The organism is Acidobacteriota bacterium (assembly GCA_039028635.1).
Classification (GTDB): Bacteria; Acidobacteriota; Thermoanaerobaculia; order Multivoradales; family JBCCEF01; genus JBCCEF01.
In genome coordinates this window covers 1-56,573 of record JBCCHV010000026.1, presented here as the reverse complement: position 1 = coordinate 56,573, position 56,573 = coordinate 1, and the positions used below count along the sequence as shown (strand labels likewise).

51 protein-coding genes and 1 pseudogene (1 of these 52 running past the window's edge) are annotated in these 56,573 nt (G+C 67.5%); 22 read left to right on the top strand and 30 right to left on the bottom strand.

The window, feature by feature from the left end; translation table 11 throughout:
- The 5 genes from AAF604_12330 to AAF604_12310 form a co-directional block, all read left to right on the top strand.
- On the top strand, positions 1–181 hold the end of the coding sequence (locus AAF604_12330; protein ID MEM7050443.1) for an RNA polymerase sigma factor. Its footprint begins 419 nt before the window's first position; only the last 181 of its 600 coding nucleotides appear in the window; its start codon lies beyond the left edge, outside the window; the stop codon is at positions 179–181.
- Positions 178–570 (top strand): hypothetical protein, encoded by a 393-nt coding sequence (locus AAF604_12325; protein MEM7050442.1) that lies wholly within the window; start codon positions 178–180, stop codon positions 568–570. The genes AAF604_12330 and AAF604_12325 overlap by 4 nt, the downstream gene beginning before the upstream one ends.
- A 99-nt stretch (positions 571–669) precedes the next feature.
- Positions 670–3,780: a two-component regulator propeller domain-containing protein gene (locus AAF604_12320; protein ID MEM7050441.1), complete on the top strand. Its 3,111-nt coding sequence runs from the start codon at positions 670–672 to the stop codon at positions 3,778–3,780.
- 46 nt (positions 3,781–3,826) lie between these two features.
- Positions 3,827–4,474 carry a response regulator transcription factor gene (locus AAF604_12315; protein ID MEM7050440.1) on the top strand — a complete coding sequence of 216 codons (648 nt, stop codon included), beginning with the start codon at positions 3,827–3,829 and terminating at the stop codon, positions 4,472–4,474.
- Between the two features lie 100 nt (positions 4,475–4,574).
- Positions 4,575–6,641 (top strand): hypothetical protein, encoded by a 2,067-nt coding sequence (locus AAF604_12310; GenBank protein ID MEM7050439.1) that lies wholly within the window; start codon positions 4,575–4,577, stop codon positions 6,639–6,641.
- 36 nt (positions 6,642–6,677) lie between these two features.
- On the opposite strand, the gene AAF604_12305 is transcribed toward AAF604_12310, so the two are convergent.
- The 4 genes from AAF604_12305 to AAF604_12290 all read right to left on the bottom strand — a co-directional run bounded on the left by AAF604_12305 (position 6,678) and on the right by AAF604_12290 (position 9,242).
- Positions 6,678–7,469 carry an SDR family oxidoreductase gene (locus tag AAF604_12305; GenBank protein MEM7050438.1) on the bottom strand — a complete coding sequence of 264 codons (792 nt, stop codon included), beginning with the start codon at positions 7,467–7,469 and terminating at the stop codon, positions 6,678–6,680.
- Positions 7,470–7,471: 2 nt separating this feature from the next.
- A complete protein-coding gene (locus AAF604_12300) occupies positions 7,472–7,939 on the bottom strand; it encodes a type II toxin-antitoxin system VapC family toxin (protein ID MEM7050437.1) in 468 nt (155 codons plus the stop codon).
- A complete protein-coding gene (locus AAF604_12295; GenBank protein MEM7050436.1) occupies positions 7,936–8,184 on the bottom strand; it encodes a type II toxin-antitoxin system prevent-host-death family antitoxin in 249 nt (82 codons plus the stop codon). The genes AAF604_12300 and AAF604_12295 overlap by 4 nt, the downstream gene beginning before the upstream one ends.
- 74 nt (positions 8,185–8,258) lie before the next feature.
- A complete protein-coding gene (locus tag AAF604_12290; GenBank protein ID MEM7050435.1) occupies positions 8,259–9,242 on the bottom strand; it encodes a tetratricopeptide repeat protein in 984 nt (327 codons plus the stop codon).
- 71 nt (positions 9,243–9,313) lie between these two features.
- Here AAF604_12290 and AAF604_12285 point away from each other — a divergent pair, with 71 nt between their 5' ends.
- Positions 9,314–10,387, top strand: a complete 1,074-nt coding sequence (locus AAF604_12285) for an AAA family ATPase (GenBank protein MEM7050434.1) — start codon at positions 9,314–9,316, stop codon at positions 10,385–10,387.
- Between the two features lie 50 nt (positions 10,388–10,437).
- Here AAF604_12285 and AAF604_12280 read toward each other — a convergent pair whose 3' ends face one another.
- The 13 genes from AAF604_12280 to AAF604_12220 all read right to left on the bottom strand — a co-directional run bounded on the left by AAF604_12280 (position 10,438) and on the right by AAF604_12220 (position 19,801).
- On the bottom strand, positions 10,438–10,962 hold the full coding sequence (locus AAF604_12280; protein MEM7050433.1) for an N-acetyltransferase: 525 nt from the start codon (positions 10,960–10,962) through the stop codon (positions 10,438–10,440).
- A gap of 2 nt (positions 10,963–10,964) precedes the next feature.
- Positions 10,965–11,681: a VTT domain-containing protein gene (locus tag AAF604_12275; protein MEM7050432.1), complete on the bottom strand. Its 717-nt coding sequence runs from the start codon at positions 11,679–11,681 to the stop codon at positions 10,965–10,967.
- Positions 11,668–11,910 (bottom strand): Fe(2+)-trafficking protein, encoded by a 243-nt coding sequence (locus tag AAF604_12270; GenBank protein ID MEM7050431.1) that lies wholly within the window; start codon positions 11,908–11,910, stop codon positions 11,668–11,670. The genes AAF604_12275 and AAF604_12270 overlap by 14 nt, the downstream gene beginning before the upstream one ends.
- A gap of 23 nt (positions 11,911–11,933) precedes the next feature.
- Positions 11,934–12,197 (bottom strand): hypothetical protein, encoded by a 264-nt coding sequence (locus AAF604_12265; GenBank protein MEM7050430.1) that lies wholly within the window; start codon positions 12,195–12,197, stop codon positions 11,934–11,936.
- A 50-nt stretch (positions 12,198–12,247) separates the two neighbouring features.
- Positions 12,248–13,204, bottom strand: coding sequence for a UDP-glucuronic acid decarboxylase family protein (locus AAF604_12260; protein MEM7050429.1), 957 nt, complete (start codon positions 13,202–13,204; stop codon positions 12,248–12,250).
- A complete protein-coding gene (locus AAF604_12255) occupies positions 13,201–14,571 on the bottom strand; it encodes a UDP-glucose/GDP-mannose dehydrogenase family protein (protein ID MEM7050428.1) in 1,371 nt (456 codons plus the stop codon). Before AAF604_12255 ends, AAF604_12260 begins: the two co-directional genes overlap by 4 nt.
- 57 nt (positions 14,572–14,628) lie before the next feature.
- Positions 14,629–15,600, bottom strand: a complete 972-nt coding sequence (locus AAF604_12250) for an NAD-dependent epimerase/dehydratase family protein (protein ID MEM7050427.1) — start codon at positions 15,598–15,600, stop codon at positions 14,629–14,631.
- A gap of 30 nt (positions 15,601–15,630) precedes the next feature.
- Positions 15,631–16,782, bottom strand: coding sequence for an MlaD family protein (locus tag AAF604_12245; protein ID MEM7050426.1), 1,152 nt, complete (start codon positions 16,780–16,782; stop codon positions 15,631–15,633).
- Positions 16,772–17,530 (bottom strand): ABC transporter ATP-binding protein, encoded by a 759-nt coding sequence (locus AAF604_12240; GenBank protein ID MEM7050425.1) that lies wholly within the window; start codon positions 17,528–17,530, stop codon positions 16,772–16,774. Before AAF604_12240 ends, AAF604_12245 begins: the two co-directional genes overlap by 11 nt.
- Before the next feature lie 10 nt (positions 17,531–17,540).
- Positions 17,541–18,296 carry an ABC transporter permease gene (locus AAF604_12235; GenBank protein ID MEM7050424.1) on the bottom strand — a complete coding sequence of 252 codons (756 nt, stop codon included), beginning with the start codon at positions 18,294–18,296 and terminating at the stop codon, positions 17,541–17,543.
- A complete protein-coding gene (locus AAF604_12230) occupies positions 18,293–18,700 on the bottom strand; it encodes a hypothetical protein (GenBank protein MEM7050423.1) in 408 nt (135 codons plus the stop codon). The genes AAF604_12235 and AAF604_12230 overlap by 4 nt, the downstream gene beginning before the upstream one ends.
- 80 nt (positions 18,701–18,780) lie before the next feature.
- Positions 18,781–18,960 carry a hypothetical protein gene (locus tag AAF604_12225; GenBank protein ID MEM7050422.1) on the bottom strand — a complete coding sequence of 60 codons (180 nt, stop codon included), beginning with the start codon at positions 18,958–18,960 and terminating at the stop codon, positions 18,781–18,783.
- Between the two features lie 13 nt (positions 18,961–18,973).
- On the bottom strand, positions 18,974–19,801 hold the full coding sequence (locus AAF604_12220; GenBank protein MEM7050421.1) for an SPFH domain-containing protein: 828 nt from the start codon (positions 19,799–19,801) through the stop codon (positions 18,974–18,976).
- A 196-nt stretch (positions 19,802–19,997) separates the two neighbouring features.
- Here AAF604_12220 and AAF604_12215 point away from each other — a divergent pair, with 196 nt between their 5' ends.
- The 3 genes from AAF604_12215 to AAF604_12205 all read left to right on the top strand — a co-directional run bounded on the left by AAF604_12215 (position 19,998) and on the right by AAF604_12205 (position 22,734).
- On the top strand, positions 19,998–20,759 hold the full coding sequence (locus tag AAF604_12215) for a lysophospholipid acyltransferase family protein (GenBank protein ID MEM7050420.1): 762 nt from the start codon (positions 19,998–20,000) through the stop codon (positions 20,757–20,759).
- 59 nt (positions 20,760–20,818) lie between these two features.
- Entirely contained in the window at positions 20,819–21,904 is a 1,086-nt protein-coding gene (locus AAF604_12210; GenBank protein ID MEM7050419.1) for an Mrp/NBP35 family ATP-binding protein, read from the top strand.
- A gap of 152 nt (positions 21,905–22,056) precedes the next feature.
- A complete protein-coding gene (locus AAF604_12205; protein ID MEM7050418.1) occupies positions 22,057–22,734 on the top strand; it encodes a hypothetical protein in 678 nt (225 codons plus the stop codon).
- 30 nt (positions 22,735–22,764) lie between these two features.
- Here AAF604_12205 and AAF604_12200 read toward each other — a convergent pair whose 3' ends face one another.
- From AAF604_12200 to AAF604_12185, 4 genes are all read right to left on the bottom strand, one after another.
- The gene (locus AAF604_12200; GenBank protein MEM7050417.1) at positions 22,765–23,280 is read right to left on the bottom strand and encodes a DinB family protein; all 516 of its coding nucleotides are present in this window, start codon (positions 23,278–23,280) and stop codon (positions 22,765–22,767) included.
- A 105-nt stretch (positions 23,281–23,385) separates the two neighbouring features.
- Positions 23,386–24,363, bottom strand: coding sequence for a DUF72 domain-containing protein (locus AAF604_12195; GenBank protein MEM7050416.1), 978 nt, complete (start codon positions 24,361–24,363; stop codon positions 23,386–23,388).
- Between the two features lie 12 nt (positions 24,364–24,375).
- A complete protein-coding gene (locus AAF604_12190) occupies positions 24,376–25,971 on the bottom strand; it encodes an MBL fold metallo-hydrolase (protein ID MEM7050415.1) in 1,596 nt (531 codons plus the stop codon).
- A complete protein-coding gene (locus AAF604_12185; protein ID MEM7050414.1) occupies positions 25,968–26,621 on the bottom strand; it encodes a hypothetical protein in 654 nt (217 codons plus the stop codon). The genes AAF604_12190 and AAF604_12185 overlap by 4 nt, the downstream gene beginning before the upstream one ends.
- Before the next feature lie 116 nt (positions 26,622–26,737).
- Between AAF604_12185 and AAF604_12180 the strand changes: the two genes are divergently transcribed.
- The 3 genes from AAF604_12180 (at position 26,738) to AAF604_12170 (ending at position 35,665) form a co-directional block, all read left to right on the top strand.
- Complete coding sequence (locus AAF604_12180; GenBank protein MEM7050413.1) at positions 26,738–32,143, top strand: MG2 domain-containing protein; 5,406 nt, start codon at positions 26,738–26,740, stop codon at positions 32,141–32,143.
- On the top strand, positions 32,140–34,512 hold the full coding sequence (pbpC, locus tag AAF604_12175) for a penicillin-binding protein 1C (protein MEM7050412.1): 2,373 nt from the start codon (positions 32,140–32,142) through the stop codon (positions 34,510–34,512). The genes AAF604_12180 and pbpC overlap by 4 nt, the downstream gene beginning before the upstream one ends.
- A gap of 679 nt (positions 34,513–35,191) precedes the next feature.
- Positions 35,192–35,665 carry a hypothetical protein gene (locus AAF604_12170; protein ID MEM7050411.1) on the top strand — a complete coding sequence of 158 codons (474 nt, stop codon included), beginning with the start codon at positions 35,192–35,194 and terminating at the stop codon, positions 35,663–35,665.
- A gap of 96 nt (positions 35,666–35,761) precedes the next feature.
- Here AAF604_12170 and AAF604_12165 read toward each other — a convergent pair whose 3' ends face one another.
- Positions 35,762–36,760, bottom strand: coding sequence for a hypothetical protein (locus tag AAF604_12165; protein MEM7050410.1), 999 nt, complete (start codon positions 36,758–36,760; stop codon positions 35,762–35,764).
- A gap of 63 nt (positions 36,761–36,823) precedes the next feature.
- Here AAF604_12165 and AAF604_12160 point away from each other — a divergent pair, with 63 nt between their 5' ends.
- Positions 36,824–37,219 carry a hypothetical protein gene (locus AAF604_12160; GenBank protein MEM7050409.1) on the top strand — a complete coding sequence of 132 codons (396 nt, stop codon included), beginning with the start codon at positions 36,824–36,826 and terminating at the stop codon, positions 37,217–37,219.
- 159 nt (positions 37,220–37,378) lie between these two features.
- Here the strand turns inward: AAF604_12160 and AAF604_12155 are convergent, their stop codons facing one another.
- A complete protein-coding gene (locus AAF604_12155; protein MEM7050408.1) occupies positions 37,379–38,530 on the bottom strand; it encodes a hypothetical protein in 1,152 nt (383 codons plus the stop codon).
- 124 nt (positions 38,531–38,654) lie between these two features.
- Here AAF604_12155 and AAF604_12150 point away from each other — a divergent pair, with 124 nt between their 5' ends.
- Together AAF604_12150 and AAF604_12145 are read left to right on the top strand one after the other, a co-directional pair.
- Positions 38,655–39,134 (top strand): DUF4920 domain-containing protein, encoded by a 480-nt coding sequence (locus AAF604_12150; GenBank protein ID MEM7050407.1) that lies wholly within the window; start codon positions 38,655–38,657, stop codon positions 39,132–39,134.
- Positions 39,121–39,654, top strand: coding sequence for an NUDIX hydrolase (locus AAF604_12145; GenBank protein MEM7050406.1), 534 nt, complete (start codon positions 39,121–39,123; stop codon positions 39,652–39,654). Before AAF604_12150 ends, AAF604_12145 begins: the two co-directional genes overlap by 14 nt.
- A gap of 325 nt (positions 39,655–39,979) precedes the next feature.
- On the opposite strand, the gene AAF604_12140 is transcribed toward AAF604_12145, so the two are convergent.
- Positions 39,980–40,579 (bottom strand): hypothetical protein, encoded by a 600-nt coding sequence (locus AAF604_12140; GenBank protein ID MEM7050405.1) that lies wholly within the window; start codon positions 40,577–40,579, stop codon positions 39,980–39,982.
- 8 nt (positions 40,580–40,587) lie between these two features.
- Positions 40,588–41,112, bottom strand: a complete 525-nt coding sequence (locus tag AAF604_12135) for a polymer-forming cytoskeletal protein (GenBank protein MEM7050404.1) — start codon at positions 41,110–41,112, stop codon at positions 40,588–40,590.
- A gap of 257 nt (positions 41,113–41,369) precedes the next feature.
- On the opposite strand from AAF604_12135, the gene AAF604_12130 reads away from it, so the two are divergent.
- The 4 genes from AAF604_12130 to AAF604_12115 all read left to right on the top strand — a co-directional run bounded on the left by AAF604_12130 (position 41,370) and on the right by AAF604_12115 (position 47,533).
- Positions 41,370–42,230, top strand: a complete 861-nt coding sequence (locus AAF604_12130) for a hypothetical protein (protein ID MEM7050403.1) — start codon at positions 41,370–41,372, stop codon at positions 42,228–42,230.
- 91 nt (positions 42,231–42,321) lie between these two features.
- Positions 42,322–43,101 carry an MBL fold metallo-hydrolase gene (locus AAF604_12125; protein ID MEM7050402.1) on the top strand — a complete coding sequence of 260 codons (780 nt, stop codon included), beginning with the start codon at positions 42,322–42,324 and terminating at the stop codon, positions 43,099–43,101.
- Positions 43,073–44,362, top strand: coding sequence for a 3-phosphoshikimate 1-carboxyvinyltransferase (gene aroA / locus AAF604_12120; protein MEM7050401.1), 1,290 nt, complete (start codon positions 43,073–43,075; stop codon positions 44,360–44,362). The genes AAF604_12125 and aroA overlap by 29 nt, the downstream gene beginning before the upstream one ends.
- A 177-nt stretch (positions 44,363–44,539) precedes the next feature.
- Complete coding sequence (locus AAF604_12115) at positions 44,540–47,533, top strand: sigma 54-interacting transcriptional regulator (protein MEM7050400.1); 2,994 nt, start codon at positions 44,540–44,542, stop codon at positions 47,531–47,533.
- Positions 47,534–47,564: 31 nt separating this feature from the next.
- Here AAF604_12115 and AAF604_12110 read toward each other — a convergent pair whose 3' ends face one another.
- Positions 47,565–48,023: a GAF domain-containing protein gene (locus tag AAF604_12110; GenBank protein MEM7050399.1), complete on the bottom strand. Its 459-nt coding sequence runs from the start codon at positions 48,021–48,023 to the stop codon at positions 47,565–47,567.
- 211 nt (positions 48,024–48,234) lie between these two features.
- Here AAF604_12110 and AAF604_12105 point away from each other — a divergent pair, with 211 nt between their 5' ends.
- Positions 48,235–48,708, top strand: a complete 474-nt coding sequence (locus AAF604_12105; GenBank protein ID MEM7050398.1) for a redoxin domain-containing protein — start codon at positions 48,235–48,237, stop codon at positions 48,706–48,708.
- 158 nt (positions 48,709–48,866) lie between these two features.
- Positions 48,867–49,550: a MerR family transcriptional regulator gene (locus AAF604_12100; GenBank protein ID MEM7050397.1), complete on the top strand. Its 684-nt coding sequence runs from the start codon at positions 48,867–48,869 to the stop codon at positions 49,548–49,550.
- Positions 49,551–49,722: 172 nt separating this feature from the next.
- Here the strand turns inward: AAF604_12100 and thiL are convergent, their stop codons facing one another.
- The 4 genes and pseudogenes from thiL to AAF604_12080 all read right to left on the bottom strand — a co-directional run bounded on the left by thiL (position 49,723) and on the right by AAF604_12080 (position 54,889).
- Complete coding sequence (gene thiL / locus AAF604_12095; GenBank protein MEM7050396.1) at positions 49,723–50,709, bottom strand: thiamine-phosphate kinase; 987 nt, start codon at positions 50,707–50,709, stop codon at positions 49,723–49,725.
- Between the two features lie 15 nt (positions 50,710–50,724).
- A complete protein-coding gene (gene lon, locus AAF604_12090; protein ID MEM7050395.1) occupies positions 50,725–53,100 on the bottom strand; it encodes an endopeptidase La in 2,376 nt (791 codons plus the stop codon).
- 136 nt (positions 53,101–53,236) lie between these two features.
- The gene (gene nrdR / locus AAF604_12085; protein ID MEM7050394.1) at positions 53,237–53,713 is read right to left on the bottom strand and encodes a transcriptional regulator NrdR; all 477 of its coding nucleotides are present in this window, start codon (positions 53,711–53,713) and stop codon (positions 53,237–53,239) included.
- A gap of 597 nt (positions 53,714–54,310) precedes the next feature.
- Positions 54,311–54,889: pseudogene (locus AAF604_12080) on the bottom strand (ADP-ribosylation factor-like protein).
- A 444-nt stretch (positions 54,890–55,333) separates the two neighbouring features.
- On the opposite strand from AAF604_12080, the gene AAF604_12075 reads away from it, so the two are divergent.
- A complete protein-coding gene (locus AAF604_12075; GenBank protein ID MEM7050393.1) occupies positions 55,334–56,233 on the top strand; it encodes a hypothetical protein in 900 nt (299 codons plus the stop codon).
- The last annotated feature ends 340 nt before the right edge of the window (positions 56,234–56,573 follow it).

Here is a 56,573-nt window from a genome sequence, read left to right as displayed (position 1 = left end):
CCTGCGCTTTCTCGAGGGCTTGAGCACGCGCGAGACGGCCCGCGTCATGGGTTGCCGGGAAGGGACCGTCAAAAGTCACCTCCATCGTGCCTTGGAAACTCTCCGTCGAGGGCTCCAGGCACCCATCGAAAGCTCCGCCGGCGTGTCGTCGGCGTCATCCCAAGAAGGAGTCGTGCGATGAAGAAAGCAATCGCGCTAGTCGTTGCTTTGCTGGCCTTCGGCCTCGTTCCGCAGGGAGCGAAGGCCCAGAACCCTGCCGAGGTGCAGACCATGCAGGAGTTCGTGACCCTGATGGAGGGCTACCTCGGGGTGGCCCACGAGTGGGTCTCCCTGATGTCGGAGCGGGAGCGAACGGTCTACATGGCGATCGAGGGCGTCACCGAGATCTACGAGGCCCGGGAGCAGCGGCGCAAGGCGGTGGCCTACCTCGAAGGCCTGCTCGAGGGGGAGAGTAACCGCACCATCCGCAACATCGTTCGCTTCAAGCTCCGCGACCTCTACAATGAGCTCGGCGAGCCGGACCGCGCCCTCGCTCAGCTCGAGCAGGTGATCGCCGACAACGGCAGCTGACTCCCCCTCCTTTCGCCGCCCCCATGTGGTCACGCCGCGTCGCCCATCGCCGGCGGCGCGGTCGGCACCTCGAGCTTCACCACTGCTAAGCTCCGAGCGGTGTCGAAGCGAGATCTGGCCGCCTGGGGGATCACCATGGCTTTGCTGTGGCTGGTGCCGGGCGCGGCCGGAGAGCTGCTGCCGGTCACTGCCTACTCGGCCAGCCAGGGTTTGGGCCACGACCACGTGCGGTGCGCCGTTCGCGATCCTCACGGTTTGCTGTGGTTTTGTACCGCCGTGGGTTTGGCGCGCTTCGATGGTGCCGAGCTCACGGCCTTCGGCGAGCGCGACGGCCTGCCCAGCGGGCGTGTCCATGCCCTGGTGACACCCCCCGGAGACGGCTACTACCTGGCGACCGATGACGGTCTCTATCGTCTCGATCTCGGGCGCTCGGAGACCGCCGGCCAGCTCTTCGAGGCGGTTGCCTACGGAGGCGGCTGCCAGGGCACGATTCATGTCCTGACCGAATTCCAAGGCGAGCTCTGGGCCGGCTGCGACGGCGGCCTTTTCCGGCTGGTGGACGAGACCAGTGGACGCCCCGCCTTTCAGCCGGTCGCCGAAGACCTTCTCGCCGGCCCGGTGCGCGCCCTGATTTCGGCGCGGGACGGCTTGTGGGTGGGCGGAAACGGCTGGATCGCCCTTCTCGCGGACCAAGCTGAGCTTCGCCGATGGCCCTTGCCGGTGTCTTGGGGCGCCGTTCGCTCGCTCCTGGCAGCGGCCGATGGCCGCCTCTGGGTCGGCCTCGAACGCGGTCTGGCGATCCTCCCCAGCTCGGCCGCTGCGACGGTCGAGGCCGTCGCGGTTGCGGTCCAGGAAGCGGACAAGACCGTGCGCTCCCTGTTCGAGGATCGCCAGGGCACGATCTGGGTGGGAGCCGTGGGCGGCTTGGTCGCCATCGAGGCGGCCGGGGAGCGCCTGTTCACCGTCGCTTCCGGATTGCCCGACGAAACCGTCAATGCGATGGTCGAGGACGCCCTCGGCAACCTTTGGCTGGGCACCGACGTCGGCGGCGTGGCCCGGCTGCTGCCGGATGGCCTGGTCTCCTACGGGGTGGCCGACGGCATGGCCCACCCGTCGGTGAGCTCCTTGACCCTCGATCGTCACCGCCGGCTGCACGTCGGCGCCGATGCGCGCGGCGCGGTGAGCCGCCTCGAGGGCGATCGCTTCACGGGGGTGATTCCCAACTTTCCACCGGCGTTGGCGCGGCTGGTGCGCTTCGGTCGCGTGCGGTCGCTGCAGGATCGCCGCGGTGCCTGGTGGTTCGCCACCGCCCATGGCTTGGTGCGGTTCCCGCCGACGGATCGGTTGGAGGCTCTGGGAAGCTCTCGCCCGCGTCTCTTTGGCATCGAGGACGGTCTGCCTTCCGAGGATGTCTATTTCGTACACCAGGATGGCGCCGGCGACCTTTGGCTGGCCACTGCCGGAGGGCTGGCGCGGTATCGGCCGGGCGCGGGCGACGAAGCTGCAGCGATCGAGGCCCTCGGACCGGCCGAGGGCTTGCCGAGCCCTGGCGAGCCGACGGCCCTCGCCAACGGTCCTCGCGGCCTCCTGTGGATCGGCTGGAGCGACGGCAGCCTGTGGCGCGCTCTGCCCCTCGCGGGTGGATCTGGAGCGACCGCCGGCGATCGGCCGAGCTTCGAACCGGTGCCGCTGGAAGCCACGGCGCCGGTCTGGGACCTCTTCTTCGATGCTGCCGGTCGCCTCTGGATCGCGACCTTCGGTGATGGCGTCTACCGACTCGACGCGCCGCAGAGCGCTGCGCCTCCGAGCCCACGCCGCTACGGCCTGGAGGAAGGCCTGTCGAGTACCTCGGCCCGCGTCTTGACCGCCGATCGCTGGGGGCGGATCTATGTCGGTGGGCTGCAGGGCGTCGATCGCCTCGATCCAGCCGGCGGAGCGGTGCGCCACCTCACCACCGCCGAGGGGCTCGCCGGGCTCGAAGTGACCGCCGCCCAGGCCGATGCCGAGGGCAACCTCTGGTTCGGCACCTGGTCGGGACTGTCGCGCCTGGTCCCGAGACTCGACGCCGCGGTTCCGCCACCCCAGGTACGCCTCGCCGGCCTGCGGGTGGACGGCCGCGCCCTGGCGGTTTCGCCGCTCGGGGAGGTCGATCGCGAGGCCGTCGTGCTACCGCCGGGGCCGCATCGCCTCGAGCTTTCGTTCTTCGGCGTCGGCTTCCCGCCGGGGGCCGCGGAGCGCTATCGCTATCGCCTCGGCGACGATCCCTGGAGCGAGCCCCTCGAGCGACGCCACCTCACCCTCGCCGACGTTGGTGGCGGGCGTCACCGGCTGCAGGTGCGGGCCGATCTCGACGGTAGCTCGGAAAAGAGCCCGTTGGGAGGTCTCGCAACGGTCGTGTTCGAGGTGGCTCAGCCCCTCTGGAAGCGGGGCTGGTTCCAGCTCCTCGCGGTGCTCTCGGTGTTGGCCTTGGGGTGGCTCCTGCATCGCGCCCGGCTGCGTCGGGCTCTTGCGTTGGAGCGGGTCCGCACCCGCATCGCCGCCGACCTGCACGACGATTTAGGGGCCAGTCTGGCGCGCATCTCGATGCTGGCGGAAGCGGCGCGCATGCCGGCTCGCGAGGGTGACGGAACATTGGCCGAGATCGCTGCCGGCGCTCGCCAGTTGATCGCCCGGGCGCGTGAGATCGTCTGGTCTCTGGAACCTCGTTACGACGACCTCGCGAGCTTGTCGGTGCGGGTTCGGGAGGTCGCCGGTGAGCTCCTCGAACCGGCGGGAATCCGCTGGAGCCTGCAGGCGCCGGAGGCACCCCAGGCGCGCAAGATCCGGCTGCGGCCGGAACACCGACAACACCTGCTCCTGGTGTTCAAGGAGGCGCTCCACAACGCGGTTCGCCATGCCGGCACGGAGCGCGTCGAGATGGTCCTGGCGATTCGCGGTCGCCGGCTCCTGGGGAGCATTCGGGACCATGGAAGGGGCCTGCCGGCGGGTGTTTCGAGGGCCTCCGGCGGCGCTGGCGCGGACCTCGGCTCCGAGATCCCGGGGAATGGGCTGCGCAACATGCGCCGGCGATTGGCCCGCCTGGGCGGTCGGCTCGAGCTGCGCCATCCACCGCAGGGCGGGCTGGAGGTCGTCTTCAGCTTGCTGCTGAATCGCTCACCATGGTCATTCGTTCGCAGGGCCGGCCGCGGTGAAGGCCTGCGGGGAGCATGAAGATGCGATGGCGTTGCGTCGACCGATCCGATAGATCTGTCAGAGCATGAACGACGACTGCATTCGGGTTGCCCTGGTGGACGACGATCGCCTGCTGCGCGATAGCCTGCGGCGTCTGATCGACGGGGCGCCGGGATTCCGCTGCGGTGGCGACTACGGCACCGTCGGTGCCGCCGCCGAGGGTCTGGCGGCGCGCCCGGCCGATGTGGTGCTGCTCGATGTCGACCTGCCGGCGACCCCGGGTCCTGAAGGCGTGGCGGTCCTCCGCGCTCTCGAGCCCTGCCCCGAGATCGTGATGTACACCGTTTACGCCGATGACGAGCGGGTCTTCACCTCGCTGTGCAACGGGGCCTGCGGCTATTTGCTCAAGGACACTCCGCCGCACCGTTTGCTCGAAGCCCTGCGCGAGGCGCGGGACGGTGGTGCCCCGATGACCTCGCGCATCGCCCGCCGCGTGGTCGAGCTGTTTCGTCGAGTGGCGCCGCCGGCGCCCGCCCACCACGATCTGACGCCGCAAGAGCTCCGCTTGCTCGATCACTTCGCCGAGGGTTACAGCTACCAGGCCAGCGCAGAGCGCCTCGGGATCAGCATCAACACGGTCCGGAGCCACGTCCGCAGCGTCTACGAGAAGCTGCACGTCCACTCGCGGTCGCAGGCGCTCCATCAGGCGCGCAAGCGAGGAATCCTGAGGTAGCCCGGTCTAGGCCGACAGTTCAACTCTTTTGGCGGGATGGCGTAAAGATTCACATCTTTATGCGATGGGCAGCAGGGCCCGGCGCTTCTAGCCTGGAGCCATGCGAACGCTCGTCTTCACCTTCGGGCTCTCTCTTCTCGCTCTCGGTTCCGGCGCTCAGGCTGCCGCCGTGACCTGGGCCGATGGCGCCGGTACCTGCGCCGGCAACTCCCCGTGCTTCACCACCCTCGCCGCGGCGGTGGCGAATTCCGGACCGGCTCCGGCGCAGGTCTTCGTCTTTCCCGGAACCTATGCCGAGAGTGTCGATCTCGGCACCATGGGATCCGCCCTTCCCGGAGGAGTCGCGGGGAATCTCTCGATCATCTCCGTGGATCTTTCGGGGCAGCCCGCTCCGGGAGCCGTGGTCGATCCTGGAGCCTCCGGCGGTCCGGGTACCGGGGCGGCCCTTTTCGCGACCGGCTTTCCCGGGACCCTGCTGATCGATGGTCTCGAGGTGCGCTCACCGGACGACTCGGGGGTCTCGCTGACCGGTGGCGATCAGGGGGTGCGCCTGATGCGCTTGGTGGCGAGCAACTGCGTTGCCGGCAACGGCATCGTGGTGGCCAATCAGGCCGGGGTTTTGGAGGTCGATGACTCGCAGGCGGTGCTCAATTTCAACTCCGGCTTCTTCCTGGGCAGCGAAACCGGAACCGTCGAGGTGAACGGCTCCTCGGCCGAAAGAAATCAAGGGCCGGGTTTCACGATCGTCGCGAACGATGTCGTGATCGATGGATCGCGGGCCGACTTCAACGGTCAGGAAGGCTGGTTGGTGACGCCCTTTTCGGACGGCGGTGCTCTGACCTTGAACGGGGTTTCGGCCCAGGGCAACGCCGAGGACGGGTTCTTCGTCCTGGCCTTGATCACTCAGGGAATCTTCTCGACGGGAACGGCCACAGGGCTCGATTTCCGCGGCAATGGCACCGCCGGCGCTCGGATCTTCGCCGAGACTCTGGTCGCTTCCCAACTGGTCGCCGAGGACAACGGCGATAGTGGACTCTTCGTCGGTGGTCGAACCGTGCAGGTGAGCCAGGTTGAGGCGCATCGCAACGGGGATGGTGGATTGGTGGCGCTGGCGGAGCTCGAGGTTCGCCTCGACACGGTGTCGGCTCACGACAATACCGGAGCAGGCGTCGCTGCAGGCTTCCCGGGAGGTTCGAACCCGGGCGGATCAGTCTTCGTCAATGCGGTATCCGCCGATGGCAACACGGAGCAGGGAGTCCTCGCGGCAGCGGCGACGGTGTTCGCTTCCCAGGTGACGGCAGTCGGTAATCAGACCAGCAGTGGAGCCATTGTTTTGGGCGGCGAGCTGGTCGAGGGTGAATTTCTCACCGCCCAAGGAAATCAGGGAGTCGGCCTGTTCCTGATGGGGGATGACTTGGCGCTGCGCGACAGTTTGTCGACGGGCAACGTCACCGGCGTCGCTGCCGTCGCTTTGCGAGCCGTGATCGAGCGCACCAACGCGTCGCTGAACGGTCCTGGTTCGGGAAACCTGGTCGACGGAGTCGGATTCGGCGTGTCGAGTCGCCGTTTCGAGGTGCAGGACAGCACCAGTGAGCTCAACGAGGTTGGCTGGCTCTTCTTCAACCTCGGGGCACCGCTGGCGTCTGCCCTCGAGGCGCCGGTGACATCGCCGGAGAGCGATCTCGGCGCCTTCGATGACGCCATGGCGACGATCCTCGCCAGGCTCCAGGCGTCGGACGGTGCCGTCTTGGCGGGACCTCGGACCATCCTGACCTCCCGAACCCTGAGCAACTCCGTCGCTTCGATGGTGGTCGCTCTGCCCGGCAACGATCGGCTGCGGGTGAGCTGTTCCGACTTCGTGAGCAACGGGCCATCCGGCCTCGAGCTGCAGACCGATCTGGTGGTCGACGCGCGCTACAACTATTGGGGCGACGCCAACGGTCCGACCCATCCAGGGAATCCAGCGGGCAGCGGTGACCTGGTGCTCGATGGCCCTGCCGGGGGGATGGGGCTGGCTTCTTGGGATCCCTTCCTGGGCGTTCCGGCAGCGGCAGAAGACTGTCCTGCCGTGGTGCAGCCTTTGGAAGTGCCGGTCCTGCCGCGCGGTGGCCTGCTACTCCTGGCGGTACTCCTGGCCTCGGCGGCGGTCGTCGTGATGCGTCGGTAGGCGCGCCCCGGCAGACTCCGGGTGCGGGCCCGATCGCTACCCGGTCACTCGGTTGAGCCAGTCGCCGAAGCCCGGCGCCATGCGCCGGGTCCAGGCGAAGAAGCGCATCATCCAGGGCATCACCACCTGGCGTTTGTTGCCTTCGATGGCGCGCACCGTGGCGCGGGCGACCTCGTCGACCTCGAGATGGCGCACGAAGATCCGGGCCAGCCGCGGCAGGTCCTGGCTGGGGTCGAGGTCGGCCTTGGCGATGAACGGGGTTTCGACGATTCCCGGGCAGATCCAGCTCACCCCGACGCCACGTTCCAGGACCTCGAGTCGAAGGGTGGCCAGGTAGGCGTTCGAGGCCGCCTTCGAGGCGCAGTAGGCCGAGCCCATGCGGTGCGGGATGAGTCCCGCCGACGAGGTCAGACCGACGACGTGGGAAGGGGTGGCGGCGAGGAGATGGGGCAGGGCATGGCGAATCGTCCGGGTCAGGCCGACATAGTTGATGCCGATGGTGGTGTCGACGTGCTCGGCGGGCTGCTCGGCGACCGCAGCGTAGCGTCCCAGGCCAGCGTTGGCGACCACCAGGCGGAGGCCGCCGAAGGCCTCCACGAGGCGGGCGATGGCCTGCTCGACCTGCTCTTCGGAGCGTACGTCGGCGGCGACCGCCAGGCCTTCGCCGCCAACCTCCGCGAGCTCCGCGGCGAGCTCCTGTAGGGCGTCTTCGGAGCGCGCCAACAGTCCGACGCGAGCGCCACGACGGGCCAGCTCGAGGGCGATGGCGCGACCGATACCCGACGAGGCGCCGGTGACGAGACAAGGGGTTCCGGATTCGATCTTCAAAGTCAGCTCCCTTCGTGAACCATCCCGCCGGCGACGCCTTCCGGAGCCTCGAGGGGCAGGGCGTCGACGCCGAAGCTGCGGGCGGCGGAGATCAGCCGCGGATCGGCGGTGGTCAAGGTCCGCTCCTCGAGGGCGGCGGTTGCCAGGTGGATGCTCGCCGACGGCGGCAGGGCATCGAAGCCGCGCCCGGCCCACTCGCGGGCGAGGCGGAAATGGTGCCGCCCGAGGGCGACGCGCTGGAAGAAGTCGTCCTCGAGGTGTCCGAGGAAAACGGCCTGGATGCGACGCAGGTCGTCGACGGCGAGCTCGGCCCGTTCGACCTTGGTCGAGAGCGCTGAAAAGAGCTCGATCTCGGCGAGCTCGGAGATTGCCGGCAGGGGATAGGCCTGCAGAATGCCCTCCGCCGAGGCGCTCAGCGTTTCCGGCGTGTAGTAGGCCGCCAGCACGGTGCTGTCGATGTAGAGCTTCACGGGTAGTGGGGGCCTCCCCGCCGCTCGCCGATCTGCTGGCTGAGGGGGGCTCCCATCACCTTCAGGCCGGCTCGGAACTCGGCCAGGGAAGGGAGCTGCTTGCTCTCCCGGTGGGGCGGCAGCAGGCGAGCCACCGGACGGCCATGGCGCAGGAGCTCGATCTCCTCGCCCTCGGCGACGCGGTCGATCAGGGCGCGGAAGCTCTGGCGGGCTTCTTTGACGTTGATGCGATGTTGGTGGCTCATATGTGTACTTTTCAAGTGTACGTTTCGAGCTCGGCCTTGTCAACGGCGATCGGTCGGGTGTGGGCCGTGCCGCTCTACTTGCTGCGCAGGTTGGCGAGCAGAAGACGCTCTTCGATGCCTTCGAACAGCTCCTTGGTGCGGGCGCGCCATTCGCTGGGGGTGAAGCGATCCGGAGGGGCGCTGACCTGCACCAGGCCCTTGCCTCCGAAGTTGTAGACCTTGATGCGCAGATCGCCGCGCAGCAGGGCCCAGCGCTCTGTGACCTCGACCCGCGGGTCGAAGGGTCGCCGGGCGAGCTGGAGGGTGTCGATCACCGCCGTCAACAGGCGCCGATCGGCGCTGTCATAGGGCGTTTCGAAGGTGTTCGAGTCGTTGTAGTACTCGGCCGGAATGCGGTACCGGTCGACGCTCAGGAGCTGCTGATAACGCGCATCCGAGACCAGGCTCTCGAAGTTGCCGTCGCTGCGGGCGCGCAGGCGAGCCACTTCGTCGAGGCCGATGGCCTGGCGGAGGTGCTCGAGGGCGAGGGCGGCGTAGCCGGCGAGGGCGTAGTTGGTGGCCACCAGGTAGGGAGCATCGGCGTTGGTGGGATTCGCTTCGAGGTAGGCCGCAAAGCGTTCCGATGCCGGCTTGAGGCGTCCCGAGAGCAGCTCGACGGCGCCGATGTTGAGGTGGTTGTCGAGGGCTGTTGGATCGAGCTTCTCAGCGCGGACGAAGGCCTCGAGGGCGGCGTCGTAGCGCTGCTCGGCGACATCGAGGGCGGCGCGGTTGAGCCATGCCCGGCGCAGCTTGGGATCGGCCTCGAGGGCGCGCTGCAGGTCCTGGCGGCCACCCTGTCGGTCGCCGAGCATCAGGCGTGCCGTGCTGCGCAGCAAGAGCGCCTGGGCGTTGTCCGGCGAGCGCGCCAGGATGGCTTCGACGGCGTCGAGGGCCTCTTCCGGCAGCTCGGCCTCGAGTTTCTCCTGGACCGCCGCCAGACCGGTTGCCTCATCGGCCGAGAGGCACGGAGCCGAGGTGGCGAGGAAGAGGACGGCGACGAGGCAGCGGAGCGGTTTCATGACAGTTCGACAATGTAAAGGAACGGCGGGCGTTTGCCAAGGTTTCAGCGGGGGCGTTTACAATCCGGCTCATGACTGCCGACCTGCCTACGCCGCTCGAGATCTGCGATGTCCTGCGGCGCCGCGTCATCGGCCAGGAGGGAGCTCTACGGGAGCTCTCCTTGGCCCTCGCCAAGCACCTCGCCGGTCTCTCCACCGGCAATATCCTGATGATCGGCTCTTCGGGCAGCGGCAAGACCACCCTGATGCGCGCTGTCGAAGCCTTCCTGGCGCAGCGCGCGGATCTGGCATCGCGCTCCAACCTGGTGCGTATCCACGCCAACGTCCTGTCCCAGGAGGCTGAGCGCGGGCGGCCCGGCGAGACCATTCTCGGCCGTCTGCTCGATCGTGCGGCGGAAGCCCTCGGCCGCGACGCACCGGTCGGTGATCTGCTCGAGCGGGTGCGCCACGGCATGGTGTTCGTCGACGAGGTCGACAAGATCCGCTCGCGCGTCGGGGATCGGCCGAACGTCGCCGGCATTCGGGCTCAGGAGGCACTGCTCACCCTGATCGAGAACGAATCGGTGCCCTTCGACCTGCCCGCCTGGGCCGGCGGTGGCCGGGTGCGGCTCGACTCGTCGGCCATTCTGTTCGTTTGCGCGGGGGCCTTCGAGGGGCTCTACGACGCGGTCTACGACCGCGTCACCATCGGGGCCGATCGCGGCTCCCTGCGGGCTCGCATGCGCGTCGAGGGCCGCGATGTGGTGGAGGAGACGACCTTTTCCCTGGGTGACTGGCTGCGCAACGAGGATCTCTTCGACTACGGCATGACGCCGCAGTTCCTGTCGCGCTTCGACGCCGTGGTGCTGCTCGAAGACCTCGGCACCGACGAGCTGTTGGAGATCTTTCTCGAAGCGCCGGACTCCGGCTACCACCAGAGCCGCGCCTATTTCGAGAGCCGGGGTATCGACCTCGCGCTGTCACCTTCGGCGGTGCGGCGCATCGCCGGCGAGGCGGCACTGCGGCCGCGTCTGGGCGCTCGCGCCCTGCGCGAGGTCTTCCGCCGGGTGATCCGCCGCTACGAGCTCGACCCCGACTCGGCGGCCGTCGGCGGTGCCCTCTTGATCGACCTGCCGGAAGTCGAAGAGGCCCTCGGGGAATCCTGAAGCCCCTGGAGATGGCCCAGGAGGCGCGAAAAAGACTCGGAGAGGCTATTTCAGCAGCCTCCTAGGGTCTTGAACATCACGTAGGCGTCGACGAAGCCGAGCCGAGGATGGGCGAACGCCCCCGGCAAGGTGCCGACGATGGCGAATCCGAGCTTCTGCCAGAGTCGCACCGCTCCGCCATTGCTCGCCGCCACCATGTTGAACTGCATGGCGCGGAAGCCCTGCCGGATCGCCTCTTCTTGGGAGTGCTGGCACAGGCGCGACGCCACGCCGCGGCCGCGGGCGGCGGTCGAAACGATGTAGCCACAGTTGCAAACGTGGGCACCGGGGCCGAGGTGATTCGGCTGCAGGTAGTAAGTGCCGAGGAGCTCGCCGGTGGCGGAGTCTTCGGCGACGAAGGCCCGGCGCGGTGGGTCGCTCCACAGTCGGCGGGCCGCGTCGCGGTCGAGATCCCGCGGGAAGGCGTAGGTCTCACCGGCGCGAAATACCGGCGCGAGAAACTCCCACAGGGCCGGCCAGTCGGCCGGCCGATAGGGCCGAATCGACTCGCTGACCGAGGGGGACCGGTGTCCCATCTTCAGGCCGGTCTGCGGCCGCTTCTCTGACGGCTGAGGTCGGCCAGCCGGCGGCGGCGTTTGCGGCCAATCCACAGCCGTGGGATGCAGGTCAGTAGCACCAGGCCGGCGAGGGCGGCGGCGGCGGGAGCGAAACGCGCCTCGCCGCCGCTGCCGGCGGCGGCCACCACGGCGGCTCCCACCTGCGTGTAGACGGCGATGGCGGGCAGCAGGCCGACGGCGGTGGCGGCGAGGAAGCGGGTTGCCGGGACGCCAGCGAGGGCGGCCCCGAAATTGACCACCGGGAATGGGATCGGAATGAAGCGGATCTGCACCAGGGTCCAAAAGCTCTGTCGGCGCAGCCGCCGCTCCGCCCGCTGCAGACGACCACGGGCCAGGCGCGAGACGAAGTCGCGCCCCAGGAAGCGCGCCAGCCCATAGCTGGTGGCGGAACCGGCGAAGGCGCCGAGAAAGTTGTAGGCGGTGCCGGGGCCGAGGCCGAAGAGGACACCGCCGGACGCCACCAGCGGGCTGACCGGAACCCCCAGCGGGCATAACAGGGCGTAGGCGCCGATGAACAAGGCCGGCGCGAGAGGATGTTCGCGCAAGCGATCGAGAAGGGTTCCGCTCTCGAGGACGCCGGCCAGCGGTGTCCAGCGGAAGAGAACGAAGCCGCCCAGGGCGAGGGCGATCAGGAGGGCGAAGCGGATACGGGATCCGCGACCCTCAGGCGTCGCCACTCGGCATCTGCAGGAACTCCCGCATGTGGCCCTGCAGAATCTTCTGGGACTTGGGGTCCATGAAGTTGAGGCGCAGCTCGTTGATCACCATCACTTCCATGTTCTGCCATTCACCCCAGCAGTCGGAACAGGCCTTGGCGACGATCTCCTCGCCGACGGCGCCGGGCAGGGGAGAGCGCGTGAGGGCGGGCTTCTCCTGCCCGCAGCGGCTGCATGCAACGGTGGTCACGGGGGACTCCTTTCGAGGGCGGGCTAGTCCGCCTCACCAGGCAGGATGATGCTGCTGCCCTGGCGGTCGACGACCTCCTTGGGCACTCGCACCATCAGCAACAGGTCGCCAGCGCGCGAGCCGCGCAAGCTCTTGACGACAGCGTCCGGCACCGCCAGCTTGACGTAGGCCGGTCGTTTGTCGGTTTGGCGGGCGCTCTCGATCAGCAACTCCGCGAGCGGCGCCGCTTCGACCTGCTGGGGGTACTTTTCGAGGGCGAAGATCAGGGATTCGAGGGAATTCGCCATGGCGCGATTCTAATCCGTCGAAGCTAGGCCGAGGCAGCGGCTGATCCCGGTCAGGCCTGGTGCGCGCCGCGGGCGGCGAGCTCGCGGCGGAAGTAGTCGAGGCTGCGACGCAGTCCTTCGTCGAGAGTGATGCGCGGCTCCCAGTCGAGCTCTCGGCGCGCCTTCCGGATGTCCGGCTGGCGGACTTTGGGGTCGTCCGTCGGCAGGTCTTCGAAGGTCAGGGTGCTCGAGCTGTCGGTGATCTCGATGATCTTCTCGGCGAACTCGCGGATCGTCATCTCCTGCGGATTGCCGATGTTGACGGGCTCGCTGCAGCGACTCATCAGGAGCCGGAAGATGCCCTCGACCAGGTCGTCGACGAAACAGAAGGAACGGGTTTGGCTGCCGTCACCGAAAACCGTCAGCGGCTCGCCGGTGAGCGCCTGCTGCATGAAGGCCGGCACCACGCGGCCGTCGCGCAGCCGCATCCGAGGACCATAGGTGTTGAAGATGCGGACGATGCGCACTTCGAGGCCGTGGACCCGGTGGTAGGCCATCGCCATCGCTTCGGCGAAGCGCTTGGCCTCGTCGTAGACGCCCCGCGGGCCGACCGGATTGACGTTGCCCCAGTAGGTTTCCGGCTGCGGATGGATCAGCGGATCGCCGTAGACCTCGGAGGTCGAGGCGAGCAGGAATCTGGCCGCTTTGGCCTTCGCCAGGCCGAGGCTGTTGTGGGTCCCGAGGGAGCCCACCTTGAGGGTCTGGATGGGCAGCTCGAGGTAGTCGATGGGGCTCGCCGGCGAGGCGAAGTGGAGCACGTAGTCGATGTCCTCGTCGATGAACAGGGGCTTCGAGATGTCGTGCTCGATGAAGCGGAAGTCGTCGCTCTGGCGTGCCCCCTCGAGGTTGGCGAGGCGGCCGGTGAGGAGATTGTCGACGCAGACCACGCGGTGGCCTTCGGCGAGCAGTCGCTCGCAGAGGTGGGAGCCGAGGAAGCCAGCGCCGCCGGTGACCAGGGAAGTGGTCATGCTTCACCGCCTTGGGCCACGGCCGGCGTTGCGGCGGTTTCGGCTGCCTGCTCCGCCGGCCGCGCTTCGGATCGGCCCACGGAAACATAGCGAAAACCGGCGGCGGCCACCCGCGCGGGTTCGTAGATGTTGCGCAGGTCGATGATCGTGGGCTGGCGAACGCGCTGGCGCAGCTCCTCGAGCTCGAGGGCCCGGAACTGGTTCCACTCGGTCAGGATGATCACCGCGTCGGCTCCGTCGGCGGCCTCGTAGGGACCGCTGCAGAAGGTCGCCTGGGGCAGGATCGGTTGCGACGCCTCCATCGCCTCCGGATCGAACACTCGCAGGGTGGCGCCGCGCTCCGCCAGGCCGGCGGCGATGGTCAGGGCCGGCGATTCGCGGATGTCGTCGGTGTCCGGCTTGAAGGACAGGCCGAGGAGGGCGAGGCTCTTGCCGGCGACGCCGTCGAGGGCGTCGTCGACCTTGTCGATCATGCGCCGCTGGGTGGCATTGTTGACCTCGAGGACGGCTTCGACGATGTGGAAGCGGCGGCCGGCATCGTGGGCGATCTGAACCACCGCGCGGGTGTCCTTGGGGAAGCAGGAGCCGCCGAAGCCCGGCCCGGCGCTCAGGAACTTCGGGCCGATGCGGTTGTCGAGACCCATGCCGCGCGACACCACTTCGACGTCGGCGCCGAGCGCTTCGCAGAGATCGGCGACCTCGTTGATGAAGGAGATTTTGGTGGCGAGAAAGCCGTTCGAGGCGTACTTGATCAGCTCGGCGCTCTCGACGTTGGTCTCGACGAAGGGCACGTCCGCCACCTTCAGTGGCGCGTAGATCTCGCGCATCAGCTCGAGGGCTCGGGGGTCGCGGCTGCCGATCACCACCCGATCCGGGCGCATGAAGTCCTCGATCGCCGAGCCTTCGCGCAGGAACTCCGGGTTGCTCACCACCGCGAAGGCCTGGCGGCCGGCGGTGCGCTGGTGCACGATGTCTTCGATCATCTGGCCGGTGCCGATCGGCACGGTGCTCTTGGTGACGATGATCTTGTAGCCGTTGAGATGGTCGGCCACCGACTCGGCCACCTGGCGGACGAAGGTGAGATCCGCCGAGCCGTCGGCCTTGGGGGGCGTGCCGACGGCGATGAACACCGCCTGGGCCTCCTCGATGGCCGGCCCCAGCTCGGTGGTGAAGGAGAGCCGGCCGGCGGTCTCGTTCTTGGCCACCAGGCTGCGCAGGCCCGGCTCGTAGATCGGGATTTCGCCGCGGTGAAGGGCCGCGATCTTCGAGGCGTCCTTGTCGACGCCGGTCACGGTCATGCCGAAGTCGGCGAGACAGGCGCCGGTGACCAAACCGACATAACCGCTACCTACGACACAGACTTTCATGATCTTCAGTCCCTCGGAGTTTCAGCAGCTGGAAGTTGGCGAGGCCGCCCGCAAGACTCAGGCGGAACCGACGGCGGCTCGGCTTTCTCGATACCAGGCGACGGAACGGCGCAGTCCTTCGCGGATGGGAACTCGAGGGGAGTAGCCGAGGAGGCGGCCCGCCTTGGTGACATCGGCAAAGGTGATCGGCACGTCCCCGGGCTGGGCCGGAAGATACTCGATCCGCGGTTCCGTATCAAGCTCCTCACCGATCCATTGCACCAGGTCCGAGAGGGCGGTTGTTTCGGCGCCGCCGAGATTGAAAATATCGAAGCCGAAGGCGCCGTCGAGGGCCGCGACGACGCCGTCGATGATGTCGTCGATGTAGGTGTAGTCGCGGCGACTCGAGCCTTCCCCGAACATCGGTACCGCTTCACCGCGGGCGATCAGGTCGGTGAACTTGTGGATCGCCATCTCGGGCCGCTGGCAAGGACCGTAGACGGTGAAGAATCGCAGGCAGCTGATCTTCAGTCCGTAGAGGTGATGGTAGTTGTAGCACAGCAGCTCGCCGGTGCGTTTGGTGGTGGCGTAGGGGCTGATCGGCTGGTTGATCTCGTCGTCTTCGGAGAAGGGAACCTTCTCGTTGATGCCGTAGACCGAGGACGAGGAACCGAAGACGAAGACCTCCGGTCCGTGACGTCGCGCCGCTTCGAGGAGGCGTAGGGTGCCGATGCAGTTGACGTCTTCGTAGAGCACCGGCTCGGCCAGGCTGGGACGGACGCCGGCGCGGGCCGCCAGGTGCACCACGCCGGTGAGCTCCTGGCGCGCGAAGAGCTCATCGACCAGGGCGGCGTCGCGAATGTCGCCTTCGACCAGCGCGTAGTCCGGCCGCTCGATGAAGGGCGCCACGTTGTGGCGCTTGCGGGCCGGGTCGTAGAAGTCGTTGAAGTTGTCGAGAACGGTGACGCGATCGCCCCGCGACAGCAGCCGCCGCGTCAGGTGGGAGCCGATGAAGCCCGCTCCGCCGGTGATCAGGATGTGTCGTGCCATGGTCTCTCGCAGCGGAAATCCGCGAGGCGTTCAGCGCGGACTCGTCGAGCTGGAATCTTCCGCGCGGGCCTCGTCGTAGCGCTTCTCGATGCCCGCCTTCTGTCGGTTGCGAATCAGCCAGCGCAGAAGGCGTGACTCATTGATGCCGACGATAACATCGTTCAATGCTTCGTAGACCTGCGGGTCGGCGATCAGGCGGGCCGCCGTGCCGTCGCCTTCGGTGAGCTGACCGGACAGGCGATTGAGGCGCTCGACGAGCTGGCGGAGGTTTTCGCTCACCTCTTCGGCGTAGGCCTCGTCGGTGAGCAGCTTGTCGACCAGCCCGGACGATCCGTCGAGGCGCTCGGTGAAGGCCGCCAGGTCCGTCGAGGCCTGGCGCAGGCTGCTCAGGGTCTCATCGAGCTGGGCCGGATAGGACTCGTCCTGCAGCAGCCGGGGAACCAGCCCCTCGCCCTCCCGGACGGAGGCCATCAGGTCGTCGAAGGTGGCCACCGACCGGCTCAGGCGGTCCGCCAGATCCTGGTCGTTGATCAGCCGCGCCACCGCCCCGTCGCCCGTCTCGATGCGGTCGGCGATGCGCTCGATGGTCTCCATGGTGGTGACCACCGATTCGGTCAGACGGGCGCCCTTCTCGGTGCGCGAGGTGAGCTCGCCGACTAGACCCTCGCCGCGCTCCATGCGCTCCAGGACGGTGCGCAGGGACGATGAGATGGCGACCACGTTGTCGACCGTGTCTTCGCCCGAGGCGAGTAGGGCGTCGACGCTGGTGGCCGGCGCGACGCGAATCTCGGAACCGGTGGGGATGGCGGCCTTGTCCGGCGAGCCGGAGGTGATCTCGACGAACTTGTCGCCCAGCAGGCCGAGGGTCTTGATGCGCGCTTCGGAGTCTTCCCGGATGCGCTCCGCGTAGCGCCGATCGATCGCGATCCAGACCCGGATGGTGGTCTCGCCGGCGTTCTCCGGCAGCACCACCTTCTCGACATTGCCGACGTCGACGCCGTTGAGCTGCACCGGGTTGCCACTCTGCAGGCCGCTGACGTTGGCGAAGCGCGTGAAGTAGCGGTTCTTGGGCGAGAACAGGTTGCCCTCGCGGCCGATCAGGAAGATCGCCGCCGCCAGCACCAGCAACGCCAGGATGACCACCAGGCCGACGCGCTGGCGGCTGCCGCCGTCAGGCCGCATCGGCGTCCTCCTCCTCGCGGCCAGCGAGGAAGTCCACCACCCGTGGATCGTCCAATTGATCGGCCTCTTCCCAGGTACCGATGAAGCGGAAGCGGCCGTGGTCGAGGAAGGCCAGGCGGTCGCCGACGGTGCGCGCCAGGGGCAGGTCGTGGGTGACCACCACGGAGGTCACGCCGAGCTCTTCCTGGGTGCTGCGGATGAGGCTGGCGATGGTCGCCGAGGTGCGCGGATCGAGGCCGGTGGTGGGCTCGTCGAAGAGCACCACCTCGGGGTCGAGGGCGAGGGAGCGGGCGAGGGCCACGCGCTTGCGCATGCCGCCCGAGAGATCCGCCGGCATGCGCTCTTCGATCCCCGCCAGGCGCACCCGGGCCAGCCGTTCGGCGACCCGTTCGGCGATCGCCGCCTCGTCGAGGTCGGTGTGCTCGCGCAGGGGAAAGGCGATGTTGTCGGCGACATTCATGGAGTCGAACAGGGCGCCGCTCTGAAACAGCATGGCGATGCGCCGACGGATCGGAAACAGCTGCGCTTCGCTCAGGTTTGAGATCTCGATGCCATCGAACTCGACGCGACCGGCGCTCGGCCGCTCGAGGCCGTTGAGCTGACGCAGGGTGACGCTCTTGCCGCTGCCGGAGCCGCCGAGGATCACCAGGCACTCGCCGGCGAAGACGTCGAAGTCGAGGTCCGCCAGAACCTGCTTGTCGCCATAGGACTTGCCCAGGCCGCGAATGCTGAACAGGGCTCGGGTCATGGGAGCACCATCAGACGATGATCGAGAACAGCTTGGTGAGGAAGAAATCGGAGACCAGGATCGAGATCGACGAAAACACCACGGTGTTGGTGGTGGCCCGTCCGACACCATCAGCTCCTCCATCGGCGGTGAGGCCATTGTAGCACCCGATGATGGCGATGAAATAGCCGAAGAAGAAGGTCTTTCCGACGCCGCTGACGATGTCGCCGATGGCTAGCGAGTCGAGCACGTCGTTGAGGTAGAGGCCCGGCGAGACGTCGAGCTCGTAGATCGCGATCAGCAGTCCGCCGAGGATGCCGAGGGCATCGCCGAGGATGGTCAGGCAGGGCAGCATGAGGAGGGTGGCGGCGAGCTTTGGCACCACCAGCTTCTTGACCGGGTCGGCGGCCATCGAGCGCATGGCGTCGACCTGCTCGGTGACCTTCATGGTGCCGATCTCGGCGGTCATGCCGGAGCCGATGCGGCCGCCGACCACCAGGGCGGTGAGCACCGGGCCGAGCTCTCGCACCAGCGAGGCGGAGACGATCGAGCCGACGTACCACTTGCCGCCGAGGGCGGCGAAACCGAGGGCGTACTGCAGCGCCAGCACCATGCCTGTGAAGGTGGTGGTGATGGCGGCGACGCCGAGGGACGAGACGCCGAGCTGCTCCATTTGCACCACCCACGAACCGAAGTCCCAAGGGCGGCGAAAGAGGGCGCGGATCGAGCGGCCGGTGAGCTCGGTGACCTCGCCGAGCACCTCGGCCCAGCGCAGCAGTTGGTTCATGTTCGCAGGCGGCGCCAGAAGAGGAAGTGGGTGAGGGCGAAGACGGCATCTGCCGCGGCCAGCAGGTAGAGGCTCGGCAGGTCGGGGCGGCGCAGGGCGATGACGCCGAGCACGACCGCGCCGGCGGCGCGGCCGAAGATGGCGACCAGAATCACGGCGCTGTAGCGTCGCGGATCCTCCGCCGCCGCCAGGTAGAGGGCGGCCAGCATGAGCAGGAAGACGGCGATCAGCGGCAGATAGAAGGGTGGCCCTGGAAGGGGGATGGCGAGGTGCTCCGAGGCCGCCTGCGGGGCCAGCACCATGAGGGCTGCGAACAGGACGTCGTAAGCGGCGCCGGCGATCAAAGAGGCGCGGAGCAGGCCGAGCCAACGGAGCCGGCTGCGCAGGGTGTCGCTGCGGTTCATCGGAGCTGGCAGTCTAGCAGGCCGCTGCTCGCTGGAACCGCTCTCGCGGGCAGCTCGAGGTGCCGCCTCTCAGCCCCTTTTCATTCGTCCGCTGGTTCCGCCGCTTTCGGGGGCTTCCAGCGGCCGGCTTTGCGCACCGCTTCGAGGAGCAGGAACTCGATCTGGCCGTTGACGCTGCGCAGGTCGTCCGCGGCCCATTTGCGGAGGGCTTCGTAGAGCCGCGGATCGACCCGGAGAGGGAATCCCTTGCGCTTCGCCATGGTCGCTCGGAGCCTAGTGGTGAAGGGTGCCCGTGTTGACCACCGGCTGGGTGTGGCGGTCGCTGCAGAGCACCACCAACAGGTTGCTGACCATCGCTGCCTTGCGCTCTTCGTCGAGCTCGACCACCTGCTGCTCGGAGAGCATCTCGAGGGCGTGCTCGACCATGCCGACGGCCCCTTCGACGATCTTCTGGCGCGCCGCCACCACCGCGCTGGCCTGCTGACGCTGCAGCATGGCGGCGGCGATCTCCGGTGAGTAGGCGAGGTGGCTGATGCGGGTCTCGATGACTTCGACGCCGGCCTGGTCGAGGCGCTGCTGCACCTGATCGCGCAGCTCTCCGGAGATTTGGCTGGTGTGACTGGCGAGGGCCTCCTCACCGGCCTTGTGGGCGTCGTAGGGGTAGCCGGTGGCGAGGTTGCGCAGGGCGGCCTCGCTCTGCACCTCGACGAAGTTCTTGAAGTCGTCGACGTTGAACAGGGCCTCGGCCGTGTCGATCACCCGCCAGACGACCACCGCTCCGATCTCGATCGGGTTGCCGTTGCGGTCGTTGACCTTCAGCTTGCCGGTCTCGAAGTTGCGGGTGCGCTGGGAGATTTTCTTCTTCGAGTAGAAGGGGTTGGCCCAGCGCAGGCCCGGGCGTCGCACCGAGGCGCGATAGGAGCCGAAGAGCTGCAGAACCTTGGCCTCATTGGGGTGGACCGTGTAGAGGCCGGTGAGCAGCAGGATCGAAACCATCAGCAGGGCGAGGGCCCCCACCGTGCCCCAGGGGCTTTCGGCGAGAATCGCGGCGCGCACCAGGTAGGCCGAAACGGCGAGCAGGGCGAGGGCAAAGAACAGCATCGGCAGGCCGGGGCCGCCGGGGGATGAGGTTTCACGAATCTGTGGGGTTTGCTTTGTCATCTCTGGATCTCCCAAGTCAATTCGATATCTATATGATATCACTTTGATGTCTATTCCGTCGGGTGGGTTGCTGGTCGCCGATTCGGGCCATAATGGGTCGCCCCCTTCGGGGCCTACCACGGAGAGACGAATCGCCATGTCCGAGCCGCGCCGCGGGTCCTACCTGTGGACCGCCCTTGCCGTTGTCTATTTGATTCCCGCCACCCTGGTGCTCGCCTCGGCGGCGATCCTGCTCAGCTGGGTGCCGCCGCGCGGCAACCTGATGTGTGCCCTGGCGCGGGTCTGGTCGCGCGGCCTGCTGTGGGTGGCCGGGGTGCGGGTGGAGGCCGAGATCCCGCCCACCGTGGCCGCCGGGAAAGGCTTCGTCTACCTCGCCAACCATCAGAGCTACTTCGACATCCCGGCCCTGCTGTCCATTCTGCCGGGCACGCTGCGCTTCGCCGCCAAGCGCAGTCTGTTCCTGATTCCGGTGTTCGGCTGGGCGCTGTGGGCGGGAGGCTTCATCCCGGTCGATCGCAGGGACCGCAGCAAGGCCCGGGAGGTCTATCGTGCCGCCAGCCAGCGCCTGCACTCGGGGGCCTCGGTGCTGTTCTTTCCGGAGGGCACGCGCTCGCCGGATGGGCGGGTGGGAACCTTCGAGCGCGGAGGGTTCCTGGTCGCCCTCAAGGCCGGCGCGGCGATCGTGCCGGTGGGGGTGCAGGGCACCCGCGACGTGCTGCCGCGGGATAGCTGGAGAATCCAGCCGGGGACCGTGCGACTGCGCCTCGGCGAGCCGATCGCGGTGGCCGACTACGGCTTGCGCCGCAAGGGCGAGCTGGTGACCGCGGTGCGAGAGAAGGTGCTCGATCTCTCGGCGGAGGCGTCCGCCCTCGAAGACGAGCCGGCGACCGGCTCTTGACCTGCTAGAGTGCCGCCGACGGGGTGCAATCCCGCCTTCCTTCCAAGAGAATCGAGACCATGACCACGGATATCGAATCGCGCGTTTGGGATGCCCTCAAGACCTTGCGTTATCCCGGCATGAGTCGGGACATCGTGTCCTTCGGCTTCGTCAAACGGGTTGAAGTCGAGGGCGGTGCAGTGAGCGTCGATCTCCACATGTCGACGCACAATCCGGAGGCTGCCGAGGAGGTCCGCCGGTCGGTTGAGACCACCGTCGGCGAGCTCGAGGGGGTCAGCGCCGTCGCGGCTCGCCTCGAGGTGGTCAAGCCGGATCCGCCGCAGCGTGCCGCTCAGCAAGCGACGGCGCAGAATCCGGAGCTCATTCCCGGGGTCCGACACGTCGTGGCGGTGGCCAGCGGCAAGGGCGGCGTCGGCAAGTCGACGGTGTCGGCCAATCTCGCCGTGCGGCTGGCCCAGCTCGGTCATCGCGTCGGCCTCCTCGATGCCGACATCTATGGGCCGTCGGTGCCCATGCTGTTCGGCATCGACGACCGTCCTCGGGTGATCGAGAACCGTATCCAGCCGTTCGATAAGTACGGCATCAAGCTGATGTCTCTGGGCTTCATCCTCGACATCGACACGCCGGTGATCTGGCGCGGCCCGATGGTGATGCGCGGCATCGAGCAGATGCTCGGCGATGTCGAATGGGGGGTGCTCGACTACATGATCGTCGATCTGCCGCCGGGCACCGGCGACGCCCAGCTCACGGTCACCCAGAAGATTCCCCTCGCCGGGGCGGTGATCGTCACCACCCCCCAAGACGTCGCGCTGATCGACGCTCGCAAGGGCCTGGCGATGTTCCGCAAGGTCGAGGTGCCGGTGGTCGGCATCCTGGAGAACATGTCGTCCTTCGTCTGCCCCCACTGCGGCGAAGCGACCAATATCTTCAAACACGGCGGCGGCGAGCGCACGGCGGAGGTCCTCGGGACCCGTTTCCTGGGTCGGGTACCCCTCGACCCGGCGATCGTCGAAGGCGGTGATGCCGGCGTCCCGATCGTGGTCGAGCAGCTCGAAGGGCCCCACGCCGACGCCTTCCGCGAGGTTGCCGAGGCGGTGACGGCGGCGGTGGAGTCGGCGGATCAGCCGCGCCTGACCATCGTCTAGGCGTTTCGCCGAATCGGCCTTCCGCTGCCAGGACCTATGCACCCGAACCGACGGCCGATTCGCCTGCCGGCGCTCCTCCCGGGCTGCGGCACCAGTGGCTTTGAATCGCCGAGAGGCCTCGCCTCCTCGCTGAGAAGCTCGGGCTAGTCGCCGTGGCCGTCGCTCTCCTCGCCGACAACCACCTGAGCGGCCCCGGCGGCGAAGCCGGACCGCTGATCGCCCAGCTCGAGGGTCTCGCCGAGCAGGGCTGTGAACGGCTCATCCTCCTCGGCGACCTGTTTCAAGCCTGGGTTGGCAGCGAGCGCTTCGAGACCGACGACATTCGAGCCGTAGTGGCGGTCCTGCGCCGGCTGCGGCGAGGCGGCTTGCGCATCGACTACATCGAAGGCAACCGCGACTTTTTCCTCGATCGCAGTCCCTACGCCGATGCCTTCGATTCGGTGGTGCGGGAGATCGCCTTCGAGGTGGGCGGCGTGCGCTATCTCGCAGTCCACGGCGACGGCCTCGACGACCGCGACTGGCAGTACCGGTTCTGGCGCTTCCTGTCGAAGAGCCCGCTGTCGCGTTTTCTGGTCTTCCGCACGCCGCGGCGCTTCGCCCGGCGGATGGTCGATTCGACGGAGGATCGCCTGTCGCGGACCAATTTCAAGCACAAGCGCGTGCTGCCGGAGGGGGTGATTCGGGCCTACGCCGAGCGCCGTCTGGCGGAGGGCCACGACGTCCTGCTGCTCGGTCACTTTCACGAGGCCCGGACCTGGCCGGTGGCCGGCGGTGAAGTCCGCCTGGTCGAGGCCTGGTTCACCAGCCGCCGGGTCGAGTGGATTCGGTAGGAACCCTTGGCAGGTTGCTGACCAGGCCGTTCAATGGGCTCGCGGCGCCGGGCCGCCGGCGACATCGAAGAAGGTCAGGATGTCGGTTTCCGCCGGCAGCTTGCCGAGCTGGCGCAGCATGGTGACGACCTGTCCGCGGTGGTAAAGGGAGTGGGTCCAGAGCTGATGCAGGCACTGTCGGTTGACGTAGGTCCAGCGTTCGCCCTTGGGGTTGAGGTAGGAGAACTCGCCGTCGATGAGTTCTTGGGTGAGGTCCGTGGCGTAGTCGTCCTGCACCGCTTCGACCTCGCTCCAGCGCTGGCGGAGGGCGTCGACGGTCGGGAATTCGGTGGGGTCGAGGCGGAACTGTGGTGACCGCCCCTGCCAGCGCTCCGACCACAGCCACTCCGAGGACAGGGTGTGCACCAGGGTGTCGCGAATCGAGGGAAAGCTGTTGCCCAGGGGACGGGTCAGCTCCTCGTCGCCGAGCTCGGCGACCAGGTCGAGGAGGGCGTGGTTCGCCCAGCGGTTGTAGGCCAGCAGCTCGCGAAACTCCACGGGGGTCATGGGAACTCCTCATCGCCAGGGACGATCTTTTGAATTTGTAAAGATAAATTTGCAGATATCTTATCCCAGCCGGGTGGCTTGACGTGAGGCCATGCGGGGCGGCTGTCAGCTCAGCTTGTGGATTTCCTTCGCCAGCTCGGCGAGGGTCCGCGGTGCCGAGCCTTCGGCCTTGTTGTTGGCGACCACGAAGACTGCCTTGCCGCGGCCGAGGGCATCCTTTGCCAGGGCGGCGACGGTGCGGCGCGCGGTTGGATCCCGGTCGACCAGATGCGAGAAGGGCGCATAGCGCTGTCGCGCCTGGTCGTAGCCCAGGCCGCGGTAGAGCATCCAGCGAATCACCAGGGCCTCGCCCTCGAGGGCGCCGCTCAGCTTTGCCTGGGTGGCGATGTCCGGCATGCGCGGGTGGAGGTTGAGGCAGTGCAGGGCGCCGGCGTCGGCGAGGGCTTGGCGCCAAGGCGGTCCGAGGAGCTCGCGATTGCGCAGCTCGACGGCGTAGCGTGGTCCCTTCGGCAAGGCATCGAGGAAGCGGTGCAGGCGCTCCGGAAATTGACGCGGCAGCTCCTGCGGCGCGAGCTGGAAGAGCAGCACGCCGGCGCGATCTTGCAGGCCCTCCAGGTAGGGACCGACGACTTCGTCGGTGGCGTAGGCGGCATCGAGAAACAGCGGGTTGTCGCAACCCGCCCGGGTGCCGTAGCGCGGATGCTCCGGGAAGCGCGTCAGGGTGCAGGCTTCGTGAGCCTTGACCAGGAAGCGAAACTCCGTCGGCACCGCCTCGCGATAGGCGGCGTAGGCCGCGGCCGAGATCGGCTGGTAGTGGGTGCGGTCGAGGCCGACGCCGTTGAGCAGCGGATGGCGGGCGTAGGCCGCCAGGCCATGGCGCGCCAGGGCGGTCTCCGAATGGTGCTTGCGGTACACCAGCCCGGCCCAGCCCGGAAACGACCAGGACGAGGTGCCGAGGTAGAGCCGCGACGGCATCGCGGCGGCGAGCTCCGCGAGCTCCGGCGGTGCTTCCGCCGGCTGCACCGGACCCTGGATCGCGGGAGCTTGATCAAACAGCAGGAACTGGTCGCCGGGCATGTCCATTGTCGATCGCTCTCAGTCGACCAGTCGTCCGGCGCGCTCGAGGCTCTCGAGGTGGGCCACGATCTGACGTTCGGCGAGGGGCCAGGCCTGGCGCGGTGCGTCGTCGTAAACCACCGGCAGCAGCTCCGCCGGCTGGCGCACTCCGTTCTGCCAGGCGGCGAGGACTTTCTCCTCTCGCCAACGCCGGTGGTCGATGTAGTGGCGCAGCTTGCCGACGGCGTCCCGAATCGGTGGTCCGTGGGCCGGAAAGAGCACCCGGGGCGCCAGCTCGGCGAGGCTTTCGAGGGAGGCGAGGTAGTCGTCCATGTCGCCTTCCGGCGGGTCGATCACGATCGTTCCGATGCCGGCCACCATGTCGCCGGCGATCAGCGAGCCGCCATTCTCTTCGTAGAAGCAGAGATGCCCACGGGCATGGCCGGGCGTGTGCAGGACTCGGATCGGAAAGGGCCGCGGGCCATCGAGAACCACTCGCTGACCGGCCTGCAGCTCGCCGTCGACGGGAATGCCGCGGGCGGCCAGGCGTTGGGCGGTGGCGGCGTGGGCGAGCACCGGCACGCCCAAGGCCTGGCGGGCGGCGGCGACGCCCCCGACGTGGTCCGGATGGTGGTGGGTCAGCCAGATGGCTTTCAGCGAATCGGCGGGCAGCGCCGCGAGGGCTTCCTCCAGGCGGCGTTGCTCCGCGGGCAAGGTCGAGCCGGGGTCGACCAGCACCCGCTCGCCATCGCCCAGCAGGTAAGCGTTGGTGCGGTTGGCCGGCGGCAGGGTGGCGGTTTCGAGTGGCAGCAGGATGACGCCGGGACGAAACTCGATGCGTCGGAAAGGGCCGAGGTTGGCTTCCCGGGGATCGAGCAGGCGGGGCAAACCGGCTTCAGGGCCGTCCTCGGCCAGCACCCGCAGGGCGTGCAGGATCGGCGGTGCCGTCACCACGTCGCCCCAAGACCAGCGCGCTGCCGCCTCTTCCGGCACCACCCATTCGCCGGAGTCGAGCTCGCCGGGCAACACCTGCGGCTGCTGGAGCCGGTCGGCGGGCCAGGGCAGCAGGAAGAAGCGGTTGTCGAAGCGGCGTGGCGCCAGCGGCGGAGTCAGCCAGCGGCCGGCGAAGGTCAGCTCGTCGACGGACAGGGAGACGCCGAGCTCGGCGAGCAGCGGGCCGAAGTCGGCCTCTTCGGCGAGCAGCCGGCGGCGGGCTTCGGCGAGGGCGTCGTGGGTCGGCAGGGCATCGCCGGTGAGCAGCAGACCGGTCTCTTCGAAGAGCTCGCGCAGCGCGCCGACCAACAGGCCCGGCACCAGTGTCGGCGGCGTTCGGTGGACACCGTCCGAGAGCAGCGGGTCGGCCTCTTGGCCGTCCGAGATTCCGCTCGGCAGAGCCGCCGGTTTTCCCACCACGGTGATCTCCGCGTCGCGGCGCGAAATGCCGCCGCCGGGGAAGGCATACCAGCCGCCCATGAAGGCCAGGGCATCGGAGCGCCGCACCCAGAAAACCTGCAGATCGCCCGCCTGGCGACGCCACAGAATGACGGACGCGGACGGTCGCGGTGCCTTGGGCGGAGTGAGGGGTGCTCCGGCCGCGGCCGCGAGGACCTTCTCGTAGAGGCCTTCTTCGCTCATCGGGGACGGTCTCCTGGGCTCATCGCGGCGTCGACTTCGTCTTCGGCCCGCAGGCGCGGAGCCAGCGCCGGTCGCTCGCGACATCCCGCCGCCGGCGGCTGATCATAGCGGCAGCGCCGAACGTGCTGGCGCAGGCCGTCGAGAATCCACGGCAGGCTCTTGAGGGTGGCGCGGTTCTGTAGGCGCGGCGAAATGCCGAGGTCGTGCAGCATGCGCAGCCGGACGAAGGTCTGGTCGGGGGCGACCTGGCGCAGGGTCCAGGTGCCGAAGCTCTGCGCCATCGGGCCGCTGTCGTCCACCAGCCGCCAGTCGCTGGTGTACTCGATGGCGGTGCCGCCGGCTCGGCGGGCGGCCGTCAGGCGAATGGCGAAGGAGCGCTCGCGTCGATCCAGAGGCACCTTCAGGGTTTGTTGGCAGAGCAGAGTGCCGGCTGCCTCCAGTTCGCCATCGGAGGCGCGCACGAAGGGCATGAAATCGCGGTAATTCTTGCAGTCGACGATGGCGCGGAAAAGGCGCTCGGCGGAGAACGGAAGAACCTCCTGGATTTCGCCGACGCGGGCACCTGCTCCGGGCAGCAGACGGGCCTCGGTGGCCGCGACGATCGCTGGCAGCGCCAACAGCGTCAGGAGGGCGGCGACCGACCGAGTCATCGCGGAGAGCCTCGACATGAGTCGATTCTAAGGCCGTGGGATAGGTTAGGCGGCAGACGTCTTCATGAGCTGAGAGGGAGCGGATCCGGATGGAGCAACCTGAAGAGGAGCGAGGGATGGCCGCAGCTGGACGCTGGAAGGACTTGCTGATCGCCGGCTTGGCGCTGGCCGTGTTGGTGCTGGGGGGGTTGCTGTGGCAGCGCGGTGCCGAGGCCGATCGCGACCGGCCGCCGGAAAACGCCGTCAGCCTCTTCGATCTGGTGCTAGATCGCGAAGATCGCCAGTTCATCGATCTGGTCTTCGACCGGCCGCTGGGCGAAGGCCGCTTGGGAGAAGTCTTCGAGTCCCCTCCGGCGACCCTCAATCCCAGCGTCGGCGGCTCTTGGCGCTGGCGCGATCGCGGCATTTTGCGGTTCGAAGCCAGCGGCCGGCTGCCGGCGGCGACGGAGATCGTCCTGTCGCTGATTCCAGATCGCTTTTTGGAAGAAGGCCAGGTGTTCGCCGGTGACCGCGAGCGCCGGGTGGTGACCGACCAGTTCCTGGTCGAGACGGTCGAGGTCTTCGAGGAGCCGGATCCGGAGGGCGGCGAAGCCAAGGTCATCTTCCGGGGCGAGCTGCGCTTCAACTATTCCGTCGATCCCGAGGATCTGGCGCCTTTGGTGACGCTGCAGGACGGTGGCCAACCGGTGGCCGTCGAGCTCGAAACCCTGTGGCCCTCCCAGGTGGTGGGTTTTCGCACCGCCGCCGTCGCCAAGACCAAGGCCGAGCGCGAGCTCGAGCTCACCGTCGCCGCCGGGCTGACGCCGGCCGACGGCAATGTGCCGCTGCAGGAGCCTTTCCGCCAGACCGTCGCCCTCGGCTCGCGTGATCGCCTGGCGGTGCGGGGTCTGCAGGCGGTGCCGGCGGAGAGTGGCTCGAGCTTGCGGGTCAAGCTCTCCTCGCCGGTGGCGGCGAGCTTGGCGGAGAGCTTCGTCGGCCTCGAGCCGAAAACCGAGTTTCGGGTTTCTGCGGTGCGCAATGAGCTCATCCTGAGCGGAGACCTGAGCCCCGGCCAAACCTACAAGGTGCGTCTCGGCGCCGGCCTGTCGGCCTCCGATGGTGCGAGCCTCGCCGAGCCCTGGGAGCAGGAAGTCTTGCTGCCCAACCTCGATCCCCTGATCGACATTCGCGGTGCCGGCATGTTTCTGCCGCGGGGTGGCTTCCGCACCCTGGCGGTGGAGACGGTCAACGTCGATCGCTTTCGCCTCGCCCTCGATCGGGTCTACCGCAACAACCTCTTCGGTCTGCTGCAATCGGGGTCCTTTTCGACCACCGGCGGGAGTGGCTATGCCTCGCCGGTGCGACATTCCCTCGGTGATCGTCTGAGCAACGTCGAGGTGCGGGTGCGCGGTGGGCGCAATCAGCGCATCGAGACGCCGGTGACCCTCGACCGCTACATCGACGCCGATCGTCCGGGCGTTTATCGCGCCGTGGTCACCCGCCGGGGCGACTGGCGTTCCACCGAACGCTGGCTGCTGCTGACCGACCTCGGCGTGGTCGCCAAGAATGCCGGCGACGAGTTCTTGGTGCTGGTGACCTCCCTCGAGTCACTGGCGCCGGTGGCGGGGGCGCGGGTGCGCCTGATCTCGAGCCAGAACCAGCTCCTCGCCGAGGGGCGCAGCGACGCCCAGGGTCTGTGGCGTACTCGCGGGCTGGTCGCCAAACTGGCGGAGCAGAACGCCCGCCCCTATCTCGTCACCGTCGAGCGCGGCGACGATCTCAGCTTTCTGCTCCTCGACCAGGCGCGCATCGACAGCACCGGCCTCGACGTCGGCGGCGCCAGCCTCGGGGCCCGCGGCTACTCGGCCTTTCTCTACGGCGAGCGCGATCTCTATCGGCCGGGGGAGACGGTGGAGGGCCTCGCCATTCTGCGCGATGCCGCCCTGACGGCGCCGACGCCACTGCCGGTGGTCCTGCGCCATCGCGACCCCCAGGGGCGAGAGCGCGATCTCTTGCGTGCCACCAGCGACGAGCGCGGCCTGGTGCCCTTCGAGCTCGAGCTGCCGGCCTATGCCCTGACCGGTCGCCACAGTCTCGATCTTGAGGTCGCCGATCAGTCGGTGGGCCGCTATCTCTTCCAGGTCGAGGAGTTCGTGCCCGACCGCATCAAGGCCGCTATCGAGCCAGCGGGGCAGCCGGGCCCGGGAGAAGAGCTCAGCTTCGAGGTCGAGGGGCGCTACCTCTTCGGTCCCCCCGGCGCGGGCTTGCCGGTGGAGGCGCGAGTGCGCCTGGTGGATGCCACCTTCGCTCCCGATGGATTCGGGCAGTTCACCTTCCGCAACGGCGATCGCCGCTTCGAGGATCGCCCGTTGCTGAGCAGCGAGGGTACTCTCGACGACGAGGGACGCCAGCGATTCGCCGTCGCCGTGCCCTTCGGGCTGACCGCCCCTTCCAGCCTCGAGGCGGTGATCACGGCGCGGGTTTCGGAGCGCGGCGGTCGCGGTGTGACCGCTCGTCAGCGCATGACCGTTCACCCGGTGCCGCGCTATCCCGGCTTGCGCAAGGTCGAATCGGGCTATGCCGATCCCGGTGAGCAGACCGCCTTCGAGTTGGTGATGGTGGCCCCCGACGGCGAGCTGGCGGCGGCGGGATCGCTGCGCGCCGAGCTCTTCCGGGACCGCTGGAACACGGTCCTGCGGCGCGCCCCGGAGGGCACCTTCCGCTACGAATCGAGCCGCGAGTCGAGCCTGGTCGACAGCCGTGCCCTGGCGACCCAGGGGGGGCGCGAGACTTTCTCCTTCGTGCCGCCCGAGACCGGCTCCTACCGGGTGGTGGTGACCGATCTCGAGTCCTCCGCCTCGAGCGAGATCGGTTTCTATGCTTCGGGCTGGGGCTATGCGCCCTGGGCGATCGACAACCCGGCGCGGGTCGAGCTCGACCTCGATCGGGATGAGTACCGCCCCGGCAGCACGGCGACGGTGCAGGTGCGGGCACCGTTCCCTGGTCGCTTGTTGCTGACCGTCGAGCGCGACCAGATCTTCCACACCCAGGTGCACACCCTGGACGGGAACACGGCGACCCTCGAGGTGCCGATCGGCGAAGCGCTGCGGCCGAATGCCTACGTCACGGCGGTGCTGGTGCGCAACGCCTCCGATCTCGGCGACGGTGAGGTGACGCGCGCCTTCGGAGCGGTGCCGATCTCCGTCGATCGCTCCAGCAACCGCCTGCCGCTGACCGTCGAAGCGCCGGCGCAGATCCGCTCCGGGACCACCCTGGCGGTGGCCGTCGAGGCGGCCCCCGGGGCCGCCGTCACGGTGGCCGCCGTCGACGAGGGCATTCTGCAGCTCGCCGGCCAGAGCACGCCCGATCCCTTTGCCTTCTTCTACCGCAAGCTCGGCCTGGCGGTGCAGTCCTTCGACGGCTTCTCGCTGCTGTTGCCGGAGGTGCCGGTGGCCGGTGAGCAGGCGGTCGGCGGTGGTGACGCGGCGGCCGCGATGGCGCAGTACGTGCAGTCCGAGGGACTGCGCCGGGTGCGTCCGGTGGCCTTCTGGTCCGGACCCCTGGTGGCCGACGGCAGCGGGCGGGTCGAGGCCGAATTCGAGGTGCCCGACTTCCAGGGTGCCCTGCGCATCATGACCCTGGGGGTCGACGGCCGGCGCTTCGAGTCGCGCCAGCAGACGGTGGTGGTGCGCGATCCGCTGATCGTCACCCCGACCTTTCCGCGCTTCCTGGCCTGGGGAGATGAGGCGGAGATTCCACTGGCGGTGCGCAACGACACCGGTCGCGAGGGCGACTTCCGGATCGTGCTGGCGGCCGGCGGCGAAACCCTCGGCGAGACGTCCCTGGTGGTGGCCGATGGCGCCGAAGCGGTGACCCACCTCGCCCTCGCCGGCGAACGCGGCTCGCGGGTCCGCGAGCTCACCGTGGTGGTGACCGGCAACGACGAGAAGGCCTCCGCCCGAGTGTCCTTGCCGCAGCGCTCCCACCTGCCCTACCGCACTCTCGAGACCGCCGGCCCGGTGGGCGAAGCGGCGATGGAGCTACCGGCGCCGGGCGACTGGGCCGAGGACGGCACCCTGGAGCGCGAGCTGCGCCTCGGGCCGCTGCCGCTGGTGCAGTTCGCGGGCAAGCTTTCGGGGCTCCTGCGCTACCCCTATGGCTGTCTCGAGCAGACCGTCTCGGCAGCCTTCCCGCTGGTCTATCTCGAGGACCTCGCCCGTCAGCTCGAGCCGGGCCTGTTCGACATCGAGGGGCGGCCGAGCCCGGCGGCGGCGGTGGAGGAGGGCATCCGGCGAGTCGGAGCCCTGCAGAGCTACACCGGTGGCTTCACCCTCTGGCCGGGGGCGGACGAATCGCACCCCTGGGGCAGCGTCTGGGCGGCCCACTTCCTGGTCGAGGCGCGCCGCGCCGGTTTCGGTGTCGAGGGCTTCCTCTATGACGGCGCGCTGCGCTACACCTCGGGCCTGGCGCGCGCCAAGAGCCAGTACGGCAGCGATGAGCTCGAACGCGCCGCCTATGCGCTGTTCGTGCTCGCCCGCGCCGGCCGGGCCGATCTCGGGACGATGGACTTCCTGCGCCAGCAGAAGCAGGGCGATCTGTCGCCCGCGTCGCAAGCGCTGTTGGCCGCCGCCTACGCGGCTCGGGGGGATGCCGATGCCGCCGACGAGCTGGTGCGCCAGATCGGCGAGGTCGAGGAGGTCGCCCGCGCCAGCGGCGGCAACTTCTCGTCACCACTGCGCGACCGTGCTCTGCTGCTGTTGGCGTTGCTCGAAGCTCGCGCCAACGATCCCCGCATCTCCGAGCTCGCCGATCGCCTGGCGCGGGATCTCTCCCGACGCCACGGCTGGACCACCCAGGAGTCGGCCTTCGCGCTGCTCGCCCTCGGCGAGCTCTATCGGCGCCAGAGCGAAGGTCCCGACTATCGCGGCACGGTGGAGGTGGGAGGGCGCTCTCTGGGCGACTTCGAGCGCGCCATTGAAGCCTTCCCGTCGATCGCCGGCCGCCAGCCGATCGCGGTGAAGATCACCGAGGGCTTCGCCCCAGGGGCGGCCTTCTTCAGTCTCCGGACGCGCGGTTTGCCCAAGGACTCGGCCTTCCGGCCGGAGAGCTCCGGCCTCGAGATCGAGCGCGAGTTCTTCGATCGTGAGCGGCGCTCGGTCGATCCCCGGCGTATTCAGCAGGGCGATCTGGTAGTGATCAAGACCCGCGTGCGCAGTATCGCCGGGCCGGTTGAGAACGTGGTGCTTCAAAGCCTGCTGCCGGCCGGCCTGGAAGTGGAGAATCCGCGCCTCGAGTCGACCGAGACGTTGCCCTGGATCAGCGATGCCAACGCCTCTCCCGACTATGTCGATCTGCGGGATGACCGCCTGCTGGTCTTCCTCGATCTCCCCGCCAATCAGTGGCAGACCCTTTACTCCTTGGCTCGCGCCATCGTGCCGGGGCAGTTCCGCCTGCCGCCGCCGGAGGCAGAGGCGATGTACAACCCGGCGCTGCGGGCGGTTGGCGAGGCGGGGTCTCTGGAGGTGTCGAAACGGATACCCTGAGGCTGCCCCAGCCCGACGTCGCGCCGCCGGCGTCGCCGCGGCCCCAGCGCCGCCAGCGCTGGCGCCGCCGGCTGATCGCAGGACTGTCCTCGCTGCTCCTGCTGGCGGGCGCCTGGGTCGCCCTCGACCTGCTGATTCCCTTTCCTTGGGAAAACCTCGAACGGCCCTCGGCGCGGGTGGTGCGCGACCGTGACGGTCAGCCCTTGCGGCTCTTCCTGCCGGCCGATGACATCTGGCGCTGGCCGGTGACCCTCGACGAGCTGCCGCCGCAGTTGATCGATGCCCTGCTGGCCTCCGAGGACCGCTGGTTCTACCGCCATCCGGGGGTCAATCCGCTGGCCATCTTGCGGGCGGCGCGCGACAACCTGCGGGCCGGAACGGTGGTTTCCGGTGCTTCCACCCTCACCATGCAGATCGCTCGCATGGCCGAGCCCAAGGAGCGCACCCTGCGCGCCAAGGCGGTGGAGCTGTTCCGGGCCCTGCAGCTCGAGCGCCGCTACACGAAGCGCGAGCTGCTCGAGATCTACCTCAATCTGGCGCCCTACGGCGGCAACCTCGAAGGGGTCGGTGCCGCCGCCTGGTTCTATTTCGGCAAGGAACCGGCGGCGCTGTCGAGCGGCGAGATCGCGCTGTTGACGGCGCTGCCGCGCTATCCCGTGGGTTACGACCCGACGCGCTATCCGGAGAGGGCCCGCAAAGTGCGCTCGGCGGTGCTCGATCGCCTGGTCGAGCGCGGCGTGGTGAGCGCCGAGGAGGCGGTGGCGGCCCGCCGTCAGACGCTTCCCAGGAAACTCCAGCCGGTGCCCTTCGTGGCGCCCCACTTCGCGCGCGAGGTGGCGCGGCGGATGAGCCCGGCGACTTCCCTGCGGACTTCCCTCGACCGTCGCGTGCAGCGCATCGCCGAAGGTTCCGTCGCGCGGCGTATCGACGAGCTGCGGGCCCTCGGCATCGGCAACGCCGCGGTGGTGGTGCTCGATCTCGAAACGCGCCAGGTTCAGGCCTGGGTGGGCTCGGCCGGCTTCTTCGACGGCCAGTATCAGGGGCAGGTCGATGGGGTGCTGGCGCGGCGCAGTCCGGGGTCGACCCTCAAGCCCTTTCTCTATGCCCTCGCCCTCGAACAGGGAGACTGGATTCCGGACTCCTTTCTGCTCGACGTTCCGACCGACTTCTCCGGCTACGTCGCCGAGAACTACGATGGCCTCTATCGCGGTCGCGTGACCCTGCGCACGGCCCTCGCCGAATCCCTCAACTCACCGGCCGTTCGGCTCTTGTCTCGCCTCGGTCTGGCCGATTTCCTGACCTGGCTCGAACGCGGCGGCGTGACCTCCCTCGACCGCGGGGCAGGCGCCTACGGCCTGCCCTTGGTGCTCGGTGCCGGCGAAGTCAGCCTCCTCGAGCTTACCGGTCTCTACGCCGCCCTCGGTGGTGGTGGCATCGCCGCAGTGCCGCGCTGGACGTCGGGGGGTGAAGGCACCGTCTCCGGCAGTCGCTGGATCTCCGCTGGGGCTGCTCGGCAGGTGGCCGACATGCTGACGGAAGTGCGTCGCCCGGACCTGCCGGAGAGCTGGTCATTGGCCCGCGATGTCCCCGCCATCGCCTGGAAGACCGGGACGTCCTACGGTCATCGGGACGCCTGGGCGGTGGGCTTCTCGGATCGCCAGGCGGTGGGCGTCTGGGTGGGCAACTTCGATGGCGCCGCGGTCCAGGGCATTTCCGGCTCGCGCCATGCCGGCCCGCTGCTGTTCGATCTCTTCCGCGCCCTCGCCGTCGGACGCTCTCCAGCAGCTCCCGGCCGGCCGGCGCCGGGGACGACGGCCAGGCGAGAGGTTTGCTCGGTCAGTCACCACCGTCCGGGCCCCTACTGCCCCCGGCGCCACACCGTCGAAACCCTGGTCGATCACACCCGCCTCCCCGAGTGTCGGCTGCATCGGCGCATCTTCGTCGACACGGAAAGCGGCGAGTGGTTGGCGGGGCGATGCCTGGGCGAGCGGCCTCACCAGGCTCGGGTGGTGGTGGTCGAGCCGGCCGAGCTGCTCGCCTGGCGACGCGGCCGCGGCGACGCCGTCGATACCCTGCCGCCGCTGGCCGACGGCTGCTCCGGGGGCTTGGCGATCGCTCCACCGCGCATCGTCTCGCCGGATGCGACCACGCCCTACCGGCTGCGAGCCGGGGTACCGCGCGACTTCCAGAAGATCGCCTTGGTGGCCCGTCACGGCGGTGGCGATCTCTTCTGGTTTCTCAACGGCCGGCTGCTCGGATCCGGATCCGCCGACCAGGAGCGCTACTGGCTTCCCGAGGCCGGCGACCATCGCCTGGTGGTGGTCGACCAGCACGGTCGCTCCGACGGTATCGATCTGCGAGTGGAGTAGCGGCACCGCACCTCATCACCTAGCTTCTCCGCGACCCTCTTCGCCGAGGTAACGGCCGCCGCCGCCGGGCGCCTATCTGGTGGTGAGGGAGCCGTTTCGATAAGTGATCGGAGGTTGCGTTATGAGTCAGCTCGTCGAGGGTCGAGCTCGGCCGATGGGTCGGGTCTTCGTGTCGTTGTTGGTCGCAATACTCGCCGTGGGAGCCCTGCGGGCGGACCTGCCGACCGATGTCGAAGTTTATGTTGCAGATAGTCGGGCCCGGCCGGGAAAGATCTATCAGGTGGGATTGGCGCCCTATCCGCAGACTCGTTTCGAGCGTCGCGCCGGAGGGATTTCGGCCCTTGCCGTGGGGCCCGATGGGTGGTTTTACTTCGTTGACGCCAACGATCGTTTTATCTTTCGAACCGACGGGCGTGAGGAGTATGAAGTTCATCGCCATTCGACGTACATTCGAGACCTTGCGTTCGATTCGGCGGGCCGTCTCTACTTCAGCGAGGCCACCGGTGCCGGAGGCGATGGAACGATTTATCGGCTTTCCGTGGATCGCTCGGAATCACGGGTCTACCGTCACGTACCGCTGCGGGAAGTCGAGGGGTTTTGGTCTGGAAATTTCGCATTCGAAAGCAGCGGGCGCCTGGTGGTGTCTTCTGGAAATCGTCGGCCGGCCGGAGTCTTTCGAATGCAGGGTCGTCGATTCGTTCGTCGCTACGGCCACGATCGATCGATCAAGGGATTTTCCATTCTCGGTTCCGGCGATTTGATCTTCGCCGACTTTCGTCATCGGTTGTTTCGACTCGAAGACTTCGAGACTCGATCGCTCGTTTATGAGGATGATCGATTCGAATGGCTCAGCGATGTTGCCGTCAGCCGGCCGCCGAGCGACTCTCGCTGCACGATCCGGGGCCGGCTGACCGGCGGCGACGAGTTATTGCCCTTGACCCTCGTCTATGCAAAGGGTCCGGATCTGAGCTGGCGGCACGTCGAGGGGGTTCGGCCAGCCTCGAACGGCACCTATGTTCTCTCCGGCCTTCCCGCCGGTCGCTATTGGGTGCTGACCGATATTCGAGCCGACACGGGTGCCGATTGGGAGCCGGACTTTCGGCGCATCGACTGCCGAGGCACGGTCACCGGAATCGATTTCGTGCTGCGCTGATTCGGCGGTCGAGAATTCGATCGAGCCCGGAGATCCTCACCGTTTCGTAGGTCGCGTTCCTCGCGATTCTTGGGAGCTCGCGGGCGATTGTTGCCTTCATCGCTTCGCGGGCCGGCTCTGCTTTCGGGGTGGTCGAGGGATGGCCCGAGGGGGCCGTCTCGGTCCTCGTCGAGACCCTTTCCCGAGCTCGACCACCATCGTCGTCGACTTGGCACTGAGATCGTCGGTGATCTCGGGATCTTGAGACCAGGCTTGGCCTTTGGACGCGGGGCCATAGAGACCAAAGTAGTAGCGGTACATGCAATTGGTGTAGTTCTCGACGGTCAGGTAGTCCTGTCCCGAAGCCATGATGTTGGTGCCGAAGTGGAAGTTGTATCCCTTGTGATCTCCACCGGGCATGTCGCGCTCGCTGCCGATGGTGATTCCTTGTCCTACCTTGGGGACAGCGAACTGCTCGATTCCGTACTTCTTGCTGAGGCGGTTTTTCTGGCGCCGCTTCAGGCGGCTCCAGGCTCTGAGGGCGGCGAGGCGCGACAGGTTTCGTTTGAGCTCCCGTCGGAAGATTCGCCGGTAGATCTCGCTCGATATTCTCTCCGTTGTGGTCAGCAATCCGCCCGGGTATTGGTCGCCTCCGTCGTAGATCCATGCCTTGGTTCGCCAGCCGCCTCGGGTGATCCCCACAAAGCTGCCCGAACCGGGTTTCTTCGCTCCCAGCAATTCCTGCGCGGCGGTGCCGCAATCTCGGGTCAGATTGAGGGTCTTCCCGCTTTTCCAGTGCACCATCTTTAGTTTCTCGAGCCGGCGGCGGGTTTTCTTGCCGGGAATGGGAATGATGAGATGACCGTTGGTGATGATCTTGCCAATCGATCCGTTGCGCCGCAGCACTGCGTTGGAGCTCCGGACCAGTGAGCGTTCGGCCCAGGCGTCGCGCGTCTCGTGCCGAACGGCCATTCGGCCGTCGTCGGAGACACGGTTGTAGGGCTTGCCTTTGACCTTGGTGTAGCGCTGGACGAGATCGCCTTTCGCGGAGCGATCTGAGCCGCTGGTCGGCAGGAGCGCCGCGGCCGATTCGCCGCGCACCACCCGTTCCGCCACCTCTTCGGCGTTCCGCTCGTAGCGGTCTCCAGGCCTGCCGATTCCTCCGGCGAGCTCCAGTCCTTGTCGTTGCTGGACGACGTGGGCCGCTTCGTGGGCGGCCAGACGAAGGTCCGGCGGTTGCGCAAAGGCGATTCGTTCGCCGCTGGCATAGGCGGCGGCGCCGAGATCTCGGGTAGCTTCTCGAGCAGGGCCTCCGACGTGGGCTTTGATGGCCGAGAGACGGTGCCGCGGTCCGAACGATTGCTGAATTGGGGCGAGAAACGGCAGGGCTTCGGACGCGCCGGAAGTACCGCGCTGAGCGATTGCCAGCGGGTGTCGACGGCGGGCATTGGGATCTGCACGGCGTTTGGTGCGCGTCGCCGCGCTCTGGTCAGCGGATCTGGGTTTGGGCGATCGAGCTTTCAGGAAAGATCTCCTCATCGCTATTCCGCCCTACTCGTCGCTGAAAGCTGGTGAGAACGGCGGGTTCGATTGCGATTGGTTTTTTGAAAGAGGACAGCTTTCCAGGAGCTGGCTTGGCCGAGACGGAAAAGTTACCGCCGATGAGCCTGGAAAATGCCCCGGGGCAAGCCGCAACCCGGTCGGACGCTGGAAGAGGCGGTGTTCGGACGACACCTAGTCGCGCTGGGACCGTTCCTCGATCCGGCGGCGCAGTCCTGCGATCTCCTCGCCGGTCGCCGGTCGCCAGATTCTGCGCTCGCGGCGTCGCTCGATGGCACCTGGGGTGTAGCGGATCGAGGTCACCAGCTTGCCGTCGCCATTGAAGACGTGGGCCCGGCCGCGGGCGCCGAGCACCACCAAGGTTTTCTGGCGGGTGTCGAACAGCAACTCCTCTTCGCCGGCCCGGGCCAGGTCGGCGAGGGCCATGTGAGTGGGGCGATCGCCCTGGCGATGGCGCTGCTGACCATGACGGGTCTTGCGGTCCTTGGCCCGGCGGGCCTTTTCGAGGCGGCGGGCGAGGCCGTTGAGGAGGTTGGTGAGGCGCTTGCCGAGGGGCACCGTGTCGCCCTTGCCGCGATAGGTGATTTGGTCGAGGGCGGTTTGCGCCCAGCGCACCGGCTCGAGCCAAGGCAGATCGCCGAGGCGATCGTAGAGGTTTTCGAGCGGCTGGCCGTCGGGGCCGAGACCGAGCACGTTGAGGCCGAAACGGCGGCGGCCGCGGCGATGGCGAGTCGAAACCAGTTGAAAGGACAACGCCACGGCGGAGGGGCGACCGGAGGGATCGGGAACCGAGTACCAGCCCGAGGCCACCTGGCCGTGGAGGCGGAAGCCGGTGGTGCGGTCGCGGTAAGCGGGGAGCAGGTCGCGGGTCAGGTCGCCGCTGCGCAGGGTGTGGGCGAGCAGCGCCGGCGGGCGCTCGTAGAGGCGGTCGACGCGCTTGTCACCGCGTTCGAGCAGTAGCTGGCCGAAGTCGATGAACTGCGGCAGCCCCGTCGAGCCGTAGCCCCGGAACACCTCTCGGCTCGAGGTCGGCGCCGCATGATCGCAATCGGGAGTTCGGCAGCGCAGGCAGAAGATGCGCCCCGGGCGGAAGGCGGCTCGGTGGGCCAGCAGCCCTTCGATGGCGCGGTCGAGCTGGGTGGCGAGGTTGTCGGCGGTCGACCGCACACCGCCGTTGCGCAGCGCCGTCGAGAGGCTCAAGGGCAGGTCCAGGGTCTCGTCCCCGGAGCGCATCAGGTGTCCCCAGGGATGGCCCTCGATGCGCACCCGCAGCTCTTGCGCCAGCAGCTCGACGGCCTTCTCCAGGCGTTGGTTTCTTCGTGTCAAGTCAAGCGCCCTCTCGCCGACGATTCTATGTCGCGCTGCCGAGGACGAGCGGCCGAGGTTATGATCTCCTTTCGCGGCGCCGGCGATCCGGCGCCCTGAGCCAACCCCGAAAAGGAGTCCAGCCGTGCCTGCCAAGAAGATCCTGCCGATTGTCCTGCTGCTGACCCTCGTCCTGGCCCCGGTCGCCTTCGCGGAGACCTATGGCGCGGGAGTGAAGGAAACCGAGACCACCTCCATCGCCAAGATCGTGGCCGACCCCGACGCCTTCGACGGCAAGCGCGTCCGGATTGCCGGCGAAGTGCTCCAGGTGTGCCCGATGGAAGGTTGCTGGATGGAGCTCCAGGAAGGCGAGGATGGCGACAAGATCCGCGTCAAGGTGCAAGACGGCGTGATCGTCTTTCCGGCCTCGGCGGTAGGCAAGAATGCCGTCGCCGAAGGGGTCGTCGAGCTGCTGCCGATGAAGCGCGAGGCCTATGTTCGCTGGCTCCGTCATCTGGCCGACGAGCAGGGCAAAGAGTTCGACGAGGCGAGCGTCGGCGAGGGCCCCTACCGCCTGATTCAGGTGCGCGGCGAGGGGGCCGAGATCGCCGATGAAGAAGGCTGAGGCCGGCGCCGAGCTGCGCGGCCGGCGCTGGATCTACCGCGGCTCGGTGATCGACCTGTCGGTCGAGTCGCTGCGCCTGCCCAATGGTGCCGATCTCGATCTCGAGCTGATCCATCACCAGGGCGCCGCCGCGGTGGTGCCGATGATCGGCGATGAAGTGGTGATGGTGCGGCAGTATCGCCACGCCGCCGGCGGCTGGCTGTACGAAATTCCAGGCGGCAAGCTCGATGGCGACACGCCCGAGGATTGCGCCCGCCGGGAGGTCGAGGAAGAGGTCGGCTATCGCGCTGGCGAGCTGGTCTCGCTGGGATGGATCTGGACCACGCCGGGCTTCACCGACGAGAAGATCTGGCTTTACCTGGCCCGCGATCTCGAGCCGACCCGCCAGGCCCTCGAAGAGTACGAAGTGCTCGAAGTGGTGCGCTTGCCGATGGCCGAGGCCGTGCGCCGCGCCGCCAGCGGCGAGATTCCCGACGCCAAGACCGTCTGCGGCCTGCTGCGGGCGTCGTCCGTCCTCTAGCAGGCTGCTGAAAAAGCCGTCGGCAACCTGCTCCCGAGCCCGGAAGGGCCCGGCGCCCCCGGCTCGGCGGCGGCAAGGCCGCCGCGACGGGAGAAGAGGCCCAAGAACCACGCTTCTTGGGCCGGAGAGGGGCGCTCAGCCCGGGACGCGCAGTCAGGGGCGCGTAGCCCCTCTCGGAAAAAACAGCTAGCAGCGCCGAAAAGTCTCGATCCTTGGCAGGCTTGGTTCCCAAGTGCTCCCGAGCCCATCGGGCGAGGCGGCGGCAGGGCCGCCGAGGACGGGGGTGAAGGCGCGCGACATGCGCGCGCGCCTGAGGGGGGCGCCTCTAGCCCCCCTGGACCAAGACATACTCCTGAAATCCGTGCCGTAGCAGGAAAGAGCGGTCGACGCGATACTGCGGCGCCAGGTTGGCGAGCTCGGCGGGCGGGAGACGCTGGGTCGGACGGGTCTTGGTGGAAGGGTAGCGGTACTCGAGGTCGGCCTCGCCACGCAGGACGAAGGAGCCCGGTTCGAGGGGCATTTGGGCGTGGGAGGCGATCATGGTGAAGACGCGAGTGCCCGCTGCGCTCTGCTCGGCGAGGTGACGGAACAGGCTGCGGGTGGTCTCCCGCGGCAGGTAGCTCGGCAGGTCCCAGGCGAGGACCAGATCGGGGGGCTCCTGGAGGTCGATCAAGCGCCGGAACTGGCCGACGGGGTCCTCGCCATGGAGGGAGCGGTAGAGGTCCGCGACCTGCAGGCGGCAAGGGAAGCGTTGGGAAAAGTAGTCCAGGTTCTCGCCCATGGCGGGACCGAGATCGAGAATCGACAATCTCTCGGCGTTCTCGAGCTCCGCGAAAACCAGCCCCAACGCCGGAGAAGGGTGAATCTCCGGCGTCGGCTCGGTCGGTACCGTCGGCGCGGGGGCCTTGCGTCGAAACCAAGCCATCGGCGGACTCAGCGGCGCTGGCCTCCCCCACCGGCCGAGGCCGCCTTCGGGCTGCCGGAGCCAGCGGGCTTCTGCTGCTCTTTGGTGCTCGGGCTCGGCTTCGCCGGAGGCGCCTTGGAGGTGCCCGGCTCCATGTCGATCGAGCCCTTGAACTGGGCGCCGTCTTCGAGACTGACTCGGGGCGCGGTGATGTTGCCGCGCACGTTGCCCGAGCGACTGACGAAGATCTGCTCTCCCGACGTCAAGTTGCCCTCGACGCGGCCCTCGACGCGGATCGTGCGGCCCACGATGTCGGCCTTGACCCGCCCCTGCTCGCCGACCACGACGTCATTGTTGGGCAGGTCCACCTTGCCTTCGACCTGACCCTCGATGCGCAAGTCTTCGCCGCCGGATAGCTCGCCTTGAATGCGAATCGACGAGCCGATGACGGCGGCGGGACCGCCGCTACTGGGTTTGGCTGGGGCCGGACGGCTCGGAGCAGGGGTCGCCGCGGCGGGTGTGGCGGATGCTTCATCCTCGGTCTTTTTCCACATGACGGGATCTCCTCGAAGGTTTTAGCCCATAGAAAATAGAGAATGAATAACCTGGGGTCAAGGCTCCGGCGAGCAATTGTTGGATTTTTTCTGGGTGATGAAACGTCGTCGCCCGTTGAATCGACGATAATTCCAGCAGAGGCCGTTTGTTGGGTTTGAAAATTGATTAGAAATCTTTTCTCGAGGCGGTTCATGGAGCGCTGTTCAAGAGGCTCGCGGCCAACCGATCCTCCGCTTCGAGGCCAGGAGTCGAAGCGATGAAAAGAAAAATCTGCCCGTGGAGTGTCCTGCTGTCCTGCCTGGTCGCCTTGACCTTCACCGGCTCCGCCTTCGGAGCCCTCCACTACGAGGCCGAGTCGTCCGTCGCGACCGACGGCCAGCCACCCCTGGCGACTCGCATCGAGGCCTGGGTCGATGGCGAGCGGTCGCGCATCGATATCGTCGAGAGCAGCAACCCGCTGCTGCCGGCCGGTTCCTACCTGGTGACTCAGGATGGCGGCCAGACCGTCCTGCGGGTCGATCCCAAGGCCGAGACCTACGCGGTCTTCGACGTCGACGGTCTGCTCAAGGTGGCCGGCACCATGCTCGGCGGACTGCAGGGGATGCTGCGTCTTCAGATCTCCGACCCGGTGGTGGAGAAATTGGTCGACGAAGAGTCCGAGGATCTCTTCGGTCTCGCCACCCGGCACGTGCAGTACCGCACTACTTACGAGCTCCAGATCAAGGCCTTGGGCATGAAGCGCCGGCAGCAGGTCGAGCGCCTGCAGGATCTCTGGATGACGAGCGACATCGAGGATCCGGCGATGACCGTCTGGCTGCGCAGCCGCTCCCAGGCGACCGGTAACGAAGACCTCGACCGACTGATCGCCGCCGAGCTCGACAAGGTCGAAGGATTGACCCTGAAATCCACCGAGACCTCCACCAGCACGGACAAGAAGGGGCGCCAGTCGGTCACCCGTTCGACCCTCGAAGTCACTTCCTTCGAGCGCGGCGCCGAGCTCGGCGATGACCGGGTTCGGGTGCCGGCGGAGTACCGCGAGGTCGAGCCGATCACGACTCCTGGTCAGCAGGAGGGGGGCGGCAACCCCTTCAAGGGCGTGTTCGGCAGGGGCCGGTAGGGGGCGATATTCAGGGCGACCGCGCAATGGGCTTCGCGCCCGCTTCTCGTCGGGGTCACAGGCGCGCCGGGAAACAGTAGACTCCCCGCCGATGGGACTTCGCGCCACCTTTCTGGGAACCGGTACCTCGACCGGCGTGCCCGTGATCGCCTGCTCCTGCGACGTCTGCCGGTCGTCCGACGGGCGCAATCGCCGGCTACGATCGAGCCTGCTGGTCGAGAGCCCCGAGGTGGTGCTCTGGATCGACACCACGCCTGACTTTCGCCAACAGGCGCTGCGTCAGGGGGTCGAGCGCATCGATGCGGTGCTCTTCACCCATGCCCACGCCGACCACATCTTCGGCCTCGACGACCTGCGGGTGTTCAATTTCCGCCAGCGAGCGGCGATTCCCTGCCACGGCTCGGTGGCCACGCTGGAGGCTCTTCGGCGTACCTTTGCCTACATCTTCGAGCCCGGTTGCGAGGGCGGCGGCAAGCCCCAGATCGAGCTTGTACCGGTCACCGGAGGATTCCGTCTCGGGGACCTCGAAGTGCAGCCGGTGCCGGTATTTCACGGCTCCCTCGAGGTGCTCGGTTTCCGCTTCACGGCGGGCTCCGCCTCGCTCGCCTATGTCACCGACTGCTCACGCATTCCGGTCACCAGTGAAGATCTCCTGACGGGCGTCGACACGTTGATCCTGGGGGCCTTGCGCTATCGTTCCCATCCGACCCATTTCACCGTCGAGGAGGCCATCGCCGCGGCCCAGCGATTGGCCGCCCGGCGCACCTTCTTGACCCATCTCTCGCACGAGGTCGATCACGCGGCACCGCGGATCGAGCTGCCGCCGGAGGTCGCCTTCGCCCATGATGGACTCGTACTCGAAGTGGATTGATGGACCGGTGCCGAGCGGCCGCAGGGTGGCGGGCCGCGTCACACCGCCGTCGTCGAAGAGCCTGACCCACCGCTATCTCAACCTGGCGTTGCTGGCCCGACGTCCGCTCGTCGTCGAGCGTCCCCTCGAGGCCGAAGACACGCTGCTCTTCCGGGAGGCGCTGGCGGCGATCGGTTTCGCCGTCGAGGCGGACGGTGACCGCCTGCGGATCCGGCCGCCTGTCGCGCCGGCGACAGCGGCCGACATCTTGTGCGGCAACGCCGGCACCATGTTTCGGTTCGTCGTCGCCAGCCTGGCGACCTTGCCGGGAGCCTGGAGGGTCGATGGCGTGCAGCGTCTGCGGGAGCGGCCGATCGCCCCGTTGACGGCGGCCCTCGCCGAGCTCGGGGTCGAGCTCGAGGGCGGCGACCGGGCTCCGCTGACGGTGCGTGGACCGAGCTTGGCGGGCGGCGCGACGAAGCTCGATGCCGGAGCGTCGAGCCAGTACCTGTCGGCTCTCCTGATGGCGGGGCAGCGGGCGACCGGACCGGTCACGATCGAGGTGTCGGCGCTCACCTCGCTGCCCTATGTCGACCTCACCCTGCAAGCGCTGGCCGATTTCGGCGGGCGGGTCGAGAAGCTCGGTGCGGGCCGCTGGCGCACCGTGCCGAGCGCTCTCGATGGTTGCGACCGGGTACGGGTCGAAGGCGACTTTTCCGCCGTTGGTTACCCGGCCGCCGCGGCGGCCCTGAGCGGTGGAGAGGTCACCATCGACGGTGTTCGTCGCGACAGCCGACAGGGGGATCGGGGCTTCCTCGCGGTGCTCGAGACGATGGGGGCAGAGGTGCAGTGGAACGACGGCTCGGTGCGGGTGCGCGGCCCGGCCGTCCTCGAGGGGCTGACGGCGGACCTTTCGGCGATGCCCGACCAGGTTCCCACCTTGGCGGCCCTGGCGCCCTTCGCCCGCGGCGTCACGCGGATCACCAACGTGCCCCACCTGCGGGTCAAGGAAAGCGACCGCCTGGCCGCCATGGCCGAGGAGCTGACGCGGGTCGGCGCGACCGTCGAGGAGCTCGACGATGGCCTGGTGATTCCGGGAGTTTGGGCCGACGGGCCGACTCCCGAGACGCCGTTCGAGACCTCCTCCCACGGCGATCATCGCATCGCCATGAGCCTGGCCCTGGTCGGCCTGCGGCGCTCCGCGATCACCATCGGCCAGCCGGCGGTGGTGAACAAGTCGTACCCGGCCTTTTGGCGCGATCTCGCTCGCCTCTTGGACTGATTCGACCGGCGTCTTCGTGGTAGTCTTTGCGCGAGTTTTACGCAAAGAGAATTCTTCAGATTTAAAGCGAGGGTCGTCATCCCGCTGGAAGATCTGTGCCACCCGGTCGCGCAGCCGGCCGAACCGCAGGACCTCGCCCTTTCCGAGGCGGCGCCGGGACTCACCGACCGAGAGCGCTTGGCTGTTCTCCTTCAGGCAGCGGCTCTGCTCGCCCTGCTGGAGCGCTGCGGTGGTCGCATCGTGGCGCCCTGGCAGGGTGCCAAAGTCGCCTCCGGTGCTCTCCTGCGCGGCGTTTCCGTGGCCTCCGGGCGCTCCTCTCGGTTGCCCCAGGATCTGCTGCGACTGCTCCTCGGTCGACTCTTCGGTGGCGTCGAAGTGGCCGGCCGGGGTGAGGCGCGGCGAGTGGCTCGGGCTCTGCTCGAGCACTGGAACCTCGGCCTGATTCCGATCTCCGTCGATCGCGCCGTCGAGCAAATCCTCGACCAGGCGCGGTTCCTCTGGCAGGAGTCCTTCGCCGAGGCTCGCCTGGCGCTGGCCGGCGAGGGTCCGGCGGGGGAGGTCCTGTTGGCCGGTCCGGCGGGCTGGCGTCACGCCGTGGCGAGGGTCGGACCGGACTACTCGGCGGTCGCCCGCTGTCTGCGCGGGGCCCAGGCCGCCAAGCTGTGGAGTGAACGCGCTACCGGAGGGCGCCTCGGACGCCTCGAAAGGGCCCGCCGCTGGCTCGCCAACGGTCGCTTCGAGCGGGCGGTCGGAGAGGTCAAGGGGGTTGCTGGCGTGGCCGCGGTCACCCTCCGCTTGCAGGGGCAGTACCTGCTGGGCCAGCTCGGTCCGGCGCGGCGGACCCTGGGAAAGCTCGATCCTGGCGAGTTGACGGCGGCGGAGGCGGTCGAGATCGCCCCCTGGGCGCAGCGCATCCTGATCGGCCGGGGCGATCCCGAGGGAGCCCGGGAGTGGGTCGATGCGGCTTTGCGGCGGGCGCGCCGAGGCAAGCGCGAGAGCCGCGCCCGGGCCCACCTGCTGGCCGCCTGGGAGGCCTGGGACCACGGCGATCTGAAGCAGATGGATCGGGCCCTCGAGGGAGCCCGCTGGTTGCGCGACGAGGCAACGGACGGCTGGCGCTGGTGGCAGGCCGACGGGCTGCGCCGGCTGTCCGAGGGCCGCCCCGAGGCGGCCGTCATCAGCCTCGAGCAGGGGCTCAAGGGGCGACGCTCGCTGCGGCGCTTCGAGGCGGCGGCGCTGTGGAACGACCTCGGCGTGGCGCGCGGCGAGACCGGCGATCTGGCCGGCGCCGAACGGGCCTTTCTGCACGCCTTGCGCCTTTATCGCGGCTGTGATGGCCCGCGGGCGGTGACCCTCGGTCTTTCGAATCTCGCCGAGATTCGCCTCCGCCGTGGACGCCTGGCCGGTGTCGAAGCGGTGATCGAACGATCGCTGCTCGAAAACCGGCGCTCGGGAAACGTCCGCGGCCTGGCCTTCGATACCGGCCTGGCGGCGCGCCTCGAGCTGGCGCGCGGCCGGCCGGCGGCGGCCCTCGAGATGTGTCGCTCGGCGCGCGATGATCTGCAGCGGCGGGGTCTCGAGGGTCAGGACGAGTTGATGCGGCTGCTCGCCGGCCGGGCGCTCGGTTGGCTCGGTCGGCCCGATGAGGCCCGCGAGGAACTCAGCGGTCTGGGGCCGGCGGCCCTGGGGCAGATCGAGCCCGAGGAGCGACCGGCTCTGTGGGCCTTGGCGGGCGATCGCGAGAAGGCCGCGGCCGAGATCGGCGAGAGCCGCCTGTGGCGACTGCTGCTCGGGGGAGAAGAAGTTGCGCCAGAGGTCTGGCGTGAGCTCGAAGGCCTCGAGCCGCTGCGCGCCGCGCGCTGGGTCTTCGATCTCGAGCTGTTGTTCCCAGGGCGCTCCCCGGCGCGCTGGCGGCGCCGCGCCTTGTCGACCCTGCGGCGGGTCGGCGCCGGCCTGCTGGCGGAACAGCTGGAGGGCCGTGAGGAAGGGCCCTGGGCCGCCATCGTACGGTTTCTGCGCGCCGAGTCGACGACCCCCGCCGCCGCCGCGCGACTACTCGAGGAGGCCGGTTACAGCGACGCGCGGGTGGTGTGGACCGCCGGTTCCGAGCTGTGCGTGATCCAGGATGGACGCGGCGGCCCGGAAGGTCTCGAGGCGTCCGCCGGCGGCGGTGAGCTCAGCCTCTATGTACCCCAGCTCGATGCCGTCCTCGAGGCTTTCTTCTGGCTGATCGCGCGAAATCTCGAGGTGCCCAGCACTCCCCGAGCCGCTGCGGCCGGGGGGATCGTGGGAGAAAGTCCAGCCCTGCTCCAGGCCCTCGAGCGCTTGAAGCGCCTGGCGCCGGAAGATCTGCCGGTGCTCATCCGTGGCGAGAGCGGCACCGGCAAAGAGCTGTTCGCTCGCCGGCTTCACGACCTCAGTCGTCGCCAGGACGAGGCCTTTCTGGCGGTCAATTGCTCGGTGTTGACCGGATCCCTGTTGCTTTCGGACCTCTTCGGTCATGTCCGCGGCGCCTTTACGGGGGCCGACCGGGACCGCAAAGGGGTCTTCGAGACCGCCGACCGTGGCACGGTCTTTCTGGATGAGATCGCGGATCTACCGGGCGATGCTCAGGGCATGTTGCTGCGGGTCTTGCAGGAAGGAGAGGTGCGCCCCGTCGGCTCGGCCGAATCGAGGCGGGTGGACGTTCGGGTGGTGGCGGCGAGCCATCGCGACCTCGCCGAGATGGCACTCCAGGGAGCCTTTCGACACGACCTGTTCTACCGTCTGCGCGGCGCCGCCGTCGAGCTGCCCGCCCTGCGCCAGCGGGGCGACGACATCTTGCTGCTCGCCGACAGCATTCTGGCGGGTCGTGGACGATTGAGCGCGGCGGCTCGTCGAGCCATGCTGGCGCACCGCTGGCCCGGTAATGTGCGCGAGCTCGAGAACTCGCTCAAGGCGGCCCTGGCGTTGAGTGGCGGGCGGGTGATCGAGCCTCGACATCTCGAGCTCCTAGAGCAGCCGGTCAGCGCTGACGAGGACTATCACCGAGCGGTCGAGGGGTTCCGTCGTCAGCTGGTGGAGTCGGCCCTCGAGCGCGCCGACGGCAATCGCGCGGCGGCGGCTCGTCAGCTCGGACTCACTCGCCAGGCCTTGTCCTATCTGGTCAAGAAGCTCGATCTCCGTCTCTGAATCGAGGTCCCGTAAAGACTTCGCAGCAGCGTCAGGTCAGCAAGGGCCTGAGCTGGCGGGCGATCGCTTCGAGGCCGTTGCGATCGTGCTCGTCGAAGGCCGCCGGCTGGTGAGAATCGAGGTCGAGAACGGCGATCAGCTCGCCCTGGTGATCGTGAATCGGAACCACGATTTCGGAGCGGGAGTCGGGATCGCAGGCGATGTGGCCGGGAAACTGATGCACGTCGGCCACCACTTGGGTCTTCTGCTCGCGGGCCGCGGCGCCGCAGACGCCCTTCTCGAAGTCGATTTCCAGACAGCCCACCGGCCCCTGGTACGGGCCGACCCGGAGCTTGCCCGGCGCGACGACGCGATAGAAACCCGTCCAGCTCGCCTGCGGGACGTGTGAGTGAATGACGGAGGCGACCGTTGCCATGATGGCGACGGCATCGTCGATACCCTCGAGGAGGGCCGAGATTTCCTGCTGGGCTTGATCGTAGCGGCTACTCATGAGGGCGATCCTAGCTCGGATTGCTCACCGATGTTCGACGACATGACCGGTTGATCTCAGGTCGAAGAGGCCCTTCGAGGGCAGCGCCAAAGGCTTACTGTACCGCCGGCTCGAACCGTTTTGCCAATTCGGATAGAATCTGCCGGTCTCGAGTGACCGGTCCTCGGTCCATTACCCCGATTACAGCCCATTCTGTTTTTTGGAGATCTCAATGTCGATTCAAGTCGGCCAAACTGCCCCGGACTTCTCTCTGGTTCGCAACCCTGGTGAAAATCCCGTCAGCCTGTCCGATTTCGGCGGTCAGAAAAATGTCGTGTTGCTCTTCTTCCCCCTCGCATGGAGCTCCGTCTGCACCGCCGAATTGTGCTCGACTCGCGACAGCTATCAGCAGTACGGGGACCTCGATGCCGAGGTCGTGGGAATCAGCGTCGACAGCCCCTTCGCGCTCCAGGCCTGGTCGCGGGAGCAGTCCTTCCCGTTCCCGCTGCTGTCCGACTTCAACAAGGACGTCTCGAAGTCTTACGGTGCCCTCTTTGAAGACCTGATGGGCTTTCGTGGCGTTTCGAAGCGGGCCGCCTTCGTGATCGACAAGAGCGGTGTGGTGCGCTATGCAGAGGTTCTCGAGAGTGCCGGGGATCAGCCGAACTTCGATGCCATTCGAGAGGTGCTCGGTCAACTTTCGTGATTTGAAGGTTGCGAGAAATATCAGTAGCCGTCTATTAAACCATTGACTTCATCATTGATGGCCTCGATAATGGTAAAGGCGATGATCGAAAAGGAAGTGTTTTCGCCTAGTTCTTATATGAGAAGTCAAGTGATCGTTCCTGAGGAGGCGACCCCGAAATGGCAAACGCCAAGTTGTTGACCCTGTCCGAAGTCTCGAGGCGGACAAAGATCTCGATGCCCACGTTGCAGCGGTACAAAAAAGAATTCCAAGATCGCATCCCTTCGGAGGGCGAGGGCCGGAAGCAGCGATATCCGATCAAGGCCCTGGAGGTCTTCAAGGCGATCAAGAAAGAGAACGTTGGCAAGCGTGGTCGGCCCCGCAAGGCGGCCGCCGCAGCGAAGCCGAAGGCCCCCAAGGCGAGTCGCCGCGGTCGGCGCACGACGGCTGCGAAGAGTCAAGCGGCGCCGGCAAAGGCGGAGACCTTGATGACCCTGACCCAGGCATCCAAAGAGACCGGTATTTCTTACCCGACTCTGGTGCGCTACACCAAGGTCTTTGCCAGCCAGATCCCGCACGAGGGGACGGGGCGTAAGCGGCGTTATCCGGCTGCGGCGTTGGATGTGTTTCGCAAGCTGCGTTCGGAGAGCGATTCCCGCCGCGGTCGTCGCGGGCCTCAGAAGGCGAAGGCGGCTCCGGCCAAGCGCAAGGCTGCTCCGCGCAAGGCCGCGGCGGCGAGCGAAGGCGATCTGGTAAAGCGAATTCAGGCGCTCGAGAGCTCGCAGGCGAGTCTCGAGAAGCAGGTTCGTGCCTTGATCAAACAAAACATGAAGCCGCTCAAGGTGACGATCCAGCGGGTTTGATCAAGCCGCAGTCCGTAGTTGGAAAAAGAAACCACCCGTTTCGGGTGGTTTTTTGTTGTTATCGAAGTTTCTGATTCGGCCCTCTGGTCGGTCGAAGAGAGTACCTGGCTGATCCCCATGGGGCGCGCCGTGCGCATCGTCTTTGGTAGATCTCTTGGCCCGTCAGAGGCTCTCAAAGATGATCCCAACCGACGGCGGTCAAGGGCCGAGGGCCCTTCTCGCCCTTTCGAAATAGCCCGCGGCGAGCGATCAATCGTCCGATCGGTGAACAGCGAAATTTCCGCGGCGGGGTGGCGCCGGCAGGCAGAGTGAACAAAAGAACATAGTCCTCTCCGCCACCCAAGGCGAGCTCGACTTCGTCGAGATCGAGCTTGGCGGCGAGGCGATCGCTGCTGGCCGCCAAGGGAATCCGCGAGATGTCGATCTCGGCTCCGACACGGCTCTCTCGGCACAGACGTTCGAGATCGAGCAAAAGGCCATCGGAGAGATCGATGGCCGCGATTGGAAAGGGCATCGCGGCGAGAGCTCTTCCCAGATCGAGCTGAGGGGTTGGCTGTAGGTGGCGCCGGATAGCTCGTTTGGCGGCGGCCGCTTCGCTGCGGGAGAGCTGCAAGTCCGTCGGCAGACGACAGGAGCGAGGCGCGAGCCAGCCGCCGGTCTCGATCAGCTTGCGACCGAGGGCCGATTCGCCAACCGAGCCTCCCAGCCAGAGTCGGTCTCCGGCGCGACCGTTGGCGCGCTCGAGCCATTTTCCTCGCCGTTCGCCGGTCACGGTCATGGTGGTGATCACACGGTCCGGCTGGTGCGCCAGATCGCCGCCGGCGAGCACCAGACCGTAACGCTCACAGGCTGCCAGAAGTCCGGTGAAAAAGCGCCGGTGATCGAAATCACGGGGCGCCGCCACGGTGACGAAGGCATAGCGTGGCTCGGCGCCCATGGCCGCCAGGTCCGAGAGGTTGACGGCGGTCAGGCGCTGGCCGAGGAGGCGCGGGTCGAGGTCCGGCGGGAAGTGAACCCCGGCGATCTGGCTGTCGACGCTGACGGTGGACTCCGGGCCCGCCGGCAGCACCGCGCCATCGTCTCCCGGACGGGGATGCTCCGGGCCGCCGTCGAGGCGGCGCCGCAGCCAGCGCAGCAGGCGATCTTCGTTCGCCGCCATTTCGAGACGGAGTCCTCAGCGACGCTTGCGGCGCGCCGCCAGGGTCTGATCGAGAACTTCGGCCATCGAATCGACGAATCGAAACTCGATGCCCTTCTGCAGTTTCTCGGGCACTTCGGCGAGATCCCGCTGGTTGAGCTTTGGTACCACCACGGTGGTCACGCCGGCGATCTTGGCCGCCATCACTTTTTCTTTCAAACCACCGATCGGCATGATGTCGCCGCGCAGAGTGATCTCGCCGGTCATCGCGACCCGCCGGTCGACCGGGCGTCCGGTGAGCACCGAGATCACCGCCGTCGCAATGGTGATTCCAGCGGAGGGACCGTCTTTCGGAATCGAGCCCGCCGGAGCGTGGATGTGGATGTCGTGGTGGGAGAAGAAGTCGGCATCGGCGCGGCGGTCTTCGGCTGCAAAGGAGCGGGCAAAGGAAAGGGCGGCCTGGGCCGACTCCTGCATGACGCTGCCGAGCTGGCCGGTGAGCAAGAGCTTGCCCTTGCCCGGCACGGCGATGGCTTCGATGAACATCAGGTCGCCGCCGGTGGCGGTCCAGGCGAGGCCGGTGGCGACGCCGACGCGATCCGTCGCCATCAACTCCTCGCCGTGATGGCTGGGAGGGCCGAGGAGCTCCTCGAGCTCGCCGGCCTCGATCACCCGGGGCTCGCCGCGCTCTTCGTCGGCTTCGAGCTTGCGCGCCACTCCGACCGCCACCTTGCGGAAGACCCCGGCGAGACTGCGCTCGAGGTTGCGCAGTCCGGCTTCGCGCGTGTAGTCGCGGATCATGCGCTCGACGGCGTCGGCGGTGAGATCGACATCGTCCGTCTCCAGGCCGTTCTCGACCATTTGCTTGGGAATCAGGTGGCGCTGAGCGATCTCCAGCTTTTCCGCCGCCGTGTAGCCTGACAGGCGAAGGACCTCCATGCGATCGAGAAAGGCTGGCTGAATCGGCTCGAGGAGGTTGGCTGTAGCGATGAAGAGGACCTTCGAGAGGTCGTAGGGAACCCCCAGGTAGTGGTCGACGAAGCCCGAGTTCTGCTCCGGATCGAGCACTTCGAGAAGAGCCGACGACGGGTCGCCTCGGTAGTCGGCCCCGAGCTTGTCGATCTCGTCGAGCATGAAGACCGGGTTGGCCGTCCCGGCTTGCCTCAGTCCTTGCAGAATGCGCCCCGGAAGGGCGCCGACGTAGGTTCTGCGGTGACCGCGGATCTCCGCCTCGTCGCGAACTCCGCCCAGCGACAGGCGGAAGAACTGACGATCGAGAGCGCGGGCGATGGAGCGTCCGAGGGAGGTCTTGCCGACCCCTGGAGGACCGACGAAGCACAACAGAGGTCCGCGTGCGTCGTCCTTCAGCTTGCGCACTGCCAGATACTCGAGGATCCTCTCCTTGATCTTGGCGAGCCCGAAATGATCCTCGTCGAGCACCCGCTGGGCAATGCCGAGGTCGAGGCGGTCGGTGCTCGAGTGGTTCCAGGGCAATGCCGTCATCCAGTCGAGGTAAGTGCGGATGATCGAGGTTTCAGCGCTCTCCGGGTGACTCTTCTCGAGCCGCCGGATCTGGCGCTCGAGCTCCTCGAGAGCTTCCTCCGGGATTGCCTTCTCGCGCGCCAACTGGCGGTAGTTGTTGATCTCGTCGCGCAGCTCATCGCCTTCGCCGAGCTCGTCCTGAATCGCCTTGAGCTGCTGACGCAGGAAGTAGTCGCGCTGGCTGCGGTCCATTTCGCCGCGCGCCTGGTTGGAAATCTCGTGCTGCATGGTCAGCACCTGGATTTCCCGCGCCAGCAGGCCGCTGACCTTGCCGAGGCGTTCCAGGGGATCGAAGGTTTCGAGAACCTCTTGGGCTTCCTGGGCCGGTAGCTCGAGGTTGCTCGCCGCCAGGTCGCTCAGCCGGCCCGGCTGCTCGAGGTTGGCGGCGATCACCATCACTTCCGGCGAAATATTCTTGCCCAGGGCGGAGGCGCGATCGAGGTTCTCTTTGACGCTGCGCATCAAGGCCTCGAGCTCCAGGGGCTCGAGCTCGGGCTCGCTCTCCGGCATCGTGGAGATCTGCGCCTGCAGGAAAGGCTCGGTCTGACTGAGGTGCTCGACGCGAGCGCGGCTATGGCCCTGCACCAGGATCCGGATGCGGCCGTCCGGCAGCTTGAGCATGCGCATGATCACCGCCACCGTGCCGATGGTGTGGAGGTCCTCGGGGCCCGGGCTCTCCAAATCCTCTCCGAGCTGGGAAACCAGCATCACCATACGGTCGCCGGAGGCGAGCGCGCGATCGACCGCCTCGACGCTGGCGTCCTGACTGATCGACAGGGGAACGATGATGTACGGAAACACCACCGTGTCCTTGAGCGGTAGGACCGGCAGCACGTCCGGAACGATTTCTGCTTTCGCCTTGGGCCTCAAAATCTCACTTCCTTCACGTCGTGGGGGCAGATCTTACCGGCCGTGGCGCTGCGCGGGATGCGCGCCGCTGGTGCCGATCGTCGATCGGGCCGATCTCGCGAGCTCGAGAGTCGAGGTCCCAGGAGGAGGGAGCGGCTCAGGATAAAGACTTGATGTCTTCCTGATTGCCGACCAGCCCTTTGAGCACATCCATGAAGGCGTCGATGTCCTCGAAGCGGCGATACACCGAGGCGAAGCGGACGTAGGCCACCTGATCGAGGCCCTTGAGGCTCTCCATGATGAAGGCGCCGAGCTCCTGGGTGGAAATCTCGCGGTCTTCTTTGACGTGCAGCATGGATTCGGCTCGGTCGGCGATCTCTTCCAGGCTGCGGGACGACACCGGACGCTTTTCGCACGCCTTGAAGAGCCCGGCGAGGAGCTTCTGACGGCTGAAGTCCTGGCGCGTGCCGTCGCTTTTGACGACGCGGTAGGGAATGTCCTCGATCTGCTCGTAGGAGGTGAAGCGGCGGGCACATTCGAGGCACTCGCGGCGTCGGCGAATGGTGTCGCCATCGCGGCTCTCGCGGGAATCGACCACGCGATCTCGGTTGGCCGAGCAGAAAGGGCACTTCATGGCCGGCCGGGGTTACTCCCGGGCTTGCAGCGCGATGCGCAAGCGCAGCAAGAGCTTTTCGAGCTCGCTCGGGTTTTCGAGATCGATGTGCAGGCCACGGACGGCATCGACGACGTTGCTGTCGCCGTCTTCGACCTGGAGGGACAGCGTGACCCGCCGCACGCGCTCGAAGTCGGCCCGTTTCAGGGTCAGGGCAAGGCTGCGGTGGAGCTCGCCGAGGCCGTTGCTCGAGGGCTCCGGAGTCGGCCCGAAGGACGGCGTCGGCGCTGCCGGTTTCCGGGGCGGCGGTGGCGCTGCCTTCTGCGGTGGGGCGGCTGCCTTGGCCGGCGGCGGCGCCGGTGCCTTGGCTGCGGGCGGCGGCGCTTTGGCCGGTGCCGCCTTCGCCGCCTTCTTGCCGCTCGGCTTGGCGAGGGCGGCTTTGCGCAGTTGGTCGAGCTCTCCCAGCACGTCACGATCCTTGAGCTGAGGTCGCGAGGCCTTGGGAGCGGCTTTGGCGGCCGGCTTGGGACTCGCTTTGGGCGGCTGCTTCGGTGGCGCCACCGTCGAAGTTGCCGCGGCCGGGCTCACCACCTCGGCTTCGCCGTCCCGCGCCAACCTCTGGCGCAGCGACATCAGGGTCAGCTTGGAGATGCCCTTGAGAGTCTCGAAAACTCCCTGGCCGTGGACGGCCGAGGCCTCGTAGGCGGGCCAGTCGCACTCATTGAGGGCCTCTTCGAGCTCCTCGACGGTCAGGATGTCCGGCAGGTCGCGCTTGTTGTACTGCAGCACCAGGGGGATGCTGTAGACGGACAGGCCCATCTCCTGGAGGTTCTCTTCCAGGTTCTGGAACGACTCGATGTTGGCCTGTCGCATGGCGCGCTGCGAGTCAGCCACGAACACCACCCCGTCGACGCCCTTGAGCACCAGCTTCCGGGTGGTGTTGTAGAACACCTGCCCCGGAACCGTGTAGAGCTGGATGCGGGTGCTGAAGCCTGAGATCTGACCGACGTCGATCGGCAGCAGATCGAAGAACAGGGTTCGATCCGTCTCCGTCTCGAGGGAAACCATCTCGCCCCGCGACGTATCCGACGTCTTGGTGTAGATATGGGTCAGATTCGTGGTCTTGCCGCAGAGGCCAGGCCCATAGTAGACGACCTTGGCGGCCATCTGCATCGTACTGTAATTGAAGAAGACCATGGGATTTAGGGGCCCCTGAAGGCTTAGCAGCTTAGCATCGGCCTCGGGAGGGGTCAATAAACTCGGCGGCGGCGCGAAGCGGCGTCCGCATTCGGTGGCTGATTGTCCTCATCCGGAGGAAATCGATCTCCGTTTGGCGTTCTCTCCGGTCAAGGGGAGGTCGTCAGGCACTTTCCGGTCAGCAGGCTGGCTCTGGCGCTGCCAGAGAGTGCACGACTCCGTGGGGGCGACGATGTCGAGCCGCGAGCGTCATGGAAGCTCGTCGCCGTCGAGCGATGGGCGATCGAGGCGAGATAGCATCTGCCGTGCTGGGCGGACGGAGACCGGAAAACCCGGACTGCCGGCGGTGAAAGTCGGCGCGATCGGTTCGAGCCGATGGCGCGGAGATAAGGGCTCGCGAATGGCGAGCGCCAGCTATTCGGCTCGAGTCGAGGAGAAGCCAGGATGAAGACTCCGCACGGAATCGAACTCTGCACCCGGGATGGGCTGTTCGAGCATGTCGTGGCCGATCTTCGGGAACGGTACGAGTTCACCACCGACGACTGCGCGGCCGTCACGGCTTACTTCGAGACCGGGGACCTCGACGCCTACTTGGCCGGTGGCCGGGGGATCGGCCCCTACCTCTTACTCTTCCTGGCGCCACAGGGGACGTTGGAGGCTGTCACCCTCCGATTCAAGTCCTACTGGGACTGGGTGCTGGAGGATCCAGAGGCTCGCCGAGATCGCAACGACCGAGCCTTCGACTCGCTCGAGGAGCAGCTGATCTCTCCGTTCGGAGGCCTCCTGGACTACCGCTGGGGCAACTTCTTCTCGGCCGAGCTCGCGGCTTCGGTGTTTCATTGGCTCTATGGTGAGACCTTTCAGCCCGATCGCCGATTTCCGTTGCCCCTCGGGCCGCAGGGTTGGCAGCCAAGGCTGCCGGTTCAAATCGAACGACTCTGCACCGACTTGATGTTGGGGCTCGATGAGCATCTCTTCGGGCGTAGCAACGACTGCTACCACGACCATGCGCGCTACGCCCTGCTGATCTGCTTCTTCGTCTCGCTCCTGCCGAGCCTTGATATCGAGTGCTACTCGCGAGACCTGGTGAGCCGCTTTCACAAGATCGACGGCAAGAAAACCGGCAGGAGGGCACATCAGTTCAGGACGAGGAAGTTCCTGGCGCACCTGAACTCCGTCTTGTCCTCGGGAGAGCTCGACGACGGACTCGAGACGGTTCCGGTCAACGATCCCGCCGCTCTTGCTGAGCTCCGACGGCAGTTGAGCGCTGCGTCCTTGCCTCGCGAGTACTTCGCCCTCGAACAGAGCATCTTGGAGTGGGGACCGGACTACCAGGAAGGGTAGCTTCCGAGCCCTGGAGCAGCTCCGCGAAGGGCTTTCGGCGTTCGACCTCGCCAAGAGAAGGGCGGGCTAGCAGGCTGCTGAAAAAGTCCGCTTCGCTTCCTTTTCCAGCGCTGCTAGCTGTCGGTTCCGAGAGGGGCTCCGCGCCCCTGACTGCGCGCCCCTGACTGCGCGTCCCGCTCCGGCCCAAGAAGCGCGGTTCTTGGGCCTCCTCACCCATCGCGGTGGCGTCGCCACCGCCCGGGCCCCACCGGCCCCCGGGCCGGGTGGCCACCAGTTTTTGAGAAAAAAGCGATCGCGGGGGTGGGCGGTTGAGGGGGGGCGCGGGGGGCCCCACCCCGGG

Excerpts from the sequence above, each read along its gene's own strand:
- AAF604_12170 (MEM7050411.1), top strand. The coding sequence starts at position 35,192 with ATGCAGGGTCGTCGATTCGTTCGTCGCTACGGCCACGATCGATCGATC.
- AAF604_12180 (MEM7050413.1), top strand. The coding sequence starts at position 26,738 with ATGGCCGCAGCTGGACGCTGGAAGGACTTGCTGATCGCCGGCTTGGCG.
- AAF604_12245 (MEM7050426.1), bottom strand. The coding sequence starts at position 16,782 with ATGCGGCCTGACGGCGGCAGCCGCCAGCGCGTCGGCCTGGTGGTCATC.
- AAF604_12130 (MEM7050403.1), top strand. The coding sequence starts at position 41,370 with ATGAAAAGAAAAATCTGCCCGTGGAGTGTCCTGCTGTCCTGCCTGGTC.
- AAF604_12310 (MEM7050439.1), top strand. The coding sequence starts at position 4,575 with ATGCGAACGCTCGTCTTCACCTTCGGGCTCTCTCTTCTCGCTCTCGGT.
- AAF604_12215 (MEM7050420.1), top strand. The coding sequence starts at position 19,998 with ATGTCCGAGCCGCGCCGCGGGTCCTACCTGTGGACCGCCCTTGCCGTT.
- AAF604_12280 (MEM7050433.1), bottom strand. The coding sequence starts at position 10,962 with ATGGGACACCGGTCCCCCTCGGTCAGCGAGTCGATTCGGCCCTATCGG.
- AAF604_12285 (MEM7050434.1), top strand. The coding sequence starts at position 9,314 with ATGACTGCCGACCTGCCTACGCCGCTCGAGATCTGCGATGTCCTGCGG.
- aroA (MEM7050401.1), top strand. The coding sequence starts at position 43,073 with ATGATGGACTCGTACTCGAAGTGGATTGATGGACCGGTGCCGAGCGGC.
- AAF604_12125 (MEM7050402.1), top strand. The coding sequence starts at position 42,322 with ATGGGACTTCGCGCCACCTTTCTGGGAACCGGTACCTCGACCGGCGTG.
- AAF604_12225 (MEM7050422.1), bottom strand. The coding sequence starts at position 18,960 with ATGGCGAAGCGCAAGGGATTCCCTCTCCGGGTCGATCCGCGGCTCTAC.
- AAF604_12315 (MEM7050440.1), top strand. The coding sequence starts at position 3,827 with ATGAACGACGACTGCATTCGGGTTGCCCTGGTGGACGACGATCGCCTG.
- AAF604_12290 (MEM7050435.1), bottom strand. The coding sequence starts at position 9,242 with ATGAAACCGCTCCGCTGCCTCGTCGCCGTCCTCTTCCTCGCCACCTCG.
- AAF604_12110 (MEM7050399.1), bottom strand. The coding sequence starts at position 48,023 with ATGAGTAGCCGCTACGATCAAGCCCAGCAGGAAATCTCGGCCCTCCTC.
- AAF604_12105 (MEM7050398.1), top strand. The coding sequence starts at position 48,235 with ATGTCGATTCAAGTCGGCCAAACTGCCCCGGACTTCTCTCTGGTTCGC.
- AAF604_12260 (MEM7050429.1), bottom strand. The coding sequence starts at position 13,204 with ATGACCACTTCCCTGGTCACCGGCGGCGCTGGCTTCCTCGGCTCCCAC.
- thiL (MEM7050396.1), bottom strand. The coding sequence starts at position 50,709 with ATGGCGGCGAACGAAGATCGCCTGCTGCGCTGGCTGCGGCGCCGCCTC.
- AAF604_12190 (MEM7050415.1), bottom strand. The coding sequence starts at position 25,971 with ATGAGCGAAGAAGGCCTCTACGAGAAGGTCCTCGCGGCCGCGGCCGGA.
- AAF604_12230 (MEM7050423.1), bottom strand. The coding sequence starts at position 18,700 with ATGAACCGCAGCGACACCCTGCGCAGCCGGCTCCGTTGGCTCGGCCTG.
- AAF604_12075 (MEM7050393.1), top strand. The coding sequence starts at position 55,334 with ATGAAGACTCCGCACGGAATCGAACTCTGCACCCGGGATGGGCTGTTC.
- AAF604_12240 (MEM7050425.1), bottom strand. The coding sequence starts at position 17,530 with ATGACCCGAGCCCTGTTCAGCATTCGCGGCCTGGGCAAGTCCTATGGC.
- AAF604_12135 (MEM7050404.1), bottom strand. The coding sequence starts at position 41,112 with ATGTGGAAAAAGACCGAGGATGAAGCATCCGCCACACCCGCCGCGGCG.
- AAF604_12295 (MEM7050436.1), bottom strand. The coding sequence starts at position 8,184 with ATGAGCCACCAACATCGCATCAACGTCAAAGAAGCCCGCCAGAGCTTC.
- AAF604_12265 (MEM7050430.1), bottom strand. The coding sequence starts at position 12,197 with ATGGCGAATTCCCTCGAATCCCTGATCTTCGCCCTCGAAAAGTACCCC.
- AAF604_12325 (MEM7050442.1), top strand. The coding sequence starts at position 178 with ATGAAGAAAGCAATCGCGCTAGTCGTTGCTTTGCTGGCCTTCGGCCTC.
- AAF604_12185 (MEM7050414.1), bottom strand. The coding sequence starts at position 26,621 with ATGACTCGGTCGGTCGCCGCCCTCCTGACGCTGTTGGCGCTGCCAGCG.
- AAF604_12220 (MEM7050421.1), bottom strand. The coding sequence starts at position 19,801 with ATGCTGTTCTTTGCCCTCGCCCTGCTCGCCGTTTCGGCCTACCTGGTG.
- AAF604_12250 (MEM7050427.1), bottom strand. The coding sequence starts at position 15,600 with ATGGCACGACACATCCTGATCACCGGCGGAGCGGGCTTCATCGGCTCC.
- AAF604_12255 (MEM7050428.1), bottom strand. The coding sequence starts at position 14,571 with ATGAAAGTCTGTGTCGTAGGTAGCGGTTATGTCGGTTTGGTCACCGGC.
- AAF604_12140 (MEM7050405.1), bottom strand. The coding sequence starts at position 40,579 with ATGGCTTGGTTTCGACGCAAGGCCCCCGCGCCGACGGTACCGACCGAG.
- AAF604_12145 (MEM7050406.1), top strand. The coding sequence starts at position 39,121 with ATGAAGAAGGCTGAGGCCGGCGCCGAGCTGCGCGGCCGGCGCTGGATC.
- nrdR (MEM7050394.1), bottom strand. The coding sequence starts at position 53,713 with ATGAAGTGCCCTTTCTGCTCGGCCAACCGAGATCGCGTGGTCGATTCC.
- AAF604_12235 (MEM7050424.1), bottom strand. The coding sequence starts at position 18,296 with ATGAACCAACTGCTGCGCTGGGCCGAGGTGCTCGGCGAGGTCACCGAG.
- AAF604_12195 (MEM7050416.1), bottom strand. The coding sequence starts at position 24,363 with ATGGACATGCCCGGCGACCAGTTCCTGCTGTTTGATCAAGCTCCCGCG.
- AAF604_12100 (MEM7050397.1), top strand. The coding sequence starts at position 48,867 with ATGGCAAACGCCAAGTTGTTGACCCTGTCCGAAGTCTCGAGGCGGACA.
- AAF604_12200 (MEM7050417.1), bottom strand. The coding sequence starts at position 23,280 with ATGACCCCCGTGGAGTTTCGCGAGCTGCTGGCCTACAACCGCTGGGCG.
- AAF604_12210 (MEM7050419.1), top strand. The coding sequence starts at position 20,819 with ATGACCACGGATATCGAATCGCGCGTTTGGGATGCCCTCAAGACCTTG.